Source organism: Brevibacillus sp. HB1.4B, assembly GCF_013284285.1.
GTDB lineage: Bacteria > Bacillota > Bacilli > Brevibacillales > Brevibacillaceae > Brevibacillus > Brevibacillus porteri.
In genome coordinates this window covers 1-53,123 of sequence record NZ_JABSUT010000020.1, presented here as the reverse complement: position 1 = coordinate 53,123, position 53,123 = coordinate 1, and the positions used below count along the sequence as shown (strand labels likewise).

Genomic DNA, 53,123 nt, shown 5'->3' with positions numbered 1-53,123 from the left:
TACTTAAGGGAGGTGAAATGGTGTCAAAGAAACGCGAATTCTTATCTGCATGCCGTAAGGCAAAAGGTTCTCAGTCTTATGTTGCAAATCAACTTGAGATTTCTACTGTTTACGTAAGGATGATTGAGAACGGTACATTTACTCCTGGCAGAGATTTAATGTTCAAGATGTCAGACTACTTCAATGAACCAATTATTAAACTCTTTCCTGATTACTTTGATAACAACAGGGTTATTAAGCATGCCTGAAGTGATAATTTCTTTATCGTTTTTCAGTATAAGCGATAAAATTATTATCGTCAATTGTTTTGTGGTCTTTGATAAAAAAATTATCAATCTCATTAAGCTAACTTATCCAAGAGGGGAGGTTATTATTCATGAGTGTTGTCCTCAAAGACTTTCTGCATACATCTTCAACAAGGGGGATGATGCAAATGAACTGCACTGAGGGAGGTTTGCCTAAAGCACGAGCAATTGGCAGGCAGGAGCCGTCAAAGGAAGCAGTTGACAGATTCATTGAAATATACCTCGAAATTGTTGCGGAAAATGAACGCAAGGACAAGGTGATGCTCAAAAATAATGCTGCAAAAGTGGAACTTTGCGACTCGTGAATGAGTCGCGGTCTTGGACAAGACCTAAAAGGAGATGTATGAGGTTGCAAATAAATGTGCGTGCTCTCTGGTTAGCAACAAACTCTGCTTATGGCGAACGCCTTTTACAGATAGCACAAGAACATTCGCGTTTAGATTGTGATTTGCATGAAAATGATCAATTGTCACTTCTCGAAAAAGAGGTCTATAAAGTTCGTATTGAACAACTGCGAAATGAGCGAGAAATGATTCTGAATCTATTCGATGGGGTGAAGGTATGAATGAAATCCAAGTCATCCAACACAATGAACAACGGGTATTAACCACTGCTCAGTTAGCAGACTCATACGGAACAACATCAGACAAAATTAGCTACAACTTCAACTATAACGAACGGCGGTATCAAAAAGGGAAACACTTTTTTCTTCTGGATGGAGAAGATTTGAAGTCATTCAAGAAAGCGAATCGTGAATTTCAAGGTTCGATCAACAAACTTTACCTCTGGACCGAAAAAGGTGCATGGCTTCACGCGAAGTCTCTGAACACAGATGAAGCATGGGAAGCATACGAAACACTTGTTGATGATTACTACAGGGTTAAGGGTGAACAATTGAACCTAAGTCCGGAAGTCAAAGCGATCTTCTTTTTAGACAAAAAGACACAAGAAATTGAAACCCGCGTTGAAAAGCTCGAAGACAACATGACCATAGATTACGGTCAGCAGTTGTCCTTACAGAAGGTCGCAAAGAATCAAATCCTCACAATCGTTGGCGGCAAAGAAACGCCAGCATATCAAAATAAGCCTCTGCGGGACAAGCTATTTAGTTCCATCTGGAGTGACTACAAGGAATACTTCAATGTTGGTTCCTACAGAGATACAGCGCTTAAGGATTGTGATAGGGCGAAGGAGTATCTCAAGCAGTGGGCACCACAAGGAAAGCTTTTACGCGAGGTAGAGGAAGCGAATCAGCAGCTTACGTTTGCCAGTTAAAAGCAGCGCTAATGCAATCAAACATTTTAAAGAAAGTGGGGTTTTTAAAGTGAACATCGAGATAGCTGATCACCTCAACTTAGTTAGACACACAATCAATCATTTCAACTATACGCCGCCATACGATATGGATGAAGATGATCTGGTTCAAATTGGGTGCATGGGTTTAATGAAAGCAATTAAGAAGTTTGATCCATCGCTAAATTATAAGTTTTCAACTTATGCGGTTGTCTTAATAAGATCCGAATTAAATCGCGCTCTTGATTATTACAAACGAAATAACCGAAGCAAAGTTCGGACGGTTCGGATCGATCAAAAAGTTAAGGAAACAGGAGCGTTACTTATAGAGGTTATTCCTGCCCAACATTCTTTAGAGGATGAGGTAATGAATCAGGAGAGGATACGAGAGGCGCTACGAATTGAACCGATCATTACAAACTATCTTCTTTCTGGGTTAACTCATCTTCAAATAGGAAGAAAAATGGGGATTACTCCACAACGGGTGCATCAACGCATAAAAGCTATGAGAAAGAAGCTGATGGCGTAATGGACAAGCCAAGAGAATAACGGGAGGAATGAAAGATGGGCAAATTTACACCTGTTTTTAGAGAACTGGAGTTGGCTGTAACTGAAATCCTCAACAAGCAGACTGCGATGGGTGTTCACGCTACGATCCTGAGCGATACGGTCAGGTCGGTGGCGGAGGAAGAAGTTTACACTCGTACTGTATTGATCGCTGATTCGATGGGCTTGCACACAGTGCATCAGTTCTGCTACCAAACACCAAGTGGCGGAATTGAGACTTTCGGTTTCAGCCAGAATTGTGTCAGCGAACCAGAAGTCAGGAAGTATATGCGGTATTTGGATGGAGGTGACCGAGGATGAAGAACCTGGCTACTCCAGAGGAAATGGTGCAGGACATTATGCAAAGTCCCGAGCTCCAGCTCCGAATTAGCGCAGAAGCTTTTATTGGATTGATGTGGATGGCTGAAAAAGAAAAAACAGTCTGCTCGCAACAGACTGCCTAAACAAAAAATGTTAACGGTAGAGTACCACGGAAAGGTGGAAGTGGTCAAATGAAAACATACGAAGAGTTAGAAATATACCGTAGCACGTTGGTGAGAAAGCTTCAGTTACATGAATTTGTGCTGGACAGCTTGAAACAGGACGAGCGCCGTATTGCCAGCATGAAAGAAGATGTTGAACGTGATGTTGACCAGTGCAAACAGAAAATTCGTGAGGTAGATGCAGAAATTCGTGAAAAGCTGCTGCCGTTATATCCAGAAGGTTTTGAAAGAGGCGAAGCAGATGCCAGCTAATTTAGATCGGTTCTTTCAGGGATTGTCTGATTCGCAAGAAGAAAAAGTTGTAGCTCATTGCGAGTACAAAAGATGCGGTAGTGAAATTTATGATGGACAACTTGTTACGACACTGGATCAATCTATTTTTTGCAACGATAGATGCCTTTTCAACCATTTGGGAGCCGTGACGATTACAGCAGGAGAATACTAAACATTTCGAGCGTGGCGCAGTCAACGGAGCTGTAACGGTTATGTAGAGGCAGGGGCATGACGAACTCGATATAGTGGAGGGGTAATAATGGCTGATCCGAAGAATGCGTTGGTTGCGATTCATCAGAAATTAGAAACATTTCTTGAGGAAAAACGCGAAGCGATGCCAAAAAGCTTCAACAAAACGCGATTTCTTCAGAACTGCATGACTGTTCTCCAAGAAACTAAGGATATTGAATCATGCAATCCGACCAGTGTAGCAAGAACAATGCTGAAAGGCGCGTTTTTAGGCTTGGATTTCTTCAACAAAGAGTGCTATGCGGTTGTATATAAAGGATCGGTTGAATTTCAAACGGACTATAAGGGCGAGGTTAAGCTTGCCAAAAAGTACAGCACAAAGCCAGTGCGAGAGGTATACGCAAAACTTGTCCGAGAAGGGGATGAGTTTGCGGAAGAGATCATTTCCGGAAATCAGACGATTAATTTTAGGCCTAAACCATTTAACAACGGAGAAATTCTAGGAGCATTTGCTGTAGTTAATTATATGGACGGGACTATGGCATATGACACCATGAGTAAAGAAGAAATCGAAAAAATTAAGGAAAACTTCTCGCGCAAATCCAAACAGTCTGGAGAGTATTCAAAAGCTTGGGTGGTTACTCCTGGTGAAATGTACAAGAAAACCGTGCTGCGACGTTTGTGTAAGAATATTGACCTTGATTTTGACACGATCGAACAGCGCCAAGTGTTTGAAGATGCTGGAGAAATGGATTTTAACCAAGAAATTAAGCCAGTTCAGCAAAGCCCATTGAATGCAACTGTAATCGACGCTGAGTATGAGGAAGTCGCGGAGGGACCGGCTGATGAAGTTAACCAAGAGTAATTACTATTCTCCAGAAGCCAACCTACATTATTTAAGCGTTTCTCAATTCAAAGATTTTGTGCCAGCTTTTGCAGGATGCGAGGCGAGAGCTAAAGCAAAGCTCAACGGAACGTATGAACAACCTTCATTAACAGCATTCATGGAAGGTCATTATGTCCACTCTTGGAACGAAGGTACATTGGACGGGTTTAAGGAGAAAAACCCCGACTTGTACAGTAGTCGTGGAGCTACAGCAGGACAGCTTAAAGCCAACTTTCAACATTGCAACAAGATGATAGAGGTGTTGGAAAACGATCCGCTTGTAATGAGAGCTTTAGCTGGTCAAAAAGAAGTCATCATGACTGCTGAACTATTTGGAATCCCTTGGAAGATCATGATTGACAGTTACCAACCAGGAATAGGCATCTTTGCTGATCTGAAGGCTTTGAAAGAGCTTGATGGTAAGTGGTGGAACAAGGAAACACAACAGTACGAGAACTTCTTAGAGCATTACGGATACGCTCTCCAGATGGCTGTCTATGCAGAGGTTGAACGCGTTTTCTCGGGCCGGAAAGAGTGGCTTATTCCACATGTGGTTGTTGTAACAAAACAAGATCCTCCAGACCATGAAGTACTCTTTTTCGACTACGAAGCCATTGAAAATGGATTGCGGAAAGTTGAGCAACACATCGAGCGAGTAAAGCAGGTTAAATCAGGTGAGCAAGAACCTATTCGCTGCGAAAGTTGTGATTATTGCAGAGTAACTAAGAAAATCACTCGAATCAAACACTATTCCGAATTGGCGGTTCGCTAGGAGGTCCAAATGAATAAAGTCATTCTAATCGGCAACCTAACAAAAGATCCTGAGCTTAGATACACACCAAATGGCGTTGCAGTAGCTACGTTCACCGTTGCAGTCAACAGACCACGTACGAATCAGGCAGGCGAGAAAGAAACGGACTTCATCAACATCGTAGCTTGGCAAAAGCTTGCTGATTTGTGCGCGAGCTATTTGCGAAAAGGTAGACAAGCTGCCATTGAAGGTCGGATGCAGACGCGTTCATATGACAACAAGGAAGGGAAAAAGATGTACGTGACTGAGGTTGTTGCTGAGAACGTGAAATTCCTCGACGGAAACAAAGAGGATCGTAAACCAGCTAACAATGATTTTGACCCGTTTGGTGATCCGTTCGCAAATGCTGGTAAGCCTATAAACATTTCAGACGATGACTTGCCATTTTGATAGGGGGAAAAGTGATGAAAACCTACACATTCGGGGAAATCATCGATATTTTGTCGGCTGGACGAACGGCAAAAACCGAGGACGGATATTTAAAATTGGTCTGCGATAATGCAGGTGACTTTTATTGGCAACAAAGCGGAGATAATTGCAAGTATTACACATTCTCGAAAGATTTCTCTAAACACAAATGGATCATCATCCCCAAAGAAATCACAGCCTTGGAAGCCATACAGATGATTATCGATGGGAAAGCACCTATACATGAAAATAAATTCGGAGAAAAGAGAATATTCGCAATCAATAAGACAATGGCATGGGAAACGCTTGAGCTTTACCGACTCACAAAAGGGAAATGGTACGCGCCAGATGATGTTTGAACTGCGAAAGGTCCCAAAACCAGATCACAAACGTCGGACGCCAAAACGCAAGGAACAGGGCCGAATTAAGCCACAAACATATACAAAGGTATTTGAACGCGACAATGGACAATGCATCTTATGCGGACGTGGAGACAGTCTACAATGCCATCATCACATCTACCGTTCTCAGCTTGGTAAAGGGACGGAAGACAACCTGGTCATGCTATGCGTCAGCTGCCATGAATTGGCGCATAGCAGCAAGGTGGCAAGAGATCGGATTGGGGAGTATTTGAGGAGTTTATACAAGGAGGATGTTCATGAACGAAACAAAATCAACGAAGTTTGACAAGGGCAACTTAGCTCATCAGATTTTGGTCGGGACAATGGCGGTACTTGTTGACGATTTTGGCTACACTCCTCGGGAAATGTTCGAATTGATTGAAGATGTAAAGAAGCAGACTTACTTTACTTTTCAGGAAATGTCCAAAGAAAAAGGGAATGCCAATGGATCACATTAAGCTCGTTGATGATATCCGAAGAGTATCTCAGCGACTGGACAAGCTTCCTAAAGAACTTCGTACTCAAGCAAAGGCATATGCCGAAAAGGAACGGGAATACCGCGTTGCATTACGCCAAGAAATACTCAAATTACGAGCTGAAAATTTCCCTGCGACACTGATTAGCGATCTGGCAAGAGGTAATGTTGCAGATTTGAAATTTGAACGCGACTTGGCTGAATCCCTGTTCAAAGCTACAGTCGAATCTTCAAAAGCGATACAAGCCGAAATGAGTGGGCTACAAAGCATCTATAGAAGACAGGATGAGATGTAAAAAGAAGGTGGTAGGTGGTGTTACATGGGTGGGTATCGCTCCACAGAAAAATACTTGACAGTCCGGTTTTCCAAAACGAAAAGCTATTCAAAACATTTGCTTGGTGCTTATTAAAAGCCAGCCACAAAGAACACGAGCAGATGGTAGGTAAGCAAAAAGTGAAGCTTCTTCCAGGTCAATTTGTATACGGAAGAAAGGCGGCTGCAAGGGAATTAAGCATGCCTGAGTCAACTGTCCGAAATAATATAGACTTCTTAAAAAAGGACGGCTGCTTGGACATCAAGACGGACAGCAAATTTAGCGTCATAACCGTTGTGAATTGGGGCTTTTACCAATCAGAATCATCGGATGTGGACAGCAAAAAGGACAGCTCCGAGGACACGAAAAGGACAGCAAAAGGACAGCAAAAGGACACAAACAATAATGGTAATAATGATAACAATGGTAATAAAAAAGATATTTATGCAGATGCAGATAGTAACCCCTTCCTATTCTACGAAATGAATTTTGGTGGATCAATCCCATCGATGGTTCAGCAAGATATCATAGCTTGGGAAACAGAGTTGCCAACTGAAATGATTATCGAGGCTATGAGAAGATCGATTAAAGCAAACGTACGAACATGGAATTATGTCGAATCCATATTGATGAGTTGGCATCGAGACGGAATTAAAACTATCGAAGCAGCTATGGCAGAACAAGCTGAATATGAACGTAAGAAGGCTGTAAAAGGAGGCGCGCAACATGGAGGGACTAGACAAAGTTCTGGAGCGAATCCAAGCAAGGGCGGAACAAGCCCGTTTGACGGCTTCAAAGTCCCAACCAAAAAACGAGAATTCGATCCAGCCGAACAAGACAGTTTGTTCTAAATGCAACGGAGCACAAGGTATCTTGCGGACGTGGTATGAAGACAAAGCGTTCACCAAATTAGTGGGCGGCGAATGGATCACTGAAACGAGACAAATAAAATGCGAGAGTTGGGAATGGTGCACATGCTATCTACAAAAGCGCACCTTAGCAGCCAGCAAGATCACTGAGGATTTCAGAGAGAAAGGGTTTAAAAACTTTGTCTTGGATGGACGACCAGCCGTTGTCAAAGAGCTATTGCAAGCAGCAAAGGACTACACTTTGAACTTTGAGAAGATACGCAAAGAACGGAGAAATTCAATTGCGATCCTTGGGAATCCTGGCGCAGGAAAAACTCATTTGCTCATGGCTGCTTGCAACAACTTGATGCATCAAAATGTACCCGTCACTTACTTTCCTTGGGTGGAAGGTTGGAACGAAATAAAAGATGATTTCGACTTGCTGAACAAGCGTGTAAACATGCTCAAAGAATGCGAGCTACTATTCATAGACGATTTGTTCAAGGGTAGGCCGATGGACGAGCATGGACGCGGCGGTCCCACAGCATTCCAGTTAGAGCAGCTATTCGGGATCGTGAACTATCGCTACTTAGAGAAAAAGCCGATCATGCTTTCGTCCGAGTGGTCATTTGAAAAGATTGTAAAGGTTGACGAGGGTATTGGTTCCCGACTGGTCCAAATGTGCAAGGACTACACCGTAGAAGTGTCTGGAGACCCTTTGGAATTGAATTATCGATTGGTTGAGGGGGAATGAGATGGAACTGCAATACCACGGAAAAACATACACAGTCGTAGATTTTGCCAGAAGTACTGTCTTGCCAGAAGAGTTTATTGTCCTCCAAGGTGAAGACGAAATGTTAGTCGCACCAACTCACGATTTATCAGGACTAAAACACGGGGGTGTAAGCCTGAATGAAATCAAACAAGCAATCATTGCGCCGGGACTTAAAACGTAAAGAGGACAGAAAGACAACCAAACTGGAGTCATACGCAAAGCGACCAGTGAAGACATACTTCCGATACTGCTAACACGCTGCCAGACGAACGGAAACGGGGTAAATTTCAACGAAAGAATTTAAATCGACTGAATACACGGATAGGAGTAAACAGTTGATTACAGCGCATCCTAGACTTTAATTTCAAAATTCATATAACAATTTGAATGTGAGGGATGAGTATGAGTAAAAAGGGTCCACCAATCACGATCATTCCAAAAGCAGTAAGTGACTGGATTAGAGAATCAACCGCATCTCCCAAGGTGAACAACTGGAAAAAAGGAGGAGGGAAGCCTCAGAAATGAATGGACAAGCATCAAAATTCCTCTTCAACGTTGCTCCAATGGGAGCTGTAAGGACCACACAACGGCAGAAATGGGTAGATCCAAGCGCAAAAAGATACTATGCCTACAAGCAGGCGATAGCTGGATCAGCAGCAAGTCAAGCGTCAATTGGACAACCTACCCCAGCAGCTTTGGCTTTGAAAATGGTTTTCGTGATGCCAATACCAGCTAGTTGGAGCAAAAGGAAGCGATGGGACGCACTTAATAAGGCACACATGACTAAACCTGACTTGGACAACCTCATCAAAGGCTGCACAGACGCATTGAACGGTGTTGTCTGGCAGGATGACAAGCAAATTGTTTCAGTAGAGGCGACTAAGGTTTATGGATTCGAGCCGCGGATTGAACTGTACGTTACTGAAATTTCCTAAAGGGGATGAGCCAATGGGAAAGCACAAGAAGCCTCCGATTCGAAATAATGCAAGGATCATTACGGTAAAAGAATCAGAACTTCACAAAGAAGCTGATAAGGCTGTGAAAACAGCGAAATGGTTGATAGAAACGGCTCTCAGAGAAGAGTTCGGGTTTGGTGAAGCGAGGATTCAGCGGTTACGAGCAAAAGTGGACGAGCTGTCTAGGCACAAAAGCTATGAGGCGTGGGTTGATTACACCATAACTCAGAAGGTACAACAAATCAGATGATCATTTCGGATAAGCCTTTCCGTGGCTGCCAAATAGCTCGTGAACATGACGATACACCCTGACATGCATATTAGGAAAAACAAAAGCAACGGAACCTTCATCAAGAGATAACTTGTCAGATGGCTGCTCAATCACAAAAGGTATCTCGATAGCTTGTAGAGTTTCTTTCAAATAACCAACATCAGACCAAGGCACTGAATAGTAAAACGACTTTTCCATACGAAACACTCCTTTTTCTCATCATATCGCACTAGGGAGGGAATCGCATGAATTTCGTTGAGCCAATACGTGACCCAGGAAAGATTGGGGATATGAAACGACTTCTTTTACAGCAATCGGACCGGAACTACTTTTTGTTCGTGATGGGTATCAACACAGGATTGCGAATCTCGGACCTGTTGCCTTTGAAAGTGCGGGATGTAAAAGGGAAAAGTCATCTACTGATCAACGAGAAGAAGACGAAGAAACGGAAGAAATTCAAGTTGAATGCGGATTTGAGGAAAGAAATCGCTGAGTATGTGGCAGGGAAGGATCTGGATGAGTATCTATTTGCTTCATCGAAACGGCCTAGGCCAATTACCCGGGTACGATCGTACCAAATCATAAACGGCACGGCTGTCAAATTGGGGCTAACTGAGATCGGCTGCCACACAATGCGGAAGACGTTCGGGTACTTCTTTTACAAACGCACCCGGGATATTGCAACCCTTCAATTAATTTTCAACCACAGTCATCCGCAAATTACGTTGAGGTACATCGGAATCAATCAAGACCTTATGGACGAAGCAGTAGATAGCTTCAGCTTATAGGGTACACAAACTCAAAAGGGTGGGTTGAGAAATGTATGATCACGACTTTGAAGTAGATGAAAATTTTCAGTTTAACACTAATATGAATGAGCTTCTTGAGCAGGAAGTGGCAAACCGATTGGCTGCCAAGATTAATAACTACGACGCCGTCATGAAACGCCACAGTGAGCTGGAAGAAAAATTGCGAAATCAGAATCAAAGAGTCCATGAATTGCAGAGGGATTTGGCAGACGCGGAAAAGACGTTCGTCAAACAAGGGGCGGATCAAACCAAACGGGAATTGTTGGGCGGCTTTATGCTGGGGGATAAAGTTTGGTTTGTCAAAAAGAACTACACCCGAACGCCATGCGAAACGTGCGCCGGAGACAAAAAGGTAGAGGTGACGAGCGTTGTAGTGGGTGGGACATTTCTAGTAGATTGCCCTACTTGCCGGGGATATGGATCTGAGTCACATTGCGACTATAGTGTGGCGCATGGAAAATTATCAGAAATTCACTTCACAACATGGGCAAACGGAAAATGCTTTGAGGGGAAATTTTACATCGAACCTACCAGCTATCGTTCAAATGATTCGGTACAGACTAATCACTCGCAATTGTTCCATTCGGAGGAAGAATGCCAACAAGCCGTCAATGACATTTTAAATTCGCCAACGGAATAGGCAAATTGATGGGAACACAAGCTCAATTTTGATAAATAGGGAGGAATTGAAGATGGAAAACAAATTGGTTTGCTGGGCAGGAAATGCAGAGGACAAGAACTTGCTTGTTAAATGCATCAAACAGCACTTGGATACTGGCTATTTGATCAAGGAAAGAAATCTGATGGAAACTGACAATGGATTCAGATTCCTGTTTGATGACGAGACCGGCAGCGAAATTAAAATTACCTTCAATCAGCTACAGAATAGCCTTTATATAAGTGTGGCCGGAAATTGTTCTTGGGATGTAGTAAGGCTCCATGACGAGATTCTTTCACTTCTCCCAGATCAGGAGGAATCCGCGGACGAATACCGCGAACGGCTGCGTAAGTGCAGTTACCCAGAGGAAGTGCTTGCAAAAATGACTGACGAAGATTGCGAAGGAGAATGTGATGCTATTGGGATTTCGCTGTAGAGGGCGATTCCCCAGACTTACCACAATGCTCATATATAAGTGAAACGGGAGGGTAACCATGGGCTATATGAAACACAACGCTATTGTTGTGACTGGAGCCAGGTATGAAGAAGAGGCGTTCCTTCTGGCACATAAAAAAGCAGTAGAACTGTTTGAAGAGTTGGTTTCACCAGTAATCAATAGTCATTGGAATGGAAACATGAGTTTCTTTATTGCTCCTGACGGTAGCAAAGAAGGCTGGGGAGAGTCGAATGAAGGTGACAGACTCAGAAAAGAGCTTTCTGACTACATTGATTCTCTAGCGTATGGTGATGGTTCCAACTCAGTAAAATTTGTGGATGTTAGCTATGACGAGGATCATGACGTTGAAGTCGAACGAACAAATCGGCCGATCGAGTGATTTATCACAATGCTCAGTAAGTAAAAACAGGAGGTGAAGGCGATGAGCTACCAGGTGAAAACGCTCGAACCAGCAGCAGAGTTTCTAAAAGCCTACACCGATCCAGCCGACGAAGGCTGCTGGTACATTGCCTACTCTGGCGGCAAGGACTCCACGGTGACGGCAGCTGAGATCATGAGGATGGTAATGGCTCTGCCACCCGAGAAAAGAAACCGGAAGATTCACATCGTCTCAGCTCAGACCACATTAGACCTGACTACTGATCCGACAAAGCAACGCGAGTTTGAACGGATGAGGAAGACAATCGAGAAGCACAACCTGCCGTTCGAAATCCACGAGGTGCAAGCTAGCTTGAAGAACAACCTGATGTTCCTGACTCTCGGCCTTGGGTATCCACTCCCAGCAAAGGGGCGGCTCTACTGCACTGATCGGATGAAACTGGAGCCGCAGAAGAAGTTCGAAGAGGAATACAGGCCAATCATGAAAATACTTGGAACCCGACGATCCGAGTCAGCTAAGCGCGCCGAGAGTGTAGACAAGCACCTTTCTACCAAGTATTTCAGCGAAGAAGTCGAGGAAAAGGGCAGAACTATCAAAACGTTCATGCCGATCGTGGAATTCACGGTAGAGGACGTCTGGGGTTATCTCGCTGAGAAGAAGACGCCATGGGGCGATGCGGAAGAGATCAGCCAGATATACAAGGATGCCACTGGTGAATGCGGATTGTCAAAGCGGAAGGCGGGCAAAGGGGAGACTGCAGAGGCGTGCGGCGCGCGATTTGGATGCGTTGTTTGCCCGGTGGTTACCATCGACAAGAGCACGAAGGAAACTGCAAAGAAAAAGCCGTGGTTTGAGCCATACGTTGAACTACGCGAGCTGATTATTTCAATGTACAAAGACCCGCGCAACCGTGCAGGACGGATGAGGAACGGCAAGGTTCTCTGCTATGGCGAAGGGACCTTCACGGTCAAGGCACGAATGCAGTTGTTTGAGGCAGTCATGGAAGCACAACGGATGAACGAGCGCATTGCAAAGATGTATGGCGCAGAGCCGCAGCCTCTGATCAGTGCAGAACTAGCAGAAGCAATCCAGCAACAGTGGATGGATGACTTACAGGAAAGACCTTGGTTAGAGGATGCAACTGAGCTTGGCATGTTCTACGAAGAGAGGATCAAGGGTAAGTCAGATAAATGGTTTCAGTTGACCTGGAATCATCTGTACGAAGGAGCTTAACAAAATGTGTAGGGAGATAAGGGGGATGGAATGTGAGTCTGTTTACAGGCTACGGCAGAACCAACCATATTGATTTCGGCGACTATGTTCATTATCCATACGGGATCAATAGAACACCGCACATTTTTAAGGTTGTAAAGAGTTTCAAATCAAATACCTATCAAGATGCACCATATATGTTTAGTTCTGAACCAAGAATCCATAAAGATGTTGTCCCTGTACTGAATATCATTCATTGCGGAATCGATGAAACCAAGGTGATAACCGTAAAGGAAAGCGACTGCATCAAGTTGGAAAGCAGTTTATCAAAATAGTTATTGAGGGAAGAGGGTGAACGGATATGCATAATTGCACATACTGCGAAGATGAAAAATTTATTGGGGATGGGAAGGCGCCATGCCCAGAATGCAACGAACAAATGACCGAGCAGCAGATCATTGAAACGCTGGCAACGAAGGTGATGGGGTGGAGTGAATTGGAAAGCATCTTCTACGAAGAAGCGAAGTCTTTCCCAGCGTTCTATCTCAGAGATACGGGTGGATGCGGTGTGGTGGAAAAGGAATCGAATCGGTACATCGACTACGACTGGAACCCACTTCAAAACATAGCCGATGCGTGGCAAGTGGTGGAGAAGTTTGGGAGCATGGAACAATTCGATATTCGCCGCATTAAGTTTATGGGACTAATACCCATAAAAATATACGACATTACACCGAAAGCAATCTGCGAGACTGCATTAAAGGCAGTTGCTTAACAAAACGGTAATTCAGGTAAGAGGGGTGTTCGGATGATCAGCGGATTTGGGGGTAAATGGAGTAAGTGGGACACATTTAGATTCGCGTTGCTGTTAATATTCGTAGCACCTTTCCTGTACTTGTTCGCACAGGGCAAGAAACTGGTCAAACGCTTGACACAACGGTGTGGAGGTCGATTCTAGCATGATGGGTATCGGTAATGAGATTGCAAAGGGGCTCTTAACGTGGTTGGCTATTTTATCCTCAGCGAACATTGCAATAGGAATATTTGTAGGGTGGTTAATCTGGGGGTGAGAGCGTGGGTCAATTAAAGCTGCTGCTCTGTCATACGGACGGGGAAACGACGTGGGGAAAGACATTCTGCCGGAAGGGTATCTATTACCCGATTGTTTCGGAGAATGAAAATTATTACTCAGTCACTACAGAACTCGCAGAGATGCACCCAATCACGAAAGAGCGATACCGGAAATGGTTCCAACTTGTAGAGGTTGAAAGGGCATATTACGAGCTCATGACTTAACTGAACACACGATTTGATAAATGGGGGAAGCTTATGTCTCTACGATGCAGCAAGTGCGGAACGGCAGTCAATTACTTCGCGCCATACGGGACAATAGTGTGGTGGGAATGCGGATGCGGGCAAAGCTGGAAAAAGGGCGATGAGAAAAAACCGCCAATCGGGATCATGCCTAGAAAATTTTGGGACGAGCAGAGGATACAAGATCTTGCCGCAGCGATGGGGAGATATATTGCAGCAAATCGTCCAGTTCCATCGGAATGGGTTGAAGAGTATAACGAACTGACCAAACGCTTGGCTTAACAATACAATCGATTTGATAAATGGGAGGAATGAACTTTGGAAGCTATTGCATGGTCGTCACTTTGTCCTGGGACATATTTCAATCACAACGGAGAGGTTATTGGAATGTCCCGAGCTCAAGAGCTAATCGCCAGCGGAAAACAACCAGTGCTCTACACTGTGTCAGATGAGTGGATTGCAGGAGCGTTGCTTGACGCGTCGCGGTCATTTGAAAATGGAGCAGAGGGATCAGATGTGTACACTGCTCCTGATCCTAACTCTAAGCGTGCGCTATACTTCCCACTCCCTTATTGCCCTAGTTGCGGAGTCAAATATATTGGACTGAAAAAACACTCTGGTAAGAATTATTGTTCAAGTCCAAATCATCACGGGAAAAGGATTGCACTCTCAGAGTGGCAGCATGAGCGCGTAGAGTTGGTATCATCCAGCTATGAGGACGGTGGACTTCGTAGTGGAGATATCGGCAAGGTGATTGATGTTAAATCAACGCACTTGCCTTCAGGACAGATTCAAGTTGACCTGCGTGTTGAATGGGAATCTGGAGCAAAGACTTGCTGGATCGGTGCTGAAGATTTTACCGAAGCATGATGGTCTATTAAACAAATCATTACGTTTGTATCCAGGGAGGGGAAGAGGTGGCAGCAGATCGATTAATTGTAACGGTTAAATCTGAATTCCGACTCTTTCGTCAACCACACAAGGTCGGGGACGTAATTCGCGTAAGGGAAATAGACCTGCTGGTTATCGGGATCGAGCGGTTTGAACTTTGGGGCTCCACATTAACAATTTGGTACACATGCCAAGACTTATCGCAAACAGATTTCATCTCCAAGAAAAATGCTTATAAACAGCCGCGCGAGTCAGTGTTTGAAGTAATCCTAAAGCATGACAGTGATCTTATAAAGTCCGTTGTGTTAGGTGTCACTCAATGGCACAAGGGACAGCTATACAAGCTGGTCGAGTACACTGATATTTCTCTAGTAGGAACGGACATTAGGATTTGCTGCATAGGCCGTCCAATTCATCCGGTAGATCGGAAAGAGGCAAAGGCGAAGCTGTTCTCAGATCGGCGGAAGAAGCTGCAACTTGAAATTTTGTAGTGACTTGTCAAAATCGACTCAAATTATTCCAAAAATTATTCCTGGGAGTGTTTTGAATGACGACTTACAACCTGTTGCTAGTGGAAGATCGTCTTTACATCCATATGGGGTGCGACGAACAAGACTCACTGTATCAATACGCATACGATGGGTTACCGAATCGCATCGAGATTGGGGAAGCAGAGATCGTCGGGACGGTGGATCTGACTCCGGAACAATTGAAGAAAATTCAGGATGAGTATGAAAACGGCGGCGAATGCGGCTGGTGCGGAGAAGTATCACGGAAGCTACGGTCGTCCCACATGTTCGACTTTGCTCCTGGACAAAAGATGTGCAAGAACTGCTGGAACCATGATCGTGGTGTTTACTTGGGAAGTTACGGGGAAGACATCGGGCCGTTTGATGAAAATGACGACAGCGTACAATGTGTTGTGTGCAGCCAGTTTGTTGAAGACTCGAAGATGCTTACAACGTATGACGGTAGTCCAGAGTGTGAAAATTGCGCTCAAGCAATGAGTGACATGGCACCGTAGAGGAGGGGAACGGGATGCAGATTGACGGTCAAGAGATTCCTGTTTACGACGACTTGGCGGACTTGTCCATCGAACAATTGCTGACCGAGACAAAACGACTTGGTCCGATCTACTCAAAACGGTTTGATTTGCAATTCGAGGAATACATGGCTATTAGAATTTATGTGGCCATCAGCATGATGATCGAGAACATTGAGCGCGGCGTAAATCGCTGGTATCGAATTGATAGTGGGAGGGAACGGGATGCAAGCAGGACGTGAGTTGGATGTGAAAGTTGCGGAGGCATTGGGGTTTCGGATATATGAAGATTTTCCGGTGTGTGCGATATACACCGGAGATACCCCAACATCGTTTCGAGTGTTCCGACCTTCGGTAGACTGGACAAGCATGGGTGTACTGGTGGAGGAAGCGAAGAAGAACGAGATTTACCTTGATTTTTCTCATACATTCAACGGCTGCTACTGCGGTTTCGCTGGAGTATTTAAAGACGGGGAGTATCAACTAGATCATAATACCCCAGCAGTAAAGGGTGCACCGCATGCTGTCTCCTTGGCTTACCTGATGGCTAAGGGAATCACTGCTTAACAAAAGAGAAATTGTGATGAATGGGGGAATTGGTCAAGTGAAGGATATCGAGAAGTTTGTGGAGGACGGCTTTCGTGAAGTGCAGGAAAAATCGAAAGCATTTGACGAGGAGTTTGCCAACACCTCAAAGCGAATCGAGGGCTTTAGGGAACAAATGAGAGACAAGAAAGGGCTGATACTGAACAAGGTAGCGGATAGCATGAAACCAGAAGATTTACGCGAAGGTGAAGTGTATCAGCACTACGGGCCAGGTGGACAGATTTTGACGAGAACAGTGCTCAAAATTGGAGAACCTGAAGAACGCATGTTGCGATACAAAAAACACGAGAACGGCGAAGAATCGCAAATTCCAATTAAGCATTTTTTGAAAATATTAAACCGTCATGGGGTAAAAGAGAAGTTGTGATGAGGTGATCGAGATGGATACTAATATCGTGATTTCAGATGTCGATGATTTGGCCGTTTTTCTCAAAAAGGTTCAGAATGAATTAGGGGTAGTTTTTGTAACAGGCATCAACAATGGAGCGAAAACTCAAAAGAAAGCTGCAACCAAGAAAAGTGATGAGCACTTTGTTGACAGCAGAAAGTTTCTTTTCGGAACGGACTTTTTGAAGGATGCGGATGTTAGACCATTTATCAAATACCAGCCAATTTACCTAGCCATATTTCCCAAAGAGCTCATTAAGGAAGAGTTTTTGAATCCTTCCGAGGAGCAGCGTGGATCGAATGAACGGTTGACACCTGAACCAATTCAGGAGTGGGTACGTCAGCAAACGGATTTACCTCCAGCAGAACGGGACGAGCTTGCAGAGGATTTGGAAAACTACTTCGTGCAGCGGCGTAATCGGATAGAACAAGAAAGAATGTGATGAGTCGGGGGTGTGGCGTTGATCGGAATGTCTGTAGCAATTGCATTATACATTGCGGTTGGATGGTTCTACTTTAAGATGCCCAAAGAATTTAAATGGTGGGAAAAGTTTCTGTTACGAGTGTTTTGGTTACCTGTCGTCCTATTCTTAGTGATTGTATTTCTCTGGTACAGATCAGATTGGATTGAGAGCATACTTCAGAAATTGCGATGAGGTGATGGACATTGGAAATATATGTTGCCTATTGTAGGTATCACTCTGATACAACCATTGTTTATGTAGGCATCGATCTGGACCGAGCAAAAAAAGAGGCCATGAAAAACGGAATTTTTGCTTATGAACACGGAGTCGAGGTCTGGAAAGACGGGGAATATGATCGGGATATTGAGATGGGGAGGGAGCCAAGTGACGATGCAAAGCATTCAGATACCTGAAAATGCAGTCCCAGTATCATTTGATGTAGCTATGCTAAAGTATCAACTCGGACATAAAGTTTTAGCTACGTCGTCAGACGGTGATACGGTGTATGCAGCTCAAACTTATGCTAAACATTGGGACAACCTTGAACAAAGCGATCGTGACTTCAAAGAGTTCAAGAAACACGGAAAGTGGTATTGGTTAATTTAACAAAATATTTCAGGAGTGAAGGTGTGGTGACAATGATGCCTGCTGGAATCCGAGACGATGGACAACACAAGACATTTGAAACGGGAGCAAAACGAGATCGAGCACCGGGAAAAGGCAGATATGACTTGCTCTCACCAATAGCGATGCAACGAATAGCAGTCCGGAGTGAACTTGGAGAAATCAAATACGGAGACGGACGCAATTGGGAAAAGGGAATGCCGATCAGTGAGTTTATGGATAGTGCATTGAGGCACATTTTTCAATACATGGCTGGCGATACTCAAGAGGATCATTTGGCTGCGGCAGCTTGGAACTTGAATTGCGCCATGCACCTTGAAGAAACGATGCCGCAAATGCAGAACATCCCTGCTCGGCAGGAACAATAGGGAGGGGATAGCTTGACTGTGATAGATAACTTTGGTCACACCTATAACGAACTGGTAGCAGAAATCAATATGTTGGAAGCCAGGATGAATGACCTACTCACAGAAAGGCGATTTCTTCTGAAGAGCATGAATTCAACAGCACCAAAAGGAATGGGCGCGGTTGACTATTCAAAAGATCGGGTGCAGTCGAACTTTGTTCCATATACTCTGGATCGGATTGTGGAACGGATGAATAAAATCGATACCATGATTCAACAGGTAGATGAGCAGCTCAAAGCAAAGCGCGAGACGTTGAGTAAACTGGACAGTATTTTGGCCCAAATGGACGGTCTTGAATACAAAGTCGCGTTTATGCGAGACAAGTTGAATATGAAATTGCACGAGATTGCTGATAAGTTGGGATATAGCTACGATCACATCCGGAGAGTATCCAGCAGAATTCAAAAGATGCCACATCGATGCCACATACAGCATAAAATTTCTAGTGTAAACTAGGTTATAGGTAGAGGTAAAGGTTGATTTTGTAACTGATATGAAACAAGGGATCGGGGATATCCTGGTCGAGTGAGGGGCCGTGCTTTCATGGTCCTTTCGCTTTTACAGAGCTTTCGCGTGGTTAAAGTATTCGCGTTACCTAGGGCGCGTCTTATCATAAGTTGCGGTACATATACTCAACCGAAAACCACGCACAACAAAATAAGAGAACGAACGACGAAGGAAAGCCGCTCAGAAATGGGCGGTTTTTATTTTTATGACGAAGGATGATGAAGATGAGGACAACAGAAGAGGTACAATTGCTATTGGATTATCTAAGAGAACTGAACAATCTATACAACTGTGGGTTCCGTGTGTCAAAGGAAATCAATAGATGTGTTAAGGAGATTGAAAAGGGGCTTGTAATACAACGTTGGGATAAAGCGAAGGAGTATCGGGTTGCTGCGGGAACCAGCATTTTTACGGAACCAGGGGATGGTAGCAAGCTATCTATAGATGAAAATTCTAAGATGATCGTGATTCCAGAATGAATGGAATGGACTGAAAGTAAAAATGGGTTGATGAGCGATGAGCAAAAGGCAACCAAGATGCAACAAGAAACAACGAGAACTTAGACGAGCAGCGCATGCTTCTATTTGGCAAGATGGATGGGATAGTGGCTATGAAATGGGTTTGCGCATAGGCAGGATGCAAGCAAGCATGGCAGATAACCCTGTTGCAGAGATTCCTGATCATCGCAAATTAGAAATGGAATGGATGAACGATTGGGCAGATAATGAAGTCAAACGATTTTTCGACAACAATCCATCGGAACGCGTTATCACGCCTTAAAGGGAGAGATTCATATATGGAGTTGATAATTGCAGCGATATCAACAATATTTCACGGGATTGTTTCGTTGGCTTTTGGTAGTCGTGTATCATATCTGGATTTTGTGCATACCCTCTATTTGTCCTGGATTGTAGGCATATTGTATTGCGCAAAACAGAAAGGTTGATATGTGGCCATTTAAAACGAAACAAGGAAAAGTTCCGGAGAAAACTCCAAAGGAAACATGTCGGCAATGTATGTTTTTCAGAGAATATATAACCCCTACAAAACTCTTGCCAGATAAGACGGTGATTCACGGAGAAGTTGACCGCTGGGAATGCGTCAGGGGAACCTTTGTTTTGAACGATCTAATTCCATGTGAACTGTTCGAGTATAACGGGCGTTGGGAGAAACGGATTTCGTTGCCACATACAAAACCTCCTCCGCCAAAATCGGTCTCAAGTGTACAAAGGCCAAAAGCTTGAACGAGTGTTAGATAAATAAAACAAATGGCGGTGGTGAATATGTAATGGCTAGAGCAAGAGACCCAAACCGAGACAAAGCATTCGAGATATGGAAACAAGCCAATGGGGATATCAAGCTAAAGGATATAGCTGACCAACTCGGCTTATCTGAAGGTACTGTCCGGGGATGGAAGAACAAGGATAAATGGGAGAAACAAAACAATGGGTCATCAGATCATCATGCGCAAACCCCTTCAATAGAAGTTGATGAACTGTATGATCAGGCTGTCAGTATTGTAGTAGAAGCACAAATGGCTTCTGCAAGCCTCCTACAGCGGCGCTTACGCATTGGATACACACGCGCAGCGAGGCTTATTGATCAGATGGAACTCAAGGGTGTTGTAGGGTCCTATGAGAATAACGAGCCTCGCAAGGTGTGGACAAAAAAAGAAACAGCACAACAGGTAACGAAGGTAGATACTGCTCCAAAATCAACGGAACGCTCCAATCAATCGGAACGGAACGCTCCAAATGTTACGGAACGCTCCAAACAGGTAATAGAACGAACCGATCCTCTACCAGAAGAAGATAACGAAGATGGGTCTCTGACTGAAAAGCAGAGGCTTTTTGTTTTGGAGTACCTTCGAGACTTCAACGCTACTCGTGCTGCAATGGCTGTCGGTTATAGCAAGAAAACGGCACATGTAATCGGTTGGGAAAACCTTAGAAAACCTAACATTCAAGCAGAAATCAGACGCCAGAAAGAAGCCAGAGTTGATGATCTTGGTATTGGAGTGCAGCGAGTCGTTGCTGAGTACATGAAAATTGCGTTCACTGACATTACGGACTTGCTTGAATTTGGACAAAAAGAAGAGCAAGTGTTGAATGAAGAAGGTAAGCCTATCCCCGATCCAATCACAGGTGATCCGCTAACATACAAGCGCAACTTCGTTTCCTTCAAGAACAGTGATGAGATTGACGGAACTGTAGTTGGAGAAGTCAAACAAGGTAAAGACGGCGTATCAATCAAGCTTCATGACAAGATGAAGGCTTTGGAGAAGCTTGAAAAGTACCTGGACTTCATGACTGAAGAACAGCGCTTGAAGGTGGAAAAACTCAGGGCCGAGGTCAAGGTATTGGAAACAAAAGAAGACGCCGAAACAACCAGTGGACTGAATCAATTGGTTGAAGCGATTACCGATAGTATTAGTAAGATAGGTGGACGCGAATGAAATTCGAAGTATTTGGCGAAAAGATGCTGCGTTTCATCCTAAATCCGATTGAGCAAGATGCTCGTATCAATATTCTAGAAGGCGCTGTTCGTAGTGGCAAAACAGTCGGGATGATTCCTAAATGGCTGAATTACCTTCTGAGTGGACCTCCTGGATTATTGGTCATCACGGGGGTATCGAAGGAAACGATTTATGACAACGTGCTACGGGATCTGTTTGACACGGTAGGCGATCATAATTTCCGATATAATCAACAGAATGGTCTGATTCGCTTGTTTGGTAGGGATATTAAAGTCATCGGTGCCAAGGATGAAGGGTCAGAGAAATACCTGCGCGGTAAGACGTTGGCAGGGGCTTATTGTGACGAGTTAACCCTGATGCCAGAGAAGTTCTTCAAGCAACTCCTAAACCGTCTCTCTGTCAAAGGCGCGAAGCTGTACGCTACAACAAACCCAGACAGTCCTTATCATTACCTTTATACCGAATACATCACAGACAAAGAAAAGCTCGATAGTGGCATGGTGAAGGTTTATCACTTCAATTTGGATGATAACCCGAACCTGGATGATGAGTATAAATCTTTCATCCGCAATGCCTATTCGGGCTTTTGGTATTTGCGAATGATCGAAGGGAAATGGGTTGTTGCACAGGGTGCAATCTACGACATGTGGGACAAAGAGTTGAACACTTTCGATGATGAGGACCTGCCACCGGGATTTAAGAGTCAGGCGCAACGCTACATTTCGATAGACTTTGGTACACAGAACGCTACAGTCTACCTTGATTGCTGGGATGATGGAGATACAGTCTGGGTACTAGATGAATATTTTTACGATGGACGAAAGGAAGGCAAGCAAAAAGAGAACTCGGAATACGCTGACGACTTCCAAAAGTTCATCGGTGAAGAGTATCCGCGCTTCGTGATCATAGACCCTTCGGCAGCCAGCTTCAAAACAACGTTACGTAATCGCGGTTATCGCTTGAAAGATGCGGAAAATGAAGTGCTCGAGGGAATTCGAATGGTATCCACTCTGATGGCTCAACGAAAATTGCGCGTGCATCGCAAAAAATGCCCAAACTTCCTAAATGAGGTTGGTGGTTATGTATGGGATGAGAAAGCAGCTTTGCGTGGTGTTGAACAACCAGTAAAGCAAAACGACCATTGCATGGACAGCATTCGCTATATGATTCGTACCATCGTAAACCCACGAAGAATGTTGCGATAAGAAGGTTCAACTTTGTATACTTATGCATTTGTACCTTCGGAAATAATTAGTGTCAGCATGCCAGAAACCGCGGCATTAAGCGATTTGCATAAATGATGTATAAATGAGAAAAAGGAAGATAACCAAGAAGTCTGTCGCATCAAGGCTTTTTTGTTTTGTGCTGAGTCCGATAGGGACTATTATGTAAACCGGATATGCATAACGTATTCATTCACACAGTTTGAGAGAAAGGAGGGAAATCATTGAGTAGACGCAAGGGAAATCGGAAGCCCAGAAACGTGGCAACGGATGCTAAACAGACTCCAAAGAAGATTGAACCTAAGCAACCTAAAGGGCTGACGACAGACGCATTTCAGAACGTCCTAGCGCGAATGGGATTCGGCACGCCTAATTTGCTTGAAGGTACTGAATATCCGATCACACGACTTTCGCAAGATTACCAACTGATGAATAGTTTGTATCGAAGCCATTGGATTGTGCGTAAGATCATCGACACGATACCTGAGGACATGACAAGGAACTGGATCAGTATTACAACTCAGTTGCCGCCTGATGAAATCAGAAAACTGGACAAGTTATGGCGTGTGAGAAGGATTCGACAAAAGATCCTTCAGGGACTAAAGTGGGGCCGACTGTATGGTGGTGCTGCTGGACTTATCATGATCGAGGGACACGAAGACATCCTACATGAACCATTGGACTACGATACGATAATGCCTGGTTCTTTAAAAGGCTTGATGATCGTTGATCGATGGTCGGGTATCTATCCCAATCCTGAATTAGTCGATGACTTAGATGATCCAGAGTTTGGATTGCCTGAATCGTATCAATTGACTCTTGACGAAGGTCAGACCTTACGTGTTCACCATAGCAGGATAATCCGATTTGTGGGTCGTGAGTTGCCATATTGGGAGAAGCTTGCTGAGGTATATTGGGGAGCATCTGAGGTTGAGGTAGTATTTGACGAGTTGAAAAAGCGAGACAACACATCATGGAACATTGCGCAGCTTATTTTCTTAGCGAATCTTCGTGTGCTGAAAATGGGTGACATGGACCAATTATTAGCTATCGGAGACGAGCGATCGCAGAAAGAGCTTTACAATACCGTTCAAGCTCAAAACTGGCTCATGTCCAATATGGGCATATATATGCTAGGTAAAAATGACGGGTTTGAAACCCATCAATATTCTTTCTCTGGCCTCAACGACATCTATGAGAGCTTCATGTTGGACGTCTCTGGATCCTGTCAGATTCCCGTTACCAAACTATTTGGTCGAGCTCCTGCCGGAATGAATGCAACGGGTGAGTCTGACATGTTGAACTATTACGAGGTGGTTCAACAGCAACAGGAGTCCACGTTAGGACCAATCATCGACAAACTCCTGCCTATTATGTGTATGTCCGAATTTGGAGCGATACCTGACGATATTGACTACGTGTTCAGCCCAATCCGTACGCCAGACGACAAGGAAATTGCGGAGCTCGCTGACAAGAAAACAAAGTCGATCATTGAGACGTACAATGCTGGACTTATCAGCCAGAAGATCGCCATGAAAGAGCTAAAACAGATGTCCGAGACAATTGGCATGTTTAGCAATATCACAGACAAAGACATCGAGGACGCAGATGAAAGCACTCATCAGGGCGAGTTGGGATTTGGTGGTGATTTAGACTATGGCGGATTTATGGGCTCCGAAACGCCGTATAGAACAAGCCTACCGACGAGCGATTCAACGGGCGTTAGTAAGTTTAGGCGAGTCCTTAACGGGATTAGAAGACGCCTCGGAAATTCTTAGGCGGATCAGGGATTACGTAAATACTCCTGGGTTCATCGAGTATGCCGAAGCAGAAGCATTGAAAATGGTTACTCACCTCTTTAGTGATGCAGGCCGAACATGGAGACAAGCTGCTAAACACAATAGCCATGGTCGAACAATCTATGAGGCTTTGCTTAGAGAGATGAACGGTCCGATTGGTATAGCTGTTCATTTTCAGGTTCAACGGAATGCTGAAATCATCCGTTCCTTGCCAATCACCTTAGCTAATCAGGTTAATGAGCATGTTCTTAGGGAAGTTCTGAAGGGAACGCGTGCTGACGAGATTGCCAAACAGATCAAGACGTATTTTCCCGAAGCAACTAAGGCTAAAGCAAACCTAATCGCTCGTACAGAAGTCAGCAAGACCTCTACAGCACTTACACAAGCTCGTGCCGAATCGGTAGGGGCTAATTGGTATGTTTGGCGGACGAGCGAAGATTCACGGGTTCGTGGCTCTCACAAGATCATGGATGGAGTACTGGTTAAATGGAATGCTCCCCCGTCTCCTGAGAAACTCGACGGACAAACTCGTACCTTTGGCAATTACAACGCTGGTGAAATCTTCAACTGTAGGTGCTATCCAGAACCTGTTATTGATTTGAGCTTGGTGAGTTGGCCAGCAAAGGTGTACTACAACGGAAGCATCCATCGAATGACACGCAAACAGTTTGAAAGAATCATGTAGGAGGGTGGTACGCCATGAGCGATCCGTCAGAATGGGATAAATTCGAAGCGCAAGTGACAGCATTGCTTTCGAAATGGCGGACAATAAATGAGGCGCATCCCGGCTATCCTGGGCGATGCATTGGAGTCTGCGTAGTGGAAATAAACGAAATTGATGTTGTAGTTAAAAGGCGAGAGCAAATCGAAAAGACCATGTGAGGTGATGATGGTGATTACAATTATCGACACCAAAAAAGTCGCCATTGAAGTGATGAACGTTATTAGCAAAAGTGGCGCAAGTATTAACGCTGCTGAATTGATACTTGATCAGGCGAGAAAATTCATTATGGCGCAACAAGTAGCTTGCGTAAATACTCCCGAAGAAACAATGGATTCTAGTTCAGAATCGAAAGCAGTATGAAAAAATCGCGTAAGGACTTCGGGGGAAATCCTAAACGGAGTGTAAAGACTTATACAATCTTATGCATACGCCGTTTACCATAATGCAGGTTATCGGACGCAACGATAACACAAAAACGTTGATATGACGGCGTTTTTTTAGTGGTGTATTTTTATCGGTTATTCATCGTTTATGCAAACGTTGATATAGCGCGGTTTTAAGAGATTTTTATCAGGATTATTTCCCGTCGATAACGAACATTTATACATCGTTTATGCAAATTAGGAGCCTTGAGAAAGCTTCTTTTTTTATTGCCTGAAAGGAGGTGAAAAACCTTGATAAATTTTACGAAAACAATAGATAGCGTGGAACAAACATTTGAATCTGCGTCCATTCTGCAAGTAATTACAGGAAATGAACAACAAAGTCAGACTTCAAGCAATAACAATTCAGAAGACACTTCAAAACGAGGTGTTGAGTCGTGAGAGCTTATTACGGATCGCGTTTTAGTCCAAACATGACAGAAACTCCAGAGGGTTTCCTGATCTGCCATAACGTGCCGATCGCACGTACTGGATGGTACGAATACCTAGGTGAAGAGGTTGGAGCTGACGACCAAAAAGGAATGATTGTGAAGGTGTATCGCAGCCCTGATGAGGTGTTCAGTTCGACATCTATTGCCAGCTTTGAAGGAAAGGTCCTCACTGACGATCATCCAGCTGAAGCTGTGGCACCAGATAACGCCACTCGTTATGCAAAAGGTGTTGTACAAAACGTCCGGCAGGGTTCTGGGGAAAACAGTGATCTACTGTTAGCTGATCTAGTCGTTTACGATCAAACCTTGATCAATGAAATCCAAGATGGCAAGCGAGAGGTTTCCTGTGGCTATGATTGTGTCTATTTAGCTGCTGAGGACGGTACATATCATCAGCAGCAAATACGCGGTAACCACGTCGCTGTCGTGAAACACGGGAGAGCTGGAGACCGTGTTGCAATAAAAGATTCCCAATCCCAATCGCTTGAAAATAATTCAAATCCGAAAGGAGATACAGGCATGAAGAAAAGACTCGCATTACCAAAGAAGCAATCACGTGTAACTGACTTTCTAGCTGCAATTGGCTTGAAAGCATTCGCAACTGATGCAGAACCTGAAGAAATCAAAGAGGCGGTGGACGCGCTCGTAGAAGAGAGAGGTGCAGAAGACAACGACCCAGGGGAAACAACTAGTGAGTCAGTAGCTGATAACCAGGACCCCGCTGTTACTGCACTAGCTGATCAAGTTGCCAAGCTGACGGAGCTCGTCACTGGTCTTGTCCAAAACAATGCAAGCAAAGACGAAAAACCAGAGGATGCAATCGACCAAGCTATTGCTGCGATCGAAAAGGAAAATGGCTCTGATGCTACTGACGACGAAGAGGAAAGCCACACGATTCCTGTTGAGCATATGGACGAAGACGGACCAGTGTCCAATCCAGAAGACCGACCAAAAAGCGCATTGACTGGCGATAATGCCTATAAAATTGAGGCTTTGAAGGCGATTAAACCAGTTATCGCAGCTATCACCGATCCGGCGGAAAGAAAAAGAGCTGCTGACGCGGCGATTGCAAGCATCAAAGGTAAACCAACAAAGAATACTTATGCCGCAATCAAACCGAAGAAAACGGCCGTAGACAATAAACCAACAGTTGATCTTGCACAACTTGGTCGTGAAATCGCAAAGAAATACAACCCACATTACATGGATCGCTCCTAGAAAGAGCGAAAGAAAGGATGAATAACTGATGCCAGGTAAAGTAATTGGAAAATCTCTCAATCTTGGTTATCCCGGCAGTGTTTCTAGAAGTGTTGACGCTATCATCACGAGCCGAATGGTCAAGGAAACAGATACTAAAGACATCAATTTTGGGGAAGCCGTGGTCTTGAACAGCGACAATACCTACTCCAAGTTCGATGCTGATGGAACTGCTGCTAAATTCGCTGGTGTAGCAGTACGAGAAGTCAAACAAACTACGGACTATTTTTCTTCTCAAGCTTCCTATAAACCAGGTCAACCGTGTGACATTATCGAACGTGGATCTGTGACTGTTGTGTGCAACGCAGGTACTCCAACGGCAGGTGGCGATGTCTATGTCCGAATCGCAGCCAACGCTGCTATTCCAACTGGTGTAGTTGGTGGATTTGAAGCAGCTGCTGACGGGACAAACACCGTCAAGTTGGTAGGAGTTAAATGGAAAACAGGTAAAATTGACCCGAACAAGGTCGCTGAGATCACAATTCTGTCGCGGAACAATCCGTAAGGGGGATGAAATTAAATGACTACACCTAAAGCACCTATGGCAAGAAAAGTACACACAATTGATGGCCTTGCGCCATCTTTAATGACAAATGACGCTGCTATTGGCACAGGGATGGCATTTCTGGTCGGCGAGTTAGAAAAACGCGATCCACGCCTTTTGGAACCGCTTAGCAGCGTTACGTGGATGCGCGATATCGTATCCAGAACTGGTGGTGGTTGGGTGGATTTCACTTCCAACCAATTCGTTGATTACGCAACAACAGGAGGAAACGATGACGGCATTATCGGCGGGGAAACCAACGATATTCCAGTCATGCAGGCTAACGCGACCAAGGACGTTTACAAAGTTTTCAACTTTGCGAACATCCTGAAGGTTCCCTTCGTTGATCAACAGAAGTTGCAGAATATCGGACGTAGCCTAGATGATATCTTAGACAAGGGTATCCGCCTGAATTACAACAAATCTATTGATAACATCGTGTATACAGGTGTTCCTCGTGCTGGAGTATACGGTCTGGTGAACAGCCCAGATATTACAGCGGCAGCCGTGGCTAATGGCGTGTCAGGTCAATCTAAATGGAATCAGAAAACACCTGATGAAATTCTGTCGGATGTAAATTCAATCATAACGGCAACATGGGCAGCCTCAGAGTACGATTTAACAGGTATGGCGAACCACATCCTGATTCCGCCACAGCAATACGCATACATCGTTGGTACAAAAGTAAGCGAGGCTGGTAACGTATCCATCTTGCAGTTCCTGTTAGATAACAACATCGGCAAAAATCAAGGAATCGAACTTACGATTGCTCCGTCTCGCTGGTGCGCTGGAGCAGGTACAGGTGGAACTGATCGCATGGTCGCTTATGTCAACGATGAAGACCGCGTGAATTTCGACCTTACAGTCCCACTAAGCCGTGTAATGACACAAACACAAGTTACAGAAATGGCTTATCTAACCGCTTACGCTGCTCAGATTGGACAAGTTAAATTCTTGTATACTCAATGCGCTCGCTACGGCGACGGGATTTAAGGAGGACAAACAATATGCTTATCTTTTCGAAAAAGGCTTTTCAATTTGACCATCCAGCAGGCCAAGAGCCTGCTGTCGTGGTACGTGCTCATGACTTTACTGAGGTACCAGATTGGGTAAAGAAATCCTCCATGTTCAAACTCGCAAGCCAAACAAGTGACGTTACAGTGACAGAAAGCAAGCAGTCTGTAAAAGATGCAGAAGCTGGCACCAGAGCAAGGAGTGCAGCGGAGAGAAAAGCCGAAGAACAGGCCCAAAAAGAAGCAGAATCGAATACAACTGCTGAGACTGAACAATCACAATCTGAACAACAAAAATAAAGTAGGTGAGCCCATATGTCGATCGCAAATGATGGCAATATGAGTGCTGCTGGAATCATCGGGATTGCTTCCAATGTAAGAACCGGGACCAATCCCCCGTTTACTTATAATGACTTTACCACCATGTATCCTCAGTTCGGGCCAGATGCAAACGGGAAAACAGTTATTCCCCAAGAGATTGTGCAAATGTACATTGATCTAGCCAATGCTTGTATCCTGGAAGCGCGATGGAATGCATACTGGAAAGTCGCTATGGGGTGGTTTATCGCCCATTTCCTCACTCTCTATGCACAGGGTACAGCCGACCCGAATAGTGGGGCTGCGGGTGTATTAAAAGCCGGAGAATCAAGAGGATTGATCACTTCTAAATCTGTTGGAGATGTCTCTGTAAGTAGAGACTATTCATTCCTCGCAAATGATCTAGATGGTTGGGCAGCGTGGAAACTTACTACCTTTGGTCAGCAGCTTGCGACAATTGGGAAAATAGTCGGAAAAGGCGGCATGTATGTGTATTGAGGTGATACATCATGTTTAGTGCGTTCTCCCAAGTGACGACTGGCATTGATAAAACCAATGAGATCAAGAAAGCTTTAGACGAGTTGGCGAAAAAGCAAGTATATGTAGGGATTCCTGAAGGTTCAGAGAGACCTGAAGAACACGGGGAACCAATCACAAATGCTCAGTTGCTCTATATCCATTCCCATGGCATTCGACAGAGAGTTATGCGGGAGGAAATGAACCCTGCTGTGGAAAGTGGCGAGATGTCATATAGCAAGGCGTATCAATTATGGATACAGACTCATGGTTCCCCACTTTGGCAATCTCCTCCACGTCCAGTTCTTGAGCCAGCTATCGAGCATAACAAGGACGCCATCGCTGGACAGTTGAGAAATGTGTTGCAAACTGCTCTGAATGGACAGGACCCACAACCGGAATTGGTGAAGGCCGGGTTAATGGGCCAAAACTTCGCTCGAGATTGGTTCACTAATCCCGTAAATGGTTGGGAGCCAAATGCACCATCAACAATCAAGAAAAAAGGCAGCGATAGACCTTTGATAAACGAGGGAGAAATGCGTAAAGCCATTACCTTCGTTATTAAGGAGGGATAGTGTGCTCAACGTCAGTGAAGTCATTACTGACCCTGATTTTGCCCAGACGTTCATCGTCCATCGCAAGTCTAACGAATGGATCGCTGGACGTCCTGAAGAAACTGAAACAATCATCACAATGTTGGGCGTAATCACCGTGGCAGATGCAAAAACTTTGGAGCAATTACCAGAGGGTGACCGCGCAACCGGTATGATGAGTTTTTACGCAACTGTCTCCATCAATACCACCAACGAAGAAGGTACATCTGATCAAATCGAATGGCGTGGGGACAGGTACAGGGTGAAAAAAGTATTCCCTTATGGTGATTATGGCTATTGGAAAGCTGTTGCCGAACGAATGGCTGGTGATTAAATGGCAGACAGTGTACTTCAACTCTCAGATATCGAGAACATCTTCTGGAATTGCACAATTCAAAACCTTGGACTCGATCCAACAGCTAAAGAAAGTCAAAAACGAATCCGCATAGGATACCCGACAGAAGGTGCGCCTGCTTGGAAACGCACGGATAATGTCGGGTTTATTCTTGTGACGCTAGCTGATGATCCGATCGTACAACAAGCAGAAATCTCATACACCAAAGCAACCGAAACAACCGCGACACGATCAGCAAGTTATACACGAGTAATTCAAGTGTCGTGGACCTTCTATGGTCCAAGTAGCTTTGACGATGCTGATAGAATTCGCAACAGCTTGCATTTGAAGCCCGAAACGTTCGCGCCGTTGGCGTTAGTAACAAACGTTTCCGCACCATTTCGCTTGCCTGAACTGTTTGCGGGACAATGGTGGGAACGCACGAACTTTACCGCGCAATTTAATGAAAAAGTCGTCCGTTCGACGGAAGTTAACTACATTCAGTCTGCGGATATTCAAGTCATACCTAACAAGTGAGGTGGTTAACCTTGGCACAATCTCTTGATGATATCGTAAGAGTCAACGTGACCGTGTCTCCTACTGCGCAGAGTGCCGGAACATTTAATATTGGGCTGATTGTCGGAACATCCTCAGTCATTTCGGCAACTGACCGCGTAAAAATCTATTCAAGTGTTGCAGATATGAAGTCAGGTGGATGGACAGGAACAGAACCGGAATATGCGGCTGCAACACTCTATTTCAGCCAAAACCCTACTCCATCAAAAGTGGTAATCGGTCGATGGGATGAAACTGGCAGCGAGACGGCTGTTGAGGCTGTAGATGCATGCCGCGCTGCAAATAACGACTGGTACGCATGTTATGTAGTAGATGCAGTAAAAGCAGAGATTACAGCGGTAGCTGCTGCTGTAGAAGCAATGAAACCAGAGTCTGTGTATTTTTACACAACAACAGATGCCGATGTTGCAAGCGGAACAGCAGGAAACATCATGGAAACCCTTAAAAGTGCGAGCTACAAACGTACCTTTGGCATTTACAGCAAAACTGCTCATGCAGGAGCTGCCGCCATGGGAGAAGCAATGGGGCTGAATACTGGTGGAGCTAACTCATCATTCACCTTGGCTTATAAAACGCTGGTAGGAGTTGCTCCAGAAGCTCTGAGCACTACGCAAGTCAATTACATCTTGGGCGTAAACGGAAACGTCTTTACGACGTATGGACCAAGTTATCAACTGCTGGTGCAAGGCACGATGGCAGATGGAACACACTTCGATGAAGTGCTGAACTTGGACATGCTGACTGCTGAAATCCAAATCGGAGCTACAAACGCATTGGTGCAAGCTGGAAAGATTCCTCAAACAGAAGACGGACTTTCGCTCTTTATCAGCGCTATTGAGGATCAATGCGAGAAATCAGTAACTCGTGGCGCGTTAGCTCCTGGTGTTTGGAACGCAAACCCTGTCTTGACATTGCAAAAAGGCGACGTCTTGACCAAGGGTTATTTGGTGTTGGCAGAAAGCATCGCAAGCCAATCCCAGGCAGATCGTGAAGCAAGGAAAGCTCCACTTATTTATGTGCCAGTTAAATTGGCCGGAGCAATTGAGCATGCAGTTATCGGCGTTATAGTAAATCGATAGGAAGGAGGAATAGAGTATGTCCTACTCAACTTATAGCTTTGCAGATGTATCCATGGTCATTTCTCACCCGTCTATGGGGCAATATGTGGCAACTGGCAACGGTTTGGGGAGCATTTCAACATCGATGACAACGGACAGATCCTCTCACGATGTAGCTGCGGATGGGTCGATTATGGTATCCAAAATCATGGGTCGAAACGGAACGCACGCTATTTCCGTTCAGCAAACATCCGAACTAAATAAATGGCTATTGAAACTGTACAACTACCTGGAGCAAGCCCCTACGAATCAGTGGGCACAAGTCAAAATCACGATTCGTTCACCCGCAATGCAGGATATGATTCGCTCCACAGGTGTTTCGTTCCAAAAGCTTCCTGACCGACCATATCAATCTCAAGGACAACAGGTAACATGGAACTTGATGGCTGCGGATGTTGACATGACAGTTTCTTAATAATGGGCCAAGTCATGGCCCTTTTTAATTTGAGGAGGAATTGATATGCAAATTAAACATAAAGACGTGCAAATCGGAGAACGTACTTTCCGGATCAAAAAGTTCCCCGCCAGAACAGGATCATTTGTATTGATCAAAGTAACAAAAATTCTCGCGCCTCTCTTCGCTGGGATCAAGATGAACAACGCTAAATCTCTAGAGGGCGTTAACGTTGACGACATCAATATTTCTGGTGCGATCGAACAACTATCCAATATCTCTGAGCAAGATTTCAACTATCTGCAAGAACAGGCGTTAAAGGTATGCTTTGAACTACTACCAGCTGGACCAGCGCCTGTCATGAACGAAAATGGAATGTTTGGCGTCCAGGACATGGAGGATGACACAGCAACGGTCATGGCTTTGATGGTACATGCCTTGGCGTTCAATGTGACAAGTTTTTTTCAAGGAAGCGGTTTACAGGGGCTGGTGGCGGGATTGGTTTCGAACCAGCGAGGCTAATTAATGTTGACGAATTTGCATATGCACCAGTCATGGCAAAGATATGGAACCACCGGGACTTGATTGAGGATGTATTTGATATTGACGACTTGTTGGACGCTCACGAAATGATGGAAGTGGAAGCTGAGAATTCAAGAAGGGCGAAAGCAGCTGCCGAATTGCAAGGAGGTGGGATGTTGCCGTGATCAATGTAATTAAGGAATATCTAGTCTCATTAGGAATGTCTGTAGATCAAAAGTCTTTTGATCAAGCTGACAAAGCAATTGAAACTTTAGAAGAAGGCGTAAAGAGTTTTGCAAGTTCTACGGTCAAAAGCTTTGCTGTTGCAGGAACGGCAATAGCCACCACGATAGCAACTGCTAATGTCGCTATTGCAAAATTTCTTGGCAATTTGGCGCAAGCTGACTTGGAGAACGAAAAGTTTGCTACACGGATGTGGATTTCAAAGGACGCTGCTGCATCGCTGAATAACACTTTGAAAGCCATGAACGCAACGATTGAGGACCTTTACCTCAGTCCAGAATTGCTTCGAAACTTCCAGCAATTGCGAGCTACAATCAACGAAATGAAGCCGCCTCCTGAATTTCAGAACCAAATGAAGACGATCCGATCCATTAAATTCGAATTCCAACGGATGCGCTTGGAAGCTACATATGGGCTTCAATGGATTGGATTTTACCTGTTTAAGTATCTTGAGGGACCGATTAAGAACATCAAAAAAGGGTTCGGCGGATTAAATAATGCGATCATAAAGAGCATGCCGAAATGGACCAAAGATATTGCGCAATTCCTAAGCTGGTTTGTCCGATTAGGGATTGCAATGACCAAAGCCGGAAGAGATATTCTACGGCTTTTTATGATGCTGGGGGAACAAGTTCCTACATCGATTAAAGTGATTACTACAGCTCTGTTAGGGCTGTTTATCGCAATTAAAGCACCATTCATCGGAATCAGCTTATTAATCACAGGCATACTCCTGTTGCTTGATGATTTCTATACGTATGTTGAGGGCGGAAACAGTGCGTTTGGTCCTCTGTGGAAGAAAATAATCGACTTCTACAAGATGCTAAAGGATACGGGTGTAATCGACCGATTTGGACGCGCTTTCGATCAGGTAATGCAAACCATTGACCGATGGATAAAACGTGCCGCGGAGGGCATAGGATCGTTTATCCAGCGACTTAATGAACGAGGCTATCTTGAGTCGTTGCAAAGGTCGTTTGAGTCTGCATTCGATTTGATCTACAAGATTGTAAAAGGATTTGCAGATTGGGTATTTGCTTTCTTTGATGAGTTGAATAATGATGGAATCCTGTCTGGATTGCTCGAGTCGGTACTTGATTTGAGTCAGGTAATTATCGAAACGATTGGTTGGGTAGCTGACCTGGTTTCTCAATTCCTTGAATTAGATGAAGTTCAAGTTATCTTAGAAGGACTCAGCAATTTTATTTCTGGGACGTTGAGGTTTGCGCTCGAAGGAATCAAAAACACCCTTGATTCTGTTGTAGCTACTCTAAGACTCGCGAAAGCATGGGTATCTGGTGATGATGTGGGAATTGATAAGGCGTTAGGGGATTTTGTCGAATTGAAAAAGCGACAAGATTCCTTTGCAGATCACTATGGCGGAAAGGTCAAGGACTTTTTCAACTTCATGGTTGCTGATGATAAAGCGCCTAATCCATTTTTGAGCAATACAACCACCGCGGGGGCAGACAAGCAAAACGATAAATTAAACGCTAGTATTAACAACCTACCAAGGGGATTGGAACCTGCTTTTAAGAAGGCTCTAAACGAATCCGAGTTTATTAAAGGGCTCAAGAGTTACAATCTCGACCTAAAGAATGGTCTAACACTACTGGCTGGAGCAATCAATCCAGAGGTGTTCGAGCGTTACCAGGCGCTTTCTACTGGAACGTATGCTGGCAACTATATGTACTCAACAAACTCAAATCAGACCATTATTCAAAATGAAAATAAACCAGTATTCCATATTACCAGTACTGATCCAAAATCAGCAGCTCAGGAGGCTAATCAACAATGGTCTCAATGGTCGGGCTTGAATATCCGCAATATGAAATCAATCTTTGGATAAGGGAGGAAGAGCAATGAATCCCCTATTAGATTTGAGCAGCAAACCAATCGCCTCCCTTGTCTACCTCAAGACAAACATTGGTGGTTGGTTTTTTGATGCTATTTTACGATCAACACATACTAGCCGTTTGAATATCACGCAACACCCAGTTCAAACGGGGGCTGCATTAACAGATCATGCTTTTCTTCAGCCTAAAGAAGTAAGTATGGAGATAGGCATGTCTGACACAGCAACAAGCTTGATTCCGGGGCAATTTACAGGTGGGTGGAGTCGATCGGTTCAAGCCTTCAAGGTGCTCCAGGAATTGCAGGCACTACGCGTGCCATTACAGGTACATTCACGGCTTGGGCTATATCAAAACATGCTGATTGAGGAGATATCAGCACCTGATGATTACACGACCCTGTATGCATTGCGTTGCACAGTATTATTACGTGAGATAATGGTTGCACAAGTAAGAACAGTGAAAATAAGCGCAAAAGCAGCTGTTACAAGTCAAGCAAATCGCGGAAAAGTTGAACCTGTGAAGCCAAATGAATCTGTTATCCGTCAAGTGACCCAATTGCTTTCTGGAGGGTAGAAGATGCCAACAACGATTTTGCCAATTATCCCTGGTATGAATCAAACGTTCACTTGTACATTACCTGTTGACAATAGAAACATTACATTGGATTTTTCATTGACTTACAATGCACTAGGTGGTTATTGGTTTATGTCTATAACTGATCATTTAACTGGAACGTTGTTGATTGACTCCCTTCCAATCCTTCTAGGAAAATACCCTGCCGCAAACTTATTAGAACAATTTAGTTATCTTGGCATTGGAAGCGCAACTTTAATCTCTACATCAGGTAATGATGATATGCCTACCTTTGATTCACTGGGTAAAAACCATTTGGTTGTTTGGGGAGATAGCCCCTAGAAAATTTGCTTTGCTCGACAATTTTTGACAAAAAATCTATAACCTCTATGATACTCTTACCATGACTAAAATTAGGTGGTGGGGACATGCATTTTAAATTGCTTGTTTCGATAATAATGATGATTGCTTTTACAATGACGTCCGCAGGAGTAGTAAGTGCAGAAACTTCTTCCCTTATATCAAAAGAGCAAATACAGATACCAGACAGTGTCAAAAACCTAGAGGATCTTGTTGAATTTTTGCAATCCAAGGGCGTCGTTAATTCAAGCAATGACCTTTTGAATTACATGAAAAATAATAAGCAGATAATTCTTAAATTAAATCCAAGTATCATTGATTATGCATTCACGTATAGATTGTACGCGGAAACGAATACCCCAATTCGAGATGATGGTTCAATCAAGATCACACATAAAACCGAGGCAAAAGGGCTACAGGTATGGGTTGTGCCATTCACACTAACAAATGTTAGTTCTGAAACACCAGAGGTCAATAAAGACAATTTTGCTTTGGTGCCCAAAAACATAATTGAAGGAAACGAATTAGACATATTGGCCATCAAGCCAGAATATATCATGGATGCTGCGAATGGAAATATACTCGGAAATTTTGAATTTCCTACTAATAGCGAAGTACACTTAAATGCGGTGTTTTATGTACATCCAACTACATCAGAACAAAACGTTAATATGCGAATATATGATGGCAAAGATCATGCGGACATCAGCATTTCAAAAGAATGAATACAATGATTATCATTTCGAAAACGCTCCTTTTAGGGGCGTTTTTCTTTTCGTCAAGTTTTGGGGGTGGTTATGTGGGAGATATCCGGAACATCGCTATATATGAAGCGCAAGTACAAGGTGTTGATCTTCCGATTGTTCTAGCTACACTGGAGGCCGAAACCAACTTTACCAACAAAACAGGGGACAACGGAAACGCATTAGGTCCTGGTCAAGTATGGCCAAAATGGCACACTGAATCATTCAAAGCAATCGCATCTCGAATGCATTTAGCATGGCCTTCTACTTTACAACAGCAAACAGCATTAGTGTTGAGTAATGACCATTTTGCTACTGCGGTAGCTGTAAAAGTCATTGGACGAGCATGGAAAGCATCTAAACAGAATTTCCGGGAGTTTTCACTTCAATATGTTGGTCCAAAGATACCAGATCGAGATTATCAGCGTAGATTAAACATTTACCTGAAGTACGCGAATGGAGAAGCTGCAAACGCTGCTAATACCGCCTATACGCCGGGGATGAATACGGATGCGAATACGACTGGGCAGACAGGAAACGTCCAAGCGGGCTTAGGTCCTATCAATGATGCATTCATTCCAACAACAAATTATGGTGTGGTTGCAAACAGTCAGCGGAATGGGAATGTTCTATATGGACGTCGTTATCGTGTGCTTGTTGCTAACGCAAAAGGAACTGCTATTGACGTATCTGATCTCAGATGCACTTTTGAGGTTTACAAAACCATGTTTCAGCCTCAATTTTCTAATGTGACAATATACAACTTAAATGTTGAAACCGAGAATCAACTCATCAATGAAGGGGACACAATCTATATTGAATCAGGATATGAAGGAGAACAATATGGATTAATTTTCATGGGGGATGTTGTTCAGGCCATTCGAGGCAAAGAGGATGGTGTGACATATAAACTGACTCTTAATTCTCTTGATAGCGACAGAGCCTTGAATCTCGGGCCATTCGTCGCTTTTTCTACAGCTAAGGGGTTAACAGCAAGGGATATCATCGGAAATGTGGCAAGTAAAGCCCGAATACCTATGCAACTTGGGACTATCTCGGAAGGTTTGTCAGAGGCTAAATTAACGCGAGGCAAAGTGTTTTTCGGTAAATCGCAAGACTATCTGCGACAAGTAGCAAAATCAAATGCTGCGACATTTTACACGGAAGACGGCAAAGTAAACATCATCAAGGCAACTGATTATCCTAAAAACGAAATTGTTGATTTAGCCCCCGAATCTGGACTGATTGGAACTCCGATGCAAAGTGACTACGGTGTTGCTTTCAAATGTTTGCTAAATCCACGTTTGAGATTAAATTCACTTGTCCGCATCAATAATCAATTGATTCAAGCACACACTTTTCAATTTGGGCAAATTCCTCGTTCGCTTGATACAGCAGGGATTTACCGAATAGTGGAACTTCGTCACAGCGGAGATACACGAGGTGACAACTGGTACACAGAGTGTACAACCGTCTCGCAAGCTGGAGGGTTTATTCCAGGTTTGCTTGTATCACCAAATGCAAATCCTTGGGGGAGTTAGTATGCCTGTTCCAATAAATGAAAGACTTAAAAACAATGAGATTGAATTCAATAACGTATTAATGGACCGGATATTTAATCAACTGCGAGTCAGTGTGCCAGGCATCATCCAAGAATTTGACCCAGTCACTCAGACGGCTACTGTTCAAGTTGCTCTTCGTGAACATGTACGGCAGGAAAACTTAGAGTATCAATGGGTTCCAATTCCGTTATTGTTGGATGTTCCGGTTCAATTCCCTAGAGGTGGTGGATATGTCCTCACATTCCCTGTCAAACAAGGAGATGAATGCCTTGTCGTCTTTTCTGATATGTGCATTGATGCTTGGTTTTCCAATGGTGGCGTGCAAAACCAGATTGATAAACGTAGACATGACTTGTCAGATGCAATCGCCATTCCTGGATTATGGAGCCAGCCGAATAAGGTGGAGCAGTATTCAACGAAGCATGTTGAATTACGAAATGAAAAACGTACAATGTTCATTCGAATCACTGATGAGGAAGAGGATGCAATCGATATAGTGGCTCCAGCGATCCGCATAAACGGTAAAAACATCACGAATCAAACTGACTATACCAACTGGATAAATGGAGGGGGTCAAGTGGATCAATGAGATATCGGCCACTCGAAAATGGTGATTACACAATGAGCAAACCATGGTTGATTGATGCCGCAGCAGTCGGACAAGCGATTAAAACCAGGCTTTTGCTGTTGCAAGGGGAATGGTGGGAACAACAGGATGATGGACTACCACTCTTTCAAAATATCTTAGGAACTCGTGGAGATCAGAGGGAATTGCAACAAGTAGATTTGTTGGTTCAAGAAAGAATACTAGGGACACCAAACGTCGCAAATATCATAGAGTTTCAAAGTTCATACGCAAACCGGACCTATTCATTTCGAGGGGAAGCTGAAACAACATTTGGCGTGACAATCCCAATAGGTTATACATTCTGACGAAAGGAGGATAAACATGGCTTACTTCGCACCTTATATAGACGAGAGTGGATTCCATATGCCGACATATCAGGATATTCGAGATGATTTGATTGCTCAAGCGAAACAAATTTTTGGACAAGATGTTTATCTTGGAAACGATAGTCAAGATTATCAGTTGATTTCTGCATTCTCGAATAAAATTTATGATGCTCTCCTTGCTGCACAAGCCGCCTATAACAGTCGAGGTCCATCTACCGCCGTAGGAACAGGATTGGATGTAGTCGTGGGTATAAATGGCATCAAGCGAAGTGGACAATCAGCATCTACGGCACCAGTAGTTTTAAGTGGCACTCCAGGCACTGTCATTACGCAAGGCATTGCAAGAGATGAAAACGGGATGAAGTGGAATCTCTTGTCACCAGTTACCATTGGATCAAATGGGACTGTATCTACTGTGGCAACATGCCAAACATTTGGTGCTATTTATTCACCTGCAAATACGATCAAGTATATCGAAACCCCAACTTTAGGTTGGACGAGTATTACAAATCCGGTAGATGCAACGCCGGGAACCGATGTTGAAAGCGATCCTAAATTACGAACAAAACAAGCAGTAAGTACTGCGAATCCAAGTCGTAGCGTGCTCGAAGGCATAAAAGGGGCCGTGGCGAACGTTAGTGGCGTTACACGGTTTGAAGTATACGAGAACGATACAGGACAAACCAACGCAATGGGGCACCCCGAGCATTCCATCACAACCGTTGTAGAAGGTGGATCTGACCAAGATATCGCAGAGGCCATTGCTACAAGAAAAACTCCTGGTGGCTATACAAACGGAACAACAGAGGTAGACATAACAGACCGATATGATCAAATTACGCCAATTCGATTTTATCGTCCTACCTATGTTGATATTGATGTTGTCGTTAATGTCAAGAAACTATCTGGATATACAAATCAGACAACAGAAGACATGAAAAGCTATGTAGCTGATTACATCAACAGTTTATTCCTAGGTAATAACTTGACTTTATCCAGCTTATGGGGTGCCGCATTACAGGCAAACCGAATTCCGACAAGTCCGTACTTTTCGATTACTGGCTTAACTGCTGCTAAATCCGGACAGCCACAAGGAACGGCAGACATCGTGTTGCTATTTAACGAAGCTGCGCGAGGATCGGCAGCACACGTAACCGTAAACGTCACATAAGGAAGGTGATTACGTGGCGATTCAACCGTATTTAGACCTGATTACATCAGAACATTACAACCGCCCAAAATTCATGTCATGGCTATCAGCACTCCTGCAAAAAGCTGATGACGCTGAGATAATATCTAATATCATCCCGAGCGCATTTGATGTTGAAAATGCAGTCGGTGTACAACTGGATACGTTAGGCGAATTAATTGGCAGGACAAGGTTCCTGCCTTTTCAATTGGCGGATGGATCATCCCCTGTCCTAGATGATCACAATTACCAAATTGCTCTAAAAGCAAAAATTGCACAAAACCAATGGGATGGCACTGTTCCTGAGATTTATGACATGTGGGATAGCCTTTTTCCAGATGCACAATTGATGATTACTGACAATCAGGATATGACCATGAAAGGTACGATACGTGGCGACCTTGGTTTGCAGAGTGTGGAACTAATCACAGTCGGTTACATCATCCCAAAACCCTCTACAGTGCGTTTGAATGTGGCATGGCAAACTGAGTTAACTAGGCGAGATTATCTCGGGATGATTGTCACAATGAGAGATACAACACAACTCACTTTTCCAAATCCGGAATAATGAAAGGAGGCGTAACCATTGGCACAGTACATTACGATGGTCATTACGGAGTTAGGCAAGATCCTGTATGCCAAATCACAGACAGGAAAACCGCTTGTCTATACAAAAATGGGGATTGGTTCGGGGCAAGTCAATGGCGATCCAAGTAATTTGACACAGCTTATACAACCAATCGGATATTTTCCGATTAGTTCATTTGCGATCAATGGTGACACTGCACAAATCAAAGCAGTTTTTGAGAATTCAAATATCAATCAGATTACTTTCTCCTGTGAACTTGGAATTTTCGCAAATGACCCTGATTATGGGGAAATCCTATATGCATACGCAAATGCTGGACCAAACGGGGATTATATCCCACCAATTATCGCTGGTTCTTATTCTCGTGAATTTCAGATCAATGTTGCTGTGGGAAATGCAACATCAGTTACTGCGAATATCCTACCTACTGCTTATGTGACAGTATCGGACTTCAATGCACACGTAAACAACACAAACATCCATATTCCACGATCGGAATTTGAATCTGCAATCAACAATCTGCAAAACCAAATCGATACAATCAAAGCTACGTTTCCAGATAGTTTCAGTCACAACTTGTTTGATGATGGTTTGGAAACGATTGATGACATCGCGTTGACAAACGGTTACTACAACGCGGCATATTCACGTTTGGAGGTATGAGTATATGAACAATAACCATGCTGATAACGGACAATTGCAGAAGGGAGGCAAGCATCAATGGCAACAGGAGACCTAATTAAACTCGGAACGCTTTATCTTGGTTCGACAAAGAAGGAAAGACCCACAAGACCATGGGGCCCTAACATAACTCCACCAGGAGCTGCCGGACCCGGAAATATACCGCCGCATATGAATTATACATTCTATATAGGAGATACAGATTTTCATGACGCATACAAAATACAATGGCGAGAGGTTAATGATAATGGAAAAAGATTGTTAATCTCAGATAGGGTCATACTTTGGGGTATTACATGGGATGCATTGAATGATCTAGGTTTAGTATTTGGAAAGAATGTTACTATTGATGGTCAACAATATATTTTACGACTACTTACAGGGGGGACTAGCAGACGAGGATCAGATAATTATGCAGGTGGTTCTCCTACGAGTAATGAATGGGATCGCATTATTGTAAACGAGGCAGGAATCAGTGGATTGCCTGTACCTACAAGCTCTGACCTTGACACCACACAAAATAGTTCTGATTTGAATAGCACGCATAATCAGTATTGGAATTGGTTCTATGCTCATACATGGGGGCAAGATGCTACGGCAGGAGGACGAGTTGTAAGAGGTTACAACTCAGCGAGGTACTGTGATGATACAGCTAAATCTTCACAAGCAATGGGTGGATGGCGACCGGTACTTGAGGCATTAAATACGTCACCATCACTTAAACTCACTTCACCACCAGAGAATCTTCTAGGGGCAGATGGTAATTGTGAGGACACAAGTAAGTGGACAAAGAGTTCAGTATATATTTCTTTGACTCTCGATTCTAACAATAAGAAATATGGGAACTACAGTATCAGATACTCTATTTCTGGATACGGCAGCAAGGCTACTGGTGGGTTTTGGAGTCGAGATTTATTAAGTCTTGTTGACAAGAGTCAATACTACATCGCACTGGTAGATGTGAAAAACGGTAATGCTGATGCTGCGTTTTGTAAGGTGTCATTCAGGGCTGACGGTTCTGCCTATAAGGATGGTAATAAACTAACTGATAGTACCAAATTCAATATATCCTATGTAAAAATTTCTCCTACTGATCTCGCTGCTGCTAATGCACTCACTGTATGGGGTGTTGTTACAGCGGACGAAGGGGAATATGCGTATTTTGACGGATTTCGAATATACCAAGTAAGTCAGGATACTTTCAATAAGATAGGCGTTGATCCAGAATACACTGGAGAAAAACTTGGACAAAAATTTCCGTTTACTGATCCAACTATCAATCTTACATTGACGGAAGGGAACACATATGTAATTGCTGGCTCTGCAATAGAATCAGATTCCGGTAACGTTGTAACTGTTTGGTACAAATTCAATAATGGAACTGCTAGGGCGATTAACTCCGGGGTCTCTGACGGAAGTACGCCCATTTCTTTTGCCAAGAACCTAACCTATCGCAATAAACGACTCTGGGATGGCGCTACGGATGTTGTAGGGTATGACTTGGCAGAAGGAACTAACCACACGCTAGATGTTTGGGCACAGGACGATAAAGGTGGTACGTCACCAAACCAAACGAGAACTTTTAAGGTCGTTTGGAATCGTCCTCCAGTTATTTCAGGTACAGATAAAAACTTGGGAACAGTCAGTACTCCTCCATCTGAGAGTTTTAGCGTCACTGACCCAGAAGGGAATCCATTTACCATTGAATATTACCTAGACAATGTACTGTTTAATTCCTTCCCGGGTGTTAACGGTCAAAACTACACCGTAACGATTCCAACAGATAAATGGCTACGCACATCGCTAGCACAGCACCAACTGAAAATTCGGGCTATTGATAATCAAGGAGCCTATTCCGATCGCATCTTTACATTCACTCGTACAGATGACCGAATAGAATTTAAACTCAATTATTCGAATCCTGATGTGAAAAGTTTCTTCACCACCAACCAAAAGGCTAACCGGATACTTGTAACTATGGATGCTGTCATTCCAGTCGGTGCTGTTCTTCTTGTGGAAGCCTGTAATAATGCATATGACACGAATCCCACTTGGGAAAACATTACGAGTCAAGTACAAGCAAAACGTGGATATCATTTCACAAATACAACATCTACGTCAGGCAAGTGGGGAATCAACATTCATTTAAAAGTCACAAAAGGAACTGCAACAGAAACAGTGATTTTAAATGGATTTGGGGGTGCTTTTGATTGATGCAATATCGAAATCCGAAACCAATTACAGAAATCAATGAGGACAACACCAAAGACCCAAGGATAAGAATCGCTCAACTGGAATCTGAGCTTGCGGCAGAAAAAGAAGACAAGCTCATGATTATGGAGGCAACTGCTCAGGTATATGAGGAACTTCTTACTCTTAAATCTCAGATTGGAGGAACTAAATAATGGCAGATATTTACTATAACTTGGTGAAGGCTGGAAGACGAACCATAGATCAAATTCCGGTCCATCTCCAAGCGGAAGTGCAGGGGATGATCGATGCTGAAAACACTACTAACTAACCTTGGTATCTGGCTTATTTCTTTGAAGGGAGGTGATCTTATGGTAGCGATCTATGTAGCGCTGATTATTGCGGGACGTCGTACATTTGAAAGTGTACCTGTGAACCTGCAGCCAGCAGTCAAAATTGATTTAGAGGCACTTGGACTGGGCACAGACGGTATGCCTTTAGAAGGATAAAACTCTTTCCGCAGAATGGAGAGAGTTTTTTTTATAGGGAGCTGCTAACGCAGCTCCCTTATCTTTTGCCCCAAGGGGGTGGAGAGGAAGATGATCTGATGAAGTTCGCTTTAAGCTTAGAAAACGTAGCAACTCCAGCAAATGGATGGGCAGCGACAATAGGAGCAGTAGCAACACCGTTATTTCAATACTTCTATGGAACTGATCGATTGGACATCCTTGTTTTACTATTCTGTATGATTTGTCTTGATTGGATTACGGGCGTGAGAGCTTCTAAAAAGGACAAAACGTATTCATCAGAATACGGCTTGAGTCGTATTCCACGTACGTTGTTTCTCTTTGCATTACCAGCAATAGCAAATCTGCTGGATAAGGTCATGGGCACGCCAGGATTTCTGTTTTATGGGGTCACGTTCGGATTGATATATCACACATGGAACAGCCTAGCCGCAAATGCTCACCGCGCAGGCTGGCCCATGCCGAAGTCCATTGTTAACCTAGTCGGATCAGAGATCAAAGCCAAGGCTGAAAGAGCCGCTCGAAAGGAGAACAAGTGATTATGATTCCTTTGATGAAAGAGTATCGAATAACCAGCCCATATGGTCCTCGTAAGAGCCCTATCACCGAAAGGGAAGAATTCCACACAGGAATTGATCTAGTAAAACCAGCATACGCAAAAATTCAAGCTTTCATTGCTGGGACGGTTGTTTATGCAAACATGGGGCAAACGGGTACTGGAGTCGGCGGTTTTGGAAACACAGTAATCATTAAAGACAAAGACAATTACCTGCATTTGTACGCACACCTCAAAGATTACTGTGTCTCAGTTGGACAGTTCGTTGATCGTGGTCAGGTGATCGGGCGGCAAGGTAACACCGGAAAATCCACAGGCCAACACTTGCATTTTGAGGTTCGGAAAAATGGCCAGAGTTTTGGTTTCGGAAACCATGTACATCCGGTTAAGTACGTCGATGATTTCTATGCGAAGGATTGTTCACAACCGGAGAAAAAACCTGTTGATAACCCTGTGGATAAGGTTTCCGTCGAAATTAACGGTAAGGTACTGCCAGAGCATGGCTACCTCAACAATGGAGTCTCATCCCTGCCTGTACGTGCGGTAGCGGAGGCTGTAGGCGTCACACCAGGATGGTGCCCAGACAGCAAAGCCGTGACAGTCAACGGCAAGCAATTGACCATTATTAACGAAGCAGGAACGTCCTACGCCCCAGCGCGGGAGATTTCGGCGGCTCTTGGGCTACAAGTGGAGTGGATACAAGAGAACAAAACCGTGAAGTTATCGAAAAGGATGTGATTGCAAATGTTAATTGAACAAGTTTTGTATTTCTGGCAGGAGTGGGGCGCATTAATTACCCTACTCGTTTTTGTTGGGGTGCTAATGGCTGCAGATCTGTTCCCGAGGATTATGGGCTATATTGCAGAGGTAGAGAGCCACTTCCCCGGCATGTATAAATACCTTGAGTTGAAAGAACACGCTGTAATTGATCGTTATGACCGCTTGCCAGCACGGATTCGTTCGGGCTTTGCCTTGATTGGAGGTAAAAACGCGTGGGCTAGATTGGTTAAGTGGATGTATAAGTATTTGAGAAAGCGTGTAATCAAAGAGTGAACCACTATGAGCCCTCCTTCCGGTAAAACGGGGGAGGGCTTTTTTATGTTTTGCTATGTGGTATTATTATGAAAAAAAGGAAGAGGGATAACATTCGTGAAAAAACTTCTAATTGCATGTGTAGCTTCGTTGCTCCTGCTATCTGGTTGTGGTGGGGGTACACATGAAACCGAAAAGAAACTCGCAGTCGAGTACGTTAACGTCATGCTTCAAGGAGATGACGAAGAAGCAAAGAAGACTTTCATTCAAAACAACGTACTTCCAGAGGCTCAACCGATTATGACTTTGGCAATGAACATGCAAAGTGATAAATCAAATGTCATCAGTGAGCCGGAAGTTGTGGATGCTGTGGCTCAGGAGAAAGGTGTTATTGTTCTCTTAAGAGGTAAGAAAGCGGACGGAAGTGAGACAGAACAATTGGTCGTGTTTACAGAGGGTAAGGTCATAATGGCACCGAGCAGCGATCCGAATAATGAGATTTTCAAACAGTTGAGAGAAAAATTCAATAAGTAACTGTATTTATGCAGCCTTCTTTTGGAGTAATCCGAGAAGGCTTTTCTATTTTCTGGAGGGATTGTATGATAGATTGAAAGAAAAGGAGAGTGAGAACATGGCATATCACATCCTGAGAGGCACAGAACCTAATTGGACAGAAATGAGATTGCATGACGGTGGTGGATGGGAATCAATGCGGTTTGATGACGGCCCGGGTTACGGTATTATGGCAACTAAAGGACCTGAATGGGAAGTCGTAAAGCTGGATAATGGTCCACGCTGGGGTATGAAAGCAACAGGCCCTGATTGGGAACTAAGCTTGGATGGAGGTTCTGGCTGGCAAATGTTTGGACCACCAGAAGGTGGAGGAAGCCCTATTACATTTGGACCACCTGAATGGGGAGTCACTACATTAATTGTTGGCCCGCCAGAAGGTGGACACAATCCGCTGATTGTTGGACCTCCTGAGAACGACATAGCGGTAGCAGTGCTCCACTAAAAAGTGGGGCTTTCCTTTTTTATCACCTGTCTCCATATTGAGGAGGCGGGTATCATTTTTATATGCTTTTTCCAATCTGCTCCAAGACTTTGATAAAGAGCGGAGAGAGTTGAATAAGCAGATATCCCAAGCCAGAATTTTGAATTGTTGACCACGCTTTTTCAGATTGACCAAACATAAAGAAAAAGCATCCGCCGATCATGACTACTGACGCAACAGGAAGAGAGATGGCCACAAGTATTTGAGTTAATGGATCGAGTGCGTGAGCTAGGACCTGCAAAGTCGCGCCTGCTACAACTTGCGTAGCTGCAGCTGGGATACTTTCGGCTGCACTCGCGTGCAATGCAGGGACTAGAGCAAGTGGCACCATGGACCCTGTCTTTATCAGCGCATCTGTAAGCTTCTTCAGATCGTGCTTTTTAGGCTTCGGAATCTTCCAAGTACCATCCATGAAATCTCGAAACTTGATTACCTCTGTCCTCGCCATCTTGACCACTCCTCACATGATGTCGTTTATCTGGCACACCTCAATAGGCAATCCTTCGCACAACTCCGTAAAGCGCCTGACTCTGCTTCTGCTGACCGTTACAATGTGCAGGGTAGGGAAGTACCCAAACTCGTTTTGAAACAATCCGCGATGGAACATTTCCTTGTAACGCTTTAACTTTGTGCTGTTCTCAGCCATGCTTTGGGTGTTATCGACTTCAAGAAAGTTGTGGCGTTTATTTTTCGTAAATAGAGCATCAGTAACGAGCGTTGTTTTGCCGTCCGTCACCTTAATTTCATTTCGCCAATTGACCGGGCATCCCATGTGAAAGTAGTAATCGTTACGCATGAGTGTGTGTTTGGTTTGTAATGTCCGCCGCACGATTTTCTTTGATCCGATCATTTGCCGACCAACTCGATTGAGATAGTACACTGTGCCATATTCATCTTCTCGGAACGACTGAAGGTATTCTTCCATGCACTTGAGGACCTTTTGGGCGTTCCTGTCGCCGCCTAGACGGTGTAGGCGTTGAATGTGCGACCTACTCAAAAAACCGAATCTGTCCAGACTGTGCAGGATTTGTTCCTGCCTCTCTATGCGTTTCGTGGCGGCTGTCTGCATGGTTCTGCTCCTTTCTAGGATGAATGGTAACGTGTGGCTGCACGATCTTACGAATGGTCTGTGAATCGATAAGAGGAGTCTGGACGATCTGTCTTTTGTCTGCTGTTTGGTAAATAGCTCGACCTTTGATCTCAGGGAGTGTTTCGGCTCCAGTCTCATCCAGGACCACACGAGAGGCCGTAGCTGTCTGCACGCGGAAGCATAGCTTGGCGTCGCTATTTTGTTTGCATTGGCGCGGAATGACGTCACCAGTAGGGTATTGGGTGGCGAGTATTTGCCTATATCCTAAACCTGCCCCCAATCTAGATATCTGGCTCAAATATGTTTGGCAGCGTTCCTTGAGGGCGCGGTCCTCTTTGGAAACAGCCTCGTCAGGGTTTAGTTCTCCGACCTCATCAATGATAATGAAGTGCCTGACCTTCTCTCCGGCTTCCTGAACGTTCCTGTAGCCCTTCTGCTTAATGCCCGATTGTTTACCCCTCATATCCTTAACGAGCGCACACAGAGCCTTCTCGGCTTCTTCTGGCTCCTCTGCATAATGAATTACTTGCTTTGCATTTCGGTAGTCAGAAAACTCCACGCCACCTTTCAAATCGATCAGCGTGAATTGTACGTTGTCCGGCTGCTGAGTTAGTAGAGTGGTGATGATCAGATTCAAAAAGTTACTTTTGCCATATCTCGTGGCGCCCCCAACTACCACGTGGGGGATCTGTTCGAAATCATGATGGATTATCGAGTTACCTTCTCTAATCAAACCAACAGGAACCTGCCAATTGCCAGCTGGATACAATTCCTCAAATTTTACAAGGGAGGGTATCGGCTGATTGTAAACCTTCACCTTGAGTAGCCCATCATACGAAAGTTCCACTTCCTTTTTTGCAGTCTTTTTCTTTGCAAGGAGCGCTTTAAGTTGGGGAAGTAGGGGGCTAGTGAGATTGATGGTTTTTAGGTTCGTAAAAGAAAATTGCAACACTGTCTTGCGGTTGTTCAATCCATCTTGAATATGAGCGAGCTTACTCAGGTAATCCTCAAAGCTGCGGCCCAACGGAATGCGATAACGGTACTCAGTTCCCCATGTGTGATTTACTTTTTTGACGAGCTGCGCGGTATAGGTTTTGTCTTTGTCCTTTACGTTCAATCCAGTCAGAGAAAAAATCTTGTTCAACTTCTCGCTGTCGTTTGTAACTCCAGACTTTTGCAAATGAGCATACAGTGCAACACCTCCCAGCACAGCAGACGAGATCACTTCCAAAATCACCGATCACCAACTCCTTTCACGCCACCTCGTTGTTGTTGTTTCGATAGAAACAGTTGTGGTTAAAACGAACAGATCAGAAGTTTATTGTTCATTGTCATTACTGGTAGTTGTTGTTCGTTTTGCCGTTCAATAGGGAGGCGCATTAAACGAATTGTGGAGCGAAACCAGCAACGAACTGTTTTGGTGTTACTATCTGATGCGATGGTGAATGTCCAATATGACGAATTTCTTCACACATTAACGTATGAAATTATTCGTCCTTGTCCATCATGATTAGTGAGGTGATAAGGATGTTTGGTCTCGGAAAATACAGAACGCCATTCGGAAAATGGCTGGACGATCAAAAGAAAACGTCTGTAGAGTTCGCAAGCGAGAGCGGAGTGCATCGTCAAACTATAGACAGCATGGCAGGCGAGAAGGGTTACGCGCCACGACAGACAACCATTAATAAGGTGTTGAAAGCTGCTAAGAAAGTCGATCCGGAAGCAACATATGAAAAATTGTTTCCACCAATGTGAAAAGCCCTTCTCATTAGAGAGGGCTTTTGTTTTTATATTCTTGATAACTAGTTAGAGTAGGGCTATTGTAGTAGGGGAGAACAGTCATCAAAGGAGACATGTGAGTGAATACTATACTATATCTCTTACTTGGATTCGCAGATATCATCGTTGTACTAGCATTCATATTTAAGCTATTCAGGTTTCCTTTTTGGGACTACAAAAAAGAGTTTATTATAATAGGAACCACATTATCTGCAACTTCGTACCTATTCAGGATTGTTTTACAATTACCCGAAATTGATATGCCTATACAATACGTTCTGTTTATTATATTTTTTCGATACCTTTTAAAGTTTCGAACTGTTAAAGCAGCAATGCTTATAGCAATAGGGATTTTGGCGTTTGATTTGTCTCAACTTATCATAGCTCCATCACTTATTACTCTTGAGTTTGCAACTATTCGAGATGTTTTTCAGTCTACAGGAATGGGTACTTTTATAATACAGGCTGTTAACGATATAGTAATGGCTTTGGTCAGTTGGTTGTTGTATAAATTTAATCTTGGTTTCTCATTTGTCATGCAGCCTCCACACGAACTTAGCTGGAAAACAAGTTATACTGGGTCCAATTTACTTGTCCTAATCGGGGTTATTTTTGCCTCAGCTACTATTCTTGCAGTTTTATACATACTGTTGAACTATTTTAACGAGTTCAAATATGTGATTGGAGTAGGCGTCGCAGCACTCGTCACCTTGTTGATTACCTGCCACAAGAAAGAATTGGAGGACTTATGATCGAGAAGGCAGCAACTCATTTGGCGAATAAAATAAAAGATACTAACCCAGATGAGACAAGCAGCGTAGAAGTTCTTACATATGGTATTGCAATGTCGATGAACCTGATAGGAGTAATAGCCGGATGCTTCATAATGGGCTTGGTTACGGGGCATATAATCGATACATTTACCGCCTTTGCTGCATTTGCATTGCTTCGTCGGTTTTCTGGCGGTTATCATGCGAGATCTTTGAGTCTTTGTCTCGTCGTTTCCGTTGTCGTTTTCACTGTGATTCCACTAATACCAGTAAATAACGAGTCGCTTTTGATTATAAAGCTAATATGCCTTTTGCTTGTTGTTGTATTGGCACCTGCAAATTGCACTGAAAATAATATTTCCGAGAAACTAAAGATACCTTTCAAAGTAATATCTATTTTACTTACTATATGCCTATTACTTATTAACTCACCTATCATTACGCTTGCGGTGTTTTCTCAAGCTGTGTTATTGATAGATATAAAATGGGTAAAGGAGGTGATATTAAAGTGAAACAAAATACAGCAAAGATTTTATCAAAGGTAATCTCTGGAGTCTCAGTTGCTTTTGCTGCTGCTTCGCTTAAGCTGACGATTGGAAGCATGGAAACTCCTCAGGAACTCCGTAAGAAATAAGTGATGACATGATGAATACAGCACGAATCTTTTGCGTAAGGGTTGATAAGAAAGGTGACGAATTTGATTACATGGAGTTTGATCTTACTGAAGACATATTCTATGTATCCATTTATCGACCGAACAAAAATAAGGATGGCATTTTTGTATTGCATACTCGATTTGGGATGTATCATTGGGTGAATACACTTGAAGGGGCGAAGAGGCTATGGCGTGATTACGGTTTCGTAGCTCTAGACAGTGTGAATGTTGTCAATTTGAATAAAATCATCTTTGTTGATCCAGTAACTTGTAAAGTGTATTTTGAGGATGGATCAGCAACAACAGTATCCAACAATAGAACGCACTTCGTTGATCATTTACCAAAGAAGACAGTCCAGTAATAATGGCTGTCTTTTATTTTTGATTCGACATGATACATGATAATCTGACTTTAGTCAACAAAAATTGAACCCCCCCTTCTAAAGCAGATTCGCAAATGCTTTATGAATGATATTATTTTCCATAAATAGGGATAAAAAGGTAGGGAGGGATAGGTGTGATATGAAGAAAGCATTTTGGTTTATTGATGTTGTTTTTTGATGTCATTGCAGAAAAAAAGTTCCTGAAAACGAATACAAATCCCAAAAACAATAGAGTTAATCGATGTAGGAATGACAAACGAATGAGCACCGTCCATTTATAACGGTACAATGCAGAACTTGACTATATGTCAAGTTTCTCCGAGAGGGAGGAGCTAGACAGCTCACTGCCGTTTGCCTTTCTTTACAATAATCCATTCATAAAAATCCTCAGCATGACAGTCGAGGATACGAGCAGCCAAAACAGCATTTTCAAAACTCATCTCGCGCTCTTCAGATAGCCAGCGACTTACAATAGACTCAGACACACCCATGCGACGAGCGAGTTCCGCTGGTTTCATCGTTCGGCTTCTCAGGATTTCAGGCAACCGGCATCTCCCTTTCAGGAGAGCCATAATTACACCTCATCATTTAGCGATATTCATTAGTGATATTTGCAATTAGAACTCCGGGCGAATTATATCATGCCAACATTTGCCTGTAAATGTTAGTTGGTTTTCTAAACAAATTGAGAGGGGAGTCATGAGATGAAAAAATGGTTAGATCCAGCAATTGACAATAGAATTTTAGAAATTATTGAAGAATGTGAAGAGAACACAAGTGAGATGTACAACGAGTTCATTAGACTTCTAGGGCAGGTGGAGAAAAATTATTCCTTTGTTGTTATCAGTGAATTAGAAAATCTTTTTACTTTGAAGACGAGAATGGTTGCCGAAGTAGCATACAGAGCTGGATTTGATGATGGTCTATATGTGGGAAAAAAACTTAACCCCTAAGTTCTTGCCTTAGAGGTTAAAATCTGGAACAATTGTTCAAGTAAATGGTAGAAATCTACCTGTTGTAAAGTTTGCTTTAGCTGTGCAAAGTT

At 43.7% G+C, this 53,123-nt stretch carries 90 protein-coding genes; 85 read left to right on the top strand and 5 right to left on the bottom strand.

The window, feature by feature from the left end:
- Positions 1-20: 20 nt before the first annotated feature.
- The 21 genes from HP398_RS29945 (at position 21) to HP398_RS29850 (ending at position 9,233) form a co-directional block, all read left to right on the top strand.
- Complete coding sequence (locus HP398_RS29945) at positions 21-248, top strand: helix-turn-helix transcriptional regulator (RefSeq protein ID WP_173624446.1); 228 nt, start codon at positions 21-23, stop codon at positions 246-248.
- A gap of 128 nt (positions 249-376) precedes the next feature.
- The gene (locus HP398_RS29940; RefSeq protein WP_254476461.1) at positions 377-610 is read left to right on the top strand and encodes a hypothetical protein; all 234 of its coding nucleotides are present in this window, start codon (positions 377-379) and stop codon (positions 608-610) included.
- A 44-nt stretch (positions 611-654) separates the two neighbouring features.
- Positions 655-870: a hypothetical protein gene (locus HP398_RS29935; RefSeq protein WP_173624445.1), complete on the top strand. Its 216-nt coding sequence runs from the start codon at positions 655-657 to the stop codon at positions 868-870.
- A complete protein-coding gene (locus tag HP398_RS29930; protein ID WP_173624444.1) occupies positions 867-1,580 on the top strand; it encodes an ORF6C domain-containing protein in 714 nt (237 codons plus the stop codon). Before HP398_RS29935 ends, HP398_RS29930 begins: the two co-directional genes overlap by 4 nt.
- Positions 1,570-2,127, top strand: a complete 558-nt coding sequence (locus HP398_RS29925) for a sigma-70 family RNA polymerase sigma factor (protein WP_173624443.1) — start codon at positions 1,570-1,572, stop codon at positions 2,125-2,127. Before HP398_RS29930 ends, HP398_RS29925 begins: the two co-directional genes overlap by 11 nt.
- A gap of 35 nt (positions 2,128-2,162) precedes the next feature.
- A complete protein-coding gene (locus HP398_RS29920) occupies positions 2,163-2,465 on the top strand; it encodes a hypothetical protein (RefSeq protein ID WP_173624442.1) in 303 nt (100 codons plus the stop codon).
- Positions 2,462-2,608 carry a hypothetical protein gene (locus tag HP398_RS29915; RefSeq protein WP_173624441.1) on the top strand — a complete coding sequence of 49 codons (147 nt, stop codon included), beginning with the start codon at positions 2,462-2,464 and terminating at the stop codon, positions 2,606-2,608. Before HP398_RS29920 ends, HP398_RS29915 begins: the two co-directional genes overlap by 4 nt.
- A 48-nt stretch (positions 2,609-2,656) precedes the next feature.
- Positions 2,657-2,899, top strand: coding sequence for a hypothetical protein (locus HP398_RS29910; protein WP_173624440.1), 243 nt, complete (start codon positions 2,657-2,659; stop codon positions 2,897-2,899).
- Positions 2,889-3,092, top strand: coding sequence for a hypothetical protein (locus HP398_RS29905; protein ID WP_173624439.1), 204 nt, complete (start codon positions 2,889-2,891; stop codon positions 3,090-3,092). Before HP398_RS29910 ends, HP398_RS29905 begins: the two co-directional genes overlap by 11 nt.
- A gap of 87 nt (positions 3,093-3,179) precedes the next feature.
- Positions 3,180-3,974 carry a RecT family recombinase gene (locus HP398_RS29900; protein WP_173624438.1) on the top strand — a complete coding sequence of 265 codons (795 nt, stop codon included), beginning with the start codon at positions 3,180-3,182 and terminating at the stop codon, positions 3,972-3,974.
- On the top strand, positions 3,955-4,767 hold the full coding sequence (locus HP398_RS29895) for a PD-(D/E)XK nuclease-like domain-containing protein (protein ID WP_173624437.1): 813 nt from the start codon (positions 3,955-3,957) through the stop codon (positions 4,765-4,767). The genes HP398_RS29900 and HP398_RS29895 overlap by 20 nt, the downstream gene beginning before the upstream one ends.
- 9 nt (positions 4,768-4,776) lie before the next feature.
- Positions 4,777-5,196 (top strand): single-stranded DNA-binding protein, encoded by a 420-nt coding sequence (locus tag HP398_RS29890; RefSeq protein WP_173624436.1) that lies wholly within the window; start codon positions 4,777-4,779, stop codon positions 5,194-5,196.
- Positions 5,197-5,210: 14 nt separating this feature from the next.
- Positions 5,211-5,573 (top strand): hypothetical protein, encoded by a 363-nt coding sequence (locus HP398_RS29885; protein WP_173624435.1) that lies wholly within the window; start codon positions 5,211-5,213, stop codon positions 5,571-5,573.
- On the top strand, positions 5,458-5,901 hold the full coding sequence (locus HP398_RS31475; RefSeq protein WP_371736822.1) for an HNH endonuclease: 444 nt from the start codon (positions 5,458-5,460) through the stop codon (positions 5,899-5,901). Before HP398_RS29885 ends, HP398_RS31475 begins: the two co-directional genes overlap by 116 nt.
- Positions 5,873-6,073, top strand: a complete 201-nt coding sequence (locus tag HP398_RS29875; RefSeq protein ID WP_173624433.1) for a hypothetical protein — start codon at positions 5,873-5,875, stop codon at positions 6,071-6,073. Before HP398_RS31475 ends, HP398_RS29875 begins: the two co-directional genes overlap by 29 nt.
- The gene (locus HP398_RS29870; protein ID WP_173624432.1) at positions 6,060-6,386 is read left to right on the top strand and encodes a hypothetical protein; all 327 of its coding nucleotides are present in this window, start codon (positions 6,060-6,062) and stop codon (positions 6,384-6,386) included. The genes HP398_RS29875 and HP398_RS29870 overlap by 14 nt, the downstream gene beginning before the upstream one ends.
- A gap of 17 nt (positions 6,387-6,403) precedes the next feature.
- Positions 6,404-7,255 (top strand): DnaD domain-containing protein, encoded by an 852-nt coding sequence (locus HP398_RS31470; RefSeq protein ID WP_371736821.1) that lies wholly within the window; start codon positions 6,404-6,406, stop codon positions 7,253-7,255.
- Positions 7,188-8,006 (top strand): DnaA ATPase domain-containing protein, encoded by an 819-nt coding sequence (locus HP398_RS29865; RefSeq protein ID WP_254476473.1) that lies wholly within the window; start codon positions 7,188-7,190, stop codon positions 8,004-8,006. Before HP398_RS31470 ends, HP398_RS29865 begins: the two co-directional genes overlap by 68 nt.
- 1 nt (position 8,007) lies before the next feature.
- Complete coding sequence (locus tag HP398_RS29860) at positions 8,008-8,208, top strand: hypothetical protein (protein ID WP_173624430.1); 201 nt, start codon at positions 8,008-8,010, stop codon at positions 8,206-8,208.
- Between the two features lie 340 nt (positions 8,209-8,548).
- Entirely contained in the window at positions 8,549-8,962 is a 414-nt protein-coding gene (locus HP398_RS29855; RefSeq protein ID WP_173624429.1) for a RusA family crossover junction endodeoxyribonuclease, read from the top strand.
- A gap of 13 nt (positions 8,963-8,975) precedes the next feature.
- Complete coding sequence (locus tag HP398_RS29850) at positions 8,976-9,233, top strand: hypothetical protein (RefSeq protein ID WP_173624428.1); 258 nt, start codon at positions 8,976-8,978, stop codon at positions 9,231-9,233.
- Here HP398_RS29850 and HP398_RS29845 read toward each other — a convergent pair whose 3' ends face one another.
- Positions 9,234-9,452, bottom strand: a complete 219-nt coding sequence (locus HP398_RS29845; protein WP_173624427.1) for a hypothetical protein — start codon at positions 9,450-9,452, stop codon at positions 9,234-9,236.
- A gap of 47 nt (positions 9,453-9,499) precedes the next feature.
- Between HP398_RS29845 and HP398_RS29840 the strand changes: the two genes are divergently transcribed.
- The 58 genes from HP398_RS29840 (at position 9,500) to HP398_RS29565 (ending at position 47,362) form a co-directional block, all read left to right on the top strand.
- Positions 9,500-10,042 carry a tyrosine-type recombinase/integrase gene (locus HP398_RS29840; protein ID WP_173624426.1) on the top strand — a complete coding sequence of 181 codons (543 nt, stop codon included), beginning with the start codon at positions 9,500-9,502 and terminating at the stop codon, positions 10,040-10,042.
- A gap of 82 nt (positions 10,043-10,124) precedes the next feature.
- Positions 10,125-10,703, top strand: a complete 579-nt coding sequence (locus HP398_RS29835; protein WP_173624425.1) for a hypothetical protein — start codon at positions 10,125-10,127, stop codon at positions 10,701-10,703.
- A 52-nt stretch (positions 10,704-10,755) separates the two neighbouring features.
- A complete protein-coding gene (locus HP398_RS29830; RefSeq protein WP_173624424.1) occupies positions 10,756-11,157 on the top strand; it encodes a hypothetical protein in 402 nt (133 codons plus the stop codon).
- A gap of 58 nt (positions 11,158-11,215) precedes the next feature.
- Entirely contained in the window at positions 11,216-11,557 is a 342-nt protein-coding gene (locus HP398_RS29825; RefSeq protein ID WP_173624423.1) for a hypothetical protein, read from the top strand.
- Positions 11,558-11,599: 42 nt separating this feature from the next.
- A complete protein-coding gene (locus HP398_RS29820) occupies positions 11,600-12,790 on the top strand; it encodes a phosphoadenosine phosphosulfate reductase domain-containing protein (RefSeq protein WP_173624422.1) in 1,191 nt (396 codons plus the stop codon).
- 32 nt (positions 12,791-12,822) lie between these two features.
- Positions 12,823-13,104: a hypothetical protein gene (locus tag HP398_RS29815; RefSeq protein ID WP_173624421.1), complete on the top strand. Its 282-nt coding sequence runs from the start codon at positions 12,823-12,825 to the stop codon at positions 13,102-13,104.
- A gap of 104 nt (positions 13,105-13,208) precedes the next feature.
- Positions 13,209-13,544 (top strand): BC1872 family protein, encoded by a 336-nt coding sequence (locus tag HP398_RS29810; RefSeq protein ID WP_173624420.1) that lies wholly within the window; start codon positions 13,209-13,211, stop codon positions 13,542-13,544.
- Between the two features lie 299 nt (positions 13,545-13,843).
- Positions 13,844-14,065, top strand: a complete 222-nt coding sequence (locus HP398_RS29805; RefSeq protein WP_173624419.1) for a hypothetical protein — start codon at positions 13,844-13,846, stop codon at positions 14,063-14,065.
- A 33-nt stretch (positions 14,066-14,098) separates the two neighbouring features.
- Positions 14,099-14,365, top strand: a complete 267-nt coding sequence (locus HP398_RS29800; protein WP_173624366.1) for a hypothetical protein — start codon at positions 14,099-14,101, stop codon at positions 14,363-14,365.
- Positions 14,366-14,470: 105 nt separating this feature from the next.
- Positions 14,471-14,953 carry a hypothetical protein gene (locus HP398_RS29795; RefSeq protein WP_173624418.1) on the top strand — a complete coding sequence of 161 codons (483 nt, stop codon included), beginning with the start codon at positions 14,471-14,473 and terminating at the stop codon, positions 14,951-14,953.
- A gap of 47 nt (positions 14,954-15,000) precedes the next feature.
- The gene (locus tag HP398_RS29790; RefSeq protein WP_173624417.1) at positions 15,001-15,465 is read left to right on the top strand and encodes a hypothetical protein; all 465 of its coding nucleotides are present in this window, start codon (positions 15,001-15,003) and stop codon (positions 15,463-15,465) included.
- A 56-nt stretch (positions 15,466-15,521) separates the two neighbouring features.
- Entirely contained in the window at positions 15,522-15,998 is a 477-nt protein-coding gene (locus HP398_RS29785; RefSeq protein ID WP_173624416.1) for a hypothetical protein, read from the top strand.
- 14 nt (positions 15,999-16,012) lie between these two features.
- Positions 16,013-16,258 carry a hypothetical protein gene (locus tag HP398_RS29780; RefSeq protein ID WP_173624415.1) on the top strand — a complete coding sequence of 82 codons (246 nt, stop codon included), beginning with the start codon at positions 16,013-16,015 and terminating at the stop codon, positions 16,256-16,258.
- A complete protein-coding gene (locus tag HP398_RS29775) occupies positions 16,242-16,583 on the top strand; it encodes an acylphosphatase (protein ID WP_173624414.1) in 342 nt (113 codons plus the stop codon). Before HP398_RS29780 ends, HP398_RS29775 begins: the two co-directional genes overlap by 17 nt.
- A gap of 16 nt (positions 16,584-16,599) precedes the next feature.
- The gene (locus HP398_RS29770) at positions 16,600-16,989 is read left to right on the top strand and encodes a hypothetical protein (RefSeq protein ID WP_173624413.1); all 390 of its coding nucleotides are present in this window, start codon (positions 16,600-16,602) and stop codon (positions 16,987-16,989) included.
- Positions 16,990-17,002: 13 nt separating this feature from the next.
- Complete coding sequence (locus HP398_RS29765; RefSeq protein WP_173624412.1) at positions 17,003-17,452, top strand: hypothetical protein; 450 nt, start codon at positions 17,003-17,005, stop codon at positions 17,450-17,452.
- 405 nt (positions 17,453-17,857) lie between these two features.
- The gene (locus HP398_RS29760; RefSeq protein ID WP_173624411.1) at positions 17,858-18,079 is read left to right on the top strand and encodes a hypothetical protein; all 222 of its coding nucleotides are present in this window, start codon (positions 17,858-17,860) and stop codon (positions 18,077-18,079) included.
- 32 nt (positions 18,080-18,111) lie between these two features.
- The gene (locus HP398_RS29755; RefSeq protein ID WP_173624452.1) at positions 18,112-18,465 is read left to right on the top strand and encodes a dATP/dGTP diphosphohydrolase domain-containing protein; all 354 of its coding nucleotides are present in this window, start codon (positions 18,112-18,114) and stop codon (positions 18,463-18,465) included.
- A gap of 12 nt (positions 18,466-18,477) precedes the next feature.
- On the top strand, positions 18,478-18,960 hold the full coding sequence (locus tag HP398_RS29750) for a hypothetical protein (protein WP_173624410.1): 483 nt from the start codon (positions 18,478-18,480) through the stop codon (positions 18,958-18,960).
- A gap of 275 nt (positions 18,961-19,235) precedes the next feature.
- Complete coding sequence (locus HP398_RS29745) at positions 19,236-19,490, top strand: hypothetical protein (RefSeq protein WP_173624409.1); 255 nt, start codon at positions 19,236-19,238, stop codon at positions 19,488-19,490.
- A gap of 37 nt (positions 19,491-19,527) precedes the next feature.
- Positions 19,528-19,791 carry a hypothetical protein gene (locus HP398_RS29740; RefSeq protein WP_173624408.1) on the top strand — a complete coding sequence of 88 codons (264 nt, stop codon included), beginning with the start codon at positions 19,528-19,530 and terminating at the stop codon, positions 19,789-19,791.
- Positions 19,792-20,299: 508 nt separating this feature from the next.
- A complete protein-coding gene (locus HP398_RS31315; RefSeq protein WP_173624407.1) occupies positions 20,300-21,466 on the top strand; it encodes a terminase small subunit in 1,167 nt (388 codons plus the stop codon).
- On the top strand, positions 21,463-22,692 hold the full coding sequence (locus HP398_RS29730; RefSeq protein ID WP_173624406.1) for a PBSX family phage terminase large subunit: 1,230 nt from the start codon (positions 21,463-21,465) through the stop codon (positions 22,690-22,692). The genes HP398_RS31315 and HP398_RS29730 overlap by 4 nt, the downstream gene beginning before the upstream one ends.
- A 242-nt stretch (positions 22,693-22,934) precedes the next feature.
- Entirely contained in the window at positions 22,935-24,488 is a 1,554-nt protein-coding gene (locus tag HP398_RS29725; RefSeq protein ID WP_217368960.1) for a phage portal protein, read from the top strand.
- 64 nt (positions 24,489-24,552) lie between these two features.
- Complete coding sequence (locus tag HP398_RS30745; RefSeq protein WP_217368959.1) at positions 24,553-25,194, top strand: phage head morphogenesis protein; 642 nt, start codon at positions 24,553-24,555, stop codon at positions 25,192-25,194.
- Positions 25,195-25,208: 14 nt separating this feature from the next.
- Positions 25,209-25,391, top strand: coding sequence for a hypothetical protein (locus tag HP398_RS29720; protein WP_173624405.1), 183 nt, complete (start codon positions 25,209-25,211; stop codon positions 25,389-25,391).
- A 4-nt stretch (positions 25,392-25,395) separates the two neighbouring features.
- Complete coding sequence (locus HP398_RS29715; protein ID WP_217368958.1) at positions 25,396-25,593, top strand: hypothetical protein; 198 nt, start codon at positions 25,396-25,398, stop codon at positions 25,591-25,593.
- 460 nt (positions 25,594-26,053) lie between these two features.
- Positions 26,054-27,325: a DUF2213 domain-containing protein gene (locus tag HP398_RS29710; RefSeq protein WP_173624403.1), complete on the top strand. Its 1,272-nt coding sequence runs from the start codon at positions 26,054-26,056 to the stop codon at positions 27,323-27,325.
- Positions 27,326-27,353: 28 nt separating this feature from the next.
- Positions 27,354-27,869 carry a structural cement protein Gp24 gene (locus tag HP398_RS29705; RefSeq protein WP_173624402.1) on the top strand — a complete coding sequence of 172 codons (516 nt, stop codon included), beginning with the start codon at positions 27,354-27,356 and terminating at the stop codon, positions 27,867-27,869.
- A 36-nt stretch (positions 27,870-27,905) separates the two neighbouring features.
- A complete protein-coding gene (locus HP398_RS29700) occupies positions 27,906-28,901 on the top strand; it encodes a DUF2184 domain-containing protein (RefSeq protein WP_173624401.1) in 996 nt (331 codons plus the stop codon).
- 14 nt (positions 28,902-28,915) lie between these two features.
- Entirely contained in the window at positions 28,916-29,221 is a 306-nt protein-coding gene (locus HP398_RS29695) for a hypothetical protein (protein WP_173624400.1), read from the top strand.
- Between the two features lie 15 nt (positions 29,222-29,236).
- Positions 29,237-29,737 carry a DUF4054 domain-containing protein gene (locus HP398_RS29690; RefSeq protein WP_217368957.1) on the top strand — a complete coding sequence of 167 codons (501 nt, stop codon included), beginning with the start codon at positions 29,237-29,239 and terminating at the stop codon, positions 29,735-29,737.
- 11 nt (positions 29,738-29,748) lie between these two features.
- Positions 29,749-30,330: a hypothetical protein gene (locus HP398_RS29685; RefSeq protein ID WP_173624399.1), complete on the top strand. Its 582-nt coding sequence runs from the start codon at positions 29,749-29,751 to the stop codon at positions 30,328-30,330.
- Position 30,331: 1 nt separating this feature from the next.
- Entirely contained in the window at positions 30,332-30,682 is a 351-nt protein-coding gene (locus HP398_RS29680) for a hypothetical protein (RefSeq protein WP_173624398.1), read from the top strand.
- Positions 30,683-31,219 (top strand): phage neck terminator protein, encoded by a 537-nt coding sequence (locus HP398_RS29675; protein WP_173624397.1) that lies wholly within the window; start codon positions 30,683-30,685, stop codon positions 31,217-31,219.
- 11 nt (positions 31,220-31,230) lie between these two features.
- Complete coding sequence (locus tag HP398_RS29670; RefSeq protein WP_173624396.1) at positions 31,231-32,337, top strand: DUF3383 family protein; 1,107 nt, start codon at positions 31,231-31,233, stop codon at positions 32,335-32,337.
- A 16-nt stretch (positions 32,338-32,353) separates the two neighbouring features.
- Positions 32,354-32,791 carry a tail tube family protein gene (locus HP398_RS29665; protein ID WP_173624395.1) on the top strand — a complete coding sequence of 146 codons (438 nt, stop codon included), beginning with the start codon at positions 32,354-32,356 and terminating at the stop codon, positions 32,789-32,791.
- Positions 32,792-32,836: 45 nt separating this feature from the next.
- The gene (locus HP398_RS29660; protein WP_173624394.1) at positions 32,837-33,292 is read left to right on the top strand and encodes a phage tail assembly chaperone; all 456 of its coding nucleotides are present in this window, start codon (positions 32,837-32,839) and stop codon (positions 33,290-33,292) included.
- A gap of 32 nt (positions 33,293-33,324) precedes the next feature.
- A complete protein-coding gene (locus HP398_RS29655; protein ID WP_173624393.1) occupies positions 33,325-33,477 on the top strand; it encodes a hypothetical protein in 153 nt (50 codons plus the stop codon).
- Complete coding sequence (locus HP398_RS29650) at positions 33,474-35,384, top strand: phage tail family protein (protein ID WP_173624392.1); 1,911 nt, start codon at positions 33,474-33,476, stop codon at positions 35,382-35,384. Before HP398_RS29655 ends, HP398_RS29650 begins: the two co-directional genes overlap by 4 nt.
- A gap of 13 nt (positions 35,385-35,397) precedes the next feature.
- On the top strand, positions 35,398-35,964 hold the full coding sequence (locus HP398_RS29645; protein WP_173624391.1) for a phage baseplate protein: 567 nt from the start codon (positions 35,398-35,400) through the stop codon (positions 35,962-35,964).
- A 3-nt stretch (positions 35,965-35,967) separates the two neighbouring features.
- Entirely contained in the window at positions 35,968-36,306 is a 339-nt protein-coding gene (locus HP398_RS29640; protein ID WP_173624390.1) for a phage baseplate plug family protein, read from the top strand.
- Positions 36,307-36,392: 86 nt separating this feature from the next.
- Positions 36,393-37,049: a hypothetical protein gene (locus HP398_RS29635; protein WP_173624389.1), complete on the top strand. Its 657-nt coding sequence runs from the start codon at positions 36,393-36,395 to the stop codon at positions 37,047-37,049.
- Positions 37,046-38,608: a phage protein gene (locus HP398_RS29630; protein WP_173624388.1), complete on the top strand. Its 1,563-nt coding sequence runs from the start codon at positions 37,046-37,048 to the stop codon at positions 38,606-38,608. Before HP398_RS29635 ends, HP398_RS29630 begins: the two co-directional genes overlap by 4 nt.
- A gap of 1 nt (position 38,609) precedes the next feature.
- Positions 38,610-39,218 (top strand): Gp138 family membrane-puncturing spike protein, encoded by a 609-nt coding sequence (locus tag HP398_RS29625; protein WP_173624387.1) that lies wholly within the window; start codon positions 38,610-38,612, stop codon positions 39,216-39,218.
- The gene (locus HP398_RS29620) at positions 39,215-39,562 is read left to right on the top strand and encodes a contractile injection system sheath initiator (RefSeq protein ID WP_173624386.1); all 348 of its coding nucleotides are present in this window, start codon (positions 39,215-39,217) and stop codon (positions 39,560-39,562) included. Before HP398_RS29625 ends, HP398_RS29620 begins: the two co-directional genes overlap by 4 nt.
- 16 nt (positions 39,563-39,578) lie before the next feature.
- The gene (locus tag HP398_RS29615) at positions 39,579-40,754 is read left to right on the top strand and encodes a baseplate J/gp47 family protein (protein WP_173624385.1); all 1,176 of its coding nucleotides are present in this window, start codon (positions 39,579-39,581) and stop codon (positions 40,752-40,754) included.
- Between the two features lie 13 nt (positions 40,755-40,767).
- Entirely contained in the window at positions 40,768-41,340 is a 573-nt protein-coding gene (locus HP398_RS29610) for a baseplate wedge 1 family protein (RefSeq protein ID WP_173624384.1), read from the top strand.
- 18 nt (positions 41,341-41,358) lie between these two features.
- Entirely contained in the window at positions 41,359-42,024 is a 666-nt protein-coding gene (locus HP398_RS29605) for a hypothetical protein (protein WP_173624383.1), read from the top strand.
- Between the two features lie 57 nt (positions 42,025-42,081).
- On the top strand, positions 42,082-44,256 hold the full coding sequence (locus HP398_RS29600) for a hypothetical protein (RefSeq protein WP_173624382.1): 2,175 nt from the start codon (positions 42,082-42,084) through the stop codon (positions 44,254-44,256).
- The gene (locus HP398_RS29595) at positions 44,253-44,447 is read left to right on the top strand and encodes a hypothetical protein (RefSeq protein WP_173624381.1); all 195 of its coding nucleotides are present in this window, start codon (positions 44,253-44,255) and stop codon (positions 44,445-44,447) included. The genes HP398_RS29600 and HP398_RS29595 overlap by 4 nt, the downstream gene beginning before the upstream one ends.
- Positions 44,447-44,563, top strand: a complete 117-nt coding sequence (locus HP398_RS31075; protein ID WP_254476458.1) for a CD1375 family protein — start codon at positions 44,447-44,449, stop codon at positions 44,561-44,563. The genes HP398_RS29595 and HP398_RS31075 overlap by 1 nt, the downstream gene beginning before the upstream one ends.
- Positions 44,564-44,603: 40 nt before the next feature.
- Complete coding sequence (locus tag HP398_RS29590) at positions 44,604-44,741, top strand: CD1375 family protein (RefSeq protein ID WP_173624380.1); 138 nt, start codon at positions 44,604-44,606, stop codon at positions 44,739-44,741.
- A gap of 98 nt (positions 44,742-44,839) precedes the next feature.
- The gene (locus HP398_RS29585) at positions 44,840-45,298 is read left to right on the top strand and encodes a phage holin family protein (protein ID WP_173624379.1); all 459 of its coding nucleotides are present in this window, start codon (positions 44,840-44,842) and stop codon (positions 45,296-45,298) included.
- 14 nt (positions 45,299-45,312) lie between these two features.
- On the top strand, positions 45,313-46,053 hold the full coding sequence (locus HP398_RS31275) for a peptidoglycan DD-metalloendopeptidase family protein (RefSeq protein WP_217368955.1): 741 nt from the start codon (positions 45,313-45,315) through the stop codon (positions 46,051-46,053).
- 6 nt (positions 46,054-46,059) lie between these two features.
- Positions 46,060-46,368, top strand: coding sequence for a hypothetical protein (locus HP398_RS29575; protein WP_173624377.1), 309 nt, complete (start codon positions 46,060-46,062; stop codon positions 46,366-46,368).
- A gap of 96 nt (positions 46,369-46,464) precedes the next feature.
- A complete protein-coding gene (locus HP398_RS29570; RefSeq protein WP_173624376.1) occupies positions 46,465-46,881 on the top strand; it encodes a hypothetical protein in 417 nt (138 codons plus the stop codon).
- Between the two features lie 97 nt (positions 46,882-46,978).
- On the top strand, positions 46,979-47,362 hold the full coding sequence (locus tag HP398_RS29565) for a hypothetical protein (RefSeq protein WP_173624375.1): 384 nt from the start codon (positions 46,979-46,981) through the stop codon (positions 47,360-47,362).
- 58 nt (positions 47,363-47,420) lie between these two features.
- Here the strand turns inward: HP398_RS29565 and HP398_RS29560 are convergent, their stop codons facing one another.
- Genes HP398_RS29560 through HP398_RS29550 form a run of 3 tightly spaced genes read right to left on the bottom strand, consistent with a single transcriptional unit; the run spans position 47,421 to position 49,728 of the window.
- On the bottom strand, positions 47,421-47,849 hold the full coding sequence (locus HP398_RS29560) for a hypothetical protein (RefSeq protein WP_173624374.1): 429 nt from the start codon (positions 47,847-47,849) through the stop codon (positions 47,421-47,423).
- A gap of 12 nt (positions 47,850-47,861) precedes the next feature.
- Complete coding sequence (locus HP398_RS29555; protein WP_217368954.1) at positions 47,862-48,470, bottom strand: replication-relaxation family protein; 609 nt, start codon at positions 48,468-48,470, stop codon at positions 47,862-47,864.
- The gene (locus tag HP398_RS29550) at positions 48,391-49,728 is read right to left on the bottom strand and encodes an FtsK/SpoIIIE domain-containing protein (RefSeq protein ID WP_173624372.1); all 1,338 of its coding nucleotides are present in this window, start codon (positions 49,726-49,728) and stop codon (positions 48,391-48,393) included. Before HP398_RS29550 ends, HP398_RS29555 begins: the two co-directional genes overlap by 80 nt.
- 269 nt (positions 49,729-49,997) lie before the next feature.
- On the opposite strand from HP398_RS29550, the gene HP398_RS29545 reads away from it, so the two are divergent.
- From HP398_RS29545 to HP398_RS29530, 5 genes are all read left to right on the top strand, one after another.
- Entirely contained in the window at positions 49,998-50,246 is a 249-nt protein-coding gene (locus HP398_RS29545; RefSeq protein ID WP_254476456.1) for a transcriptional regulator, read from the top strand.
- A 104-nt stretch (positions 50,247-50,350) separates the two neighbouring features.
- Entirely contained in the window at positions 50,351-51,022 is a 672-nt protein-coding gene (locus tag HP398_RS29540; RefSeq protein WP_173624371.1) for a hypothetical protein, read from the top strand.
- Positions 51,019-51,552: an accessory gene regulator B family protein gene (locus HP398_RS29535; protein WP_173624370.1), complete on the top strand. Its 534-nt coding sequence runs from the start codon at positions 51,019-51,021 to the stop codon at positions 51,550-51,552. The genes HP398_RS29540 and HP398_RS29535 overlap by 4 nt, the downstream gene beginning before the upstream one ends.
- Positions 51,549-51,674 carry a hypothetical protein gene (locus HP398_RS31270; protein WP_256436414.1) on the top strand — a complete coding sequence of 42 codons (126 nt, stop codon included), beginning with the start codon at positions 51,549-51,551 and terminating at the stop codon, positions 51,672-51,674. The genes HP398_RS29535 and HP398_RS31270 overlap by 4 nt, the downstream gene beginning before the upstream one ends.
- Positions 51,675-51,745: 71 nt before the next feature.
- Positions 51,746-52,057 (top strand): hypothetical protein, encoded by a 312-nt coding sequence (locus HP398_RS29530; protein ID WP_173624369.1) that lies wholly within the window; start codon positions 51,746-51,748, stop codon positions 52,055-52,057.
- Positions 52,058-52,419: 362 nt separating this feature from the next.
- Here HP398_RS29530 and HP398_RS29525 read toward each other — a convergent pair whose 3' ends face one another.
- Positions 52,420-52,650 carry a helix-turn-helix domain-containing protein gene (locus HP398_RS29525; RefSeq protein WP_173624368.1) on the bottom strand — a complete coding sequence of 77 codons (231 nt, stop codon included), beginning with the start codon at positions 52,648-52,650 and terminating at the stop codon, positions 52,420-52,422.
- A gap of 132 nt (positions 52,651-52,782) precedes the next feature.
- On the opposite strand from HP398_RS29525, the gene HP398_RS29520 reads away from it, so the two are divergent.
- Entirely contained in the window at positions 52,783-53,031 is a 249-nt protein-coding gene (locus HP398_RS29520; RefSeq protein ID WP_173624367.1) for a hypothetical protein, read from the top strand.
- The last annotated feature ends 92 nt before the right edge of the window (positions 53,032-53,123 follow it).

Bases quoted from the DNA above. Each gene is read 5' to 3' on its own strand.
- HP398_RS29625 (WP_173624387.1), top strand. From the start codon at position 38,610: ATGCCTGTTCCAATAAATGAAAGACTTAAAAACAATGAGATTGAATTC.
- HP398_RS29920 (WP_173624442.1), top strand. From the start codon at position 2,163: ATGGGCAAATTTACACCTGTTTTTAGAGAACTGGAGTTGGCTGTAACT.
- HP398_RS29565 (WP_173624375.1), top strand. From the start codon at position 46,979: ATGGCATATCACATCCTGAGAGGCACAGAACCTAATTGGACAGAAATG.
- HP398_RS29855 (WP_173624429.1), top strand. From the start codon at position 8,549: ATGAATGGACAAGCATCAAAATTCCTCTTCAACGTTGCTCCAATGGGA.
- HP398_RS29555 (WP_217368954.1), bottom strand. From the start codon at position 48,470: ATGCAGACAGCCGCCACGAAACGCATAGAGAGGCAGGAACAAATCCTG.
- HP398_RS29645 (WP_173624391.1), top strand. From the start codon at position 35,398: ATGAATCCCCTATTAGATTTGAGCAGCAAACCAATCGCCTCCCTTGTC.
- HP398_RS29655 (WP_173624393.1), top strand. From the start codon at position 33,325: ATGGCAAAGATATGGAACCACCGGGACTTGATTGAGGATGTATTTGAT.
- HP398_RS29535 (WP_173624370.1), top strand. From the start codon at position 51,019: ATGATCGAGAAGGCAGCAACTCATTTGGCGAATAAAATAAAAGATACT.
- HP398_RS29835 (WP_173624425.1), top strand. From the start codon at position 10,125: ATGAATGAGCTTCTTGAGCAGGAAGTGGCAAACCGATTGGCTGCCAAG.
- HP398_RS29810 (WP_173624420.1), top strand. From the start codon at position 13,209: ATGACCGAGCAGCAGATCATTGAAACGCTGGCAACGAAGGTGATGGGG.
- HP398_RS31475 (WP_371736822.1), top strand. From the start codon at position 5,458: ATGAAAATAAATTCGGAGAAAAGAGAATATTCGCAATCAATAAGACAA.
- HP398_RS29590 (WP_173624380.1), top strand. From the start codon at position 44,604: ATGGTAGCGATCTATGTAGCGCTGATTATTGCGGGACGTCGTACATTT.
- HP398_RS29635 (WP_173624389.1), top strand. From the start codon at position 36,393: ATGCATTTTAAATTGCTTGTTTCGATAATAATGATGATTGCTTTTACA.
- HP398_RS29720 (WP_173624405.1), top strand. From the start codon at position 25,209: ATGAGCGATCCGTCAGAATGGGATAAATTCGAAGCGCAAGTGACAGCA.
- HP398_RS29675 (WP_173624397.1), top strand. From the start codon at position 30,683: ATGGCAGACAGTGTACTTCAACTCTCAGATATCGAGAACATCTTCTGG.
- HP398_RS29940 (WP_254476461.1), top strand. From the start codon at position 377: ATGAGTGTTGTCCTCAAAGACTTTCTGCATACATCTTCAACAAGGGGG.
- HP398_RS29560 (WP_173624374.1), bottom strand. From the start codon at position 47,849: ATGGCGAGGACAGAGGTAATCAAGTTTCGAGATTTCATGGATGGTACT.
- HP398_RS29900 (WP_173624438.1), top strand. From the start codon at position 3,180: ATGGCTGATCCGAAGAATGCGTTGGTTGCGATTCATCAGAAATTAGAA.
- HP398_RS29890 (WP_173624436.1), top strand. From the start codon at position 4,777: ATGAATAAAGTCATTCTAATCGGCAACCTAACAAAAGATCCTGAGCTT.
- HP398_RS29795 (WP_173624418.1), top strand. From the start codon at position 14,471: ATGTCCCGAGCTCAAGAGCTAATCGCCAGCGGAAAACAACCAGTGCTC.
- HP398_RS29930 (WP_173624444.1), top strand. From the start codon at position 867: ATGAATGAAATCCAAGTCATCCAACACAATGAACAACGGGTATTAACC.
- HP398_RS29690 (WP_217368957.1), top strand. From the start codon at position 29,237: ATGTCGATCGCAAATGATGGCAATATGAGTGCTGCTGGAATCATCGGG.
- HP398_RS29705 (WP_173624402.1), top strand. From the start codon at position 27,354: ATGCCAGGTAAAGTAATTGGAAAATCTCTCAATCTTGGTTATCCCGGC.
- HP398_RS29575 (WP_173624377.1), top strand. From the start codon at position 46,060: ATGTTAATTGAACAAGTTTTGTATTTCTGGCAGGAGTGGGGCGCATTA.
- HP398_RS29785 (WP_173624416.1), top strand. From the start codon at position 15,522: ATGACGACTTACAACCTGTTGCTAGTGGAAGATCGTCTTTACATCCAT.
- HP398_RS29905 (WP_173624439.1), top strand. From the start codon at position 2,889: ATGCCAGCTAATTTAGATCGGTTCTTTCAGGGATTGTCTGATTCGCAA.
- HP398_RS29630 (WP_173624388.1), top strand. From the start codon at position 37,046: ATGAATACAATGATTATCATTTCGAAAACGCTCCTTTTAGGGGCGTTT.
- HP398_RS29660 (WP_173624394.1), top strand. From the start codon at position 32,837: ATGCAAATTAAACATAAAGACGTGCAAATCGGAGAACGTACTTTCCGG.
- HP398_RS29545 (WP_254476456.1), top strand. From the start codon at position 49,998: ATGATTAGTGAGGTGATAAGGATGTTTGGTCTCGGAAAATACAGAACG.
- HP398_RS29875 (WP_173624433.1), top strand. From the start codon at position 5,873: ATGAACGAAACAAAATCAACGAAGTTTGACAAGGGCAACTTAGCTCAT.
- HP398_RS29885 (WP_173624435.1), top strand. From the start codon at position 5,211: ATGAAAACCTACACATTCGGGGAAATCATCGATATTTTGTCGGCTGGA.
- HP398_RS29910 (WP_173624440.1), top strand. From the start codon at position 2,657: ATGAAAACATACGAAGAGTTAGAAATATACCGTAGCACGTTGGTGAGA.
- HP398_RS29845 (WP_173624427.1), bottom strand. From the start codon at position 9,452: ATGGAAAAGTCGTTTTACTATTCAGTGCCTTGGTCTGATGTTGGTTAT.
- HP398_RS31275 (WP_217368955.1), top strand. From the start codon at position 45,313: ATGAAAGAGTATCGAATAACCAGCCCATATGGTCCTCGTAAGAGCCCT.
- HP398_RS29585 (WP_173624379.1), top strand. From the start codon at position 44,840: ATGAAGTTCGCTTTAAGCTTAGAAAACGTAGCAACTCCAGCAAATGGA.
- HP398_RS29640 (WP_173624390.1), top strand. From the start codon at position 35,968: ATGCCAACAACGATTTTGCCAATTATCCCTGGTATGAATCAAACGTTC.
- HP398_RS29765 (WP_173624412.1), top strand. From the start codon at position 17,003: ATGGATACTAATATCGTGATTTCAGATGTCGATGATTTGGCCGTTTTT.
- HP398_RS29530 (WP_173624369.1), top strand. From the start codon at position 51,746: ATGGAGTTTGATCTTACTGAAGACATATTCTATGTATCCATTTATCGA.
- HP398_RS29600 (WP_173624382.1), top strand. From the start codon at position 42,082: ATGGCAACAGGAGACCTAATTAAACTCGGAACGCTTTATCTTGGTTCG.
- HP398_RS29850 (WP_173624428.1), top strand. From the start codon at position 8,976: ATGGGAAAGCACAAGAAGCCTCCGATTCGAAATAATGCAAGGATCATT.
- HP398_RS29755 (WP_173624452.1), top strand. From the start codon at position 18,112: ATGATGCCTGCTGGAATCCGAGACGATGGACAACACAAGACATTTGAA.
- HP398_RS29860 (WP_173624430.1), top strand. From the start codon at position 8,008: ATGGAACTGCAATACCACGGAAAAACATACACAGTCGTAGATTTTGCC.
- HP398_RS29825 (WP_173624423.1), top strand. From the start codon at position 11,216: ATGGGCTATATGAAACACAACGCTATTGTTGTGACTGGAGCCAGGTAT.
- HP398_RS29840 (WP_173624426.1), top strand. From the start codon at position 9,500: ATGAATTTCGTTGAGCCAATACGTGACCCAGGAAAGATTGGGGATATG.
- HP398_RS29730 (WP_173624406.1), top strand. From the start codon at position 21,463: ATGAAATTCGAAGTATTTGGCGAAAAGATGCTGCGTTTCATCCTAAAT.
- HP398_RS29915 (WP_173624441.1), top strand. From the start codon at position 2,462: ATGAAGAACCTGGCTACTCCAGAGGAAATGGTGCAGGACATTATGCAA.
- HP398_RS29520 (WP_173624367.1), top strand. From the start codon at position 52,783: ATGAAAAAATGGTTAGATCCAGCAATTGACAATAGAATTTTAGAAATT.
- HP398_RS29745 (WP_173624409.1), top strand. From the start codon at position 19,236: ATGAGGACAACAGAAGAGGTACAATTGCTATTGGATTATCTAAGAGAA.
- HP398_RS29780 (WP_173624415.1), top strand. From the start codon at position 16,013: ATGCAGATTGACGGTCAAGAGATTCCTGTTTACGACGACTTGGCGGAC.
- HP398_RS29615 (WP_173624385.1), top strand. From the start codon at position 39,579: ATGGCTTACTTCGCACCTTATATAGACGAGAGTGGATTCCATATGCCG.
- HP398_RS29695 (WP_173624400.1), top strand. From the start codon at position 28,916: ATGCTTATCTTTTCGAAAAAGGCTTTTCAATTTGACCATCCAGCAGGC.
- HP398_RS29870 (WP_173624432.1), top strand. From the start codon at position 6,060: ATGGATCACATTAAGCTCGTTGATGATATCCGAAGAGTATCTCAGCGA.
- HP398_RS29525 (WP_173624368.1), bottom strand. From the start codon at position 52,650: ATGGCTCTCCTGAAAGGGAGATGCCGGTTGCCTGAAATCCTGAGAAGC.
- HP398_RS29830 (WP_173624424.1), top strand. From the start codon at position 10,756: ATGGAAAACAAATTGGTTTGCTGGGCAGGAAATGCAGAGGACAAGAAC.
- HP398_RS29685 (WP_173624399.1), top strand. From the start codon at position 29,749: ATGTTTAGTGCGTTCTCCCAAGTGACGACTGGCATTGATAAAACCAAT.
- HP398_RS29740 (WP_173624408.1), top strand. From the start codon at position 19,528: ATGAGCAAAAGGCAACCAAGATGCAACAAGAAACAACGAGAACTTAGA.
- HP398_RS29895 (WP_173624437.1), top strand. From the start codon at position 3,955: ATGAAGTTAACCAAGAGTAATTACTATTCTCCAGAAGCCAACCTACAT.
- HP398_RS29800 (WP_173624366.1), top strand. From the start codon at position 14,099: ATGTCTCTACGATGCAGCAAGTGCGGAACGGCAGTCAATTACTTCGCG.
- HP398_RS29700 (WP_173624401.1), top strand. From the start codon at position 27,906: ATGGCAAGAAAAGTACACACAATTGATGGCCTTGCGCCATCTTTAATG.
- HP398_RS29775 (WP_173624414.1), top strand. From the start codon at position 16,242: ATGCAAGCAGGACGTGAGTTGGATGTGAAAGTTGCGGAGGCATTGGGG.
- HP398_RS29715 (WP_217368958.1), top strand. From the start codon at position 25,396: ATGATGGTGATTACAATTATCGACACCAAAAAAGTCGCCATTGAAGTG.
- HP398_RS30745 (WP_217368959.1), top strand. From the start codon at position 24,553: ATGGTTACTCACCTCTTTAGTGATGCAGGCCGAACATGGAGACAAGCT.
- HP398_RS29665 (WP_173624395.1), top strand. From the start codon at position 32,354: ATGTCCTACTCAACTTATAGCTTTGCAGATGTATCCATGGTCATTTCT.
- HP398_RS31315 (WP_173624407.1), top strand. From the start codon at position 20,300: ATGGCTAGAGCAAGAGACCCAAACCGAGACAAAGCATTCGAGATATGG.
- HP398_RS31075 (WP_254476458.1), top strand. From the start codon at position 44,447: ATGGCAGATATTTACTATAACTTGGTGAAGGCTGGAAGACGAACCATA.
- HP398_RS29820 (WP_173624422.1), top strand. From the start codon at position 11,600: ATGAGCTACCAGGTGAAAACGCTCGAACCAGCAGCAGAGTTTCTAAAA.
- HP398_RS29770 (WP_173624413.1), top strand. From the start codon at position 16,600: ATGAATGGGGGAATTGGTCAAGTGAAGGATATCGAGAAGTTTGTGGAG.
- HP398_RS29620 (WP_173624386.1), top strand. From the start codon at position 39,215: ATGAGATATCGGCCACTCGAAAATGGTGATTACACAATGAGCAAACCA.